The organism is Methylobacterium guangdongense (assembly GCF_038442355.1).
Lineage (GTDB): Bacteria > Pseudomonadota > Alphaproteobacteria > Rhizobiales > Beijerinckiaceae > Methylobacterium > Methylobacterium guangdongense.
The window spans coordinates 167,051-220,093 of the sequence record NZ_JBBXMX010000004.1; the positions used below are offsets into that span (position 1 = coordinate 167,051).

The following is a 53,043-nucleotide window of genomic DNA, read 5'->3' on the forward strand; positions in this document are numbered from 1 at the left end:
CCTCGACGCTGATGGGTCTCGGCGCCTATCCGGGCACGGACGAGAAGTTCCTGGGCATGCTCGGCATGCACGGAACCTACGAGGCCAACCTCGCGATGCACGAGTGCGACGTGATGATCTGCGTCGGCGCCCGGTTCGATGACCGGATCACCGGCCGGCTCGACGCGTTCTCGCCGTTCTCCAAGAAGATCCACATCGACGTCGACGCCTCCTCGATCAACAAGGTCGTGAAGGTCGATGTCGGGATCGTCGGCGATTGCGCCTCGGTGCTCGCCGACATGCTGGAGGCGTGGCGGGCCCTGCCGTCGCGGCCCGACATGTCGAACCTCGAGCCGTGGTTCCAGAAGATCAGAACCTGGAAGGCGCGGGACTGCCTCGCCTACTGGCCGTCGGGCACGATCATCAAGCCGCAATACGCGGTGCAGCGCCTCTACGAGGCCTGCAAGGACCGCGAGACCTACATCACCACCGAGGTCGGCCAGCACCAGATGTGGGCGGCCCAGTACTTCAAGTACGACGAGCCGAACCGCTGGATGACCTCGGGCGGCCTCGGCACGATGGGCTACGGCCTGCCGGCGGCGATCGGCACGCAGCTCGCGCATCCGAACGGGCTCGTGATCGACATCGCCGGCGAGGCCTCGATCCTGATGAACATGCAGGAGATGTCGACGGCGGTGCAGTATCGCCTGCCGGTCAAGGTGTTCATCCTGAACAACGAGTACATGGGCATGGTCCGGCAGTGGCAGGAGCTGCTGCATGGCTCGCGCTACTCGCAGAGCTACTCGGAGAGCCTGCCGGACTTCGTGAAGCTCGCGGAGGCCTACGGCGCCAAGGGCATGCGCTGCGAGAAGCCGGGCGACCTCGACGGCGCCATTGCGGAGATGCTGGCCTATGACGGCCCGGTGATCTTCGACTGCATCGTCGACAAGACCGAGAACTGCTTCCCGATGATCCCGTCGGGCAAGGCGCACAACGAGATGCTCCTGTCCGACTACCTCGGCGAGACCGGCGTCGAACTCGGCGACGTGATCTCCGAGGAAGGCAAGATGCTGGTGTAACGGGGCGAGGTCCCAGGACTGATCTCGAATATCCTGGTTTCAAAAGGTCGAGACCTTTTGCGGGTGCAGGGCAGAGCCCTGCGATCGGGCTTTGCCCGACGTCGGGGCGCCGCCCCGACACCCCGCCGAAGGGCACGCCCTTCGGAAACCCCGACGAGGACGAAGCCGGCCATGAACGCGATGAACACCCACTATCCCGACCCCGTCCGCGTCGAGCCGGTGAACCGGCATACGCTCGCGGTGATCGTCGACAACGAGCCCGGCGTACTCGCCCGGATCTCGGGCCTGTTCTCCGGCCGCGGCTACAACATCGAGAGCCTGACCGTCTCCGAGACCGAGGAGGCGCGCCATATCTCGCGCATCACCATCGTCACGACGGGCACCAACGCCGTGATCGAGCAGATCAAGGCGCAGCTCGATCGTCTCGTGCCGGTGCACCGGGTCGTGGACCTCACGCTCCAGGGCAACGCCATCGAGCGCGAGATCTGCCTCGTGAAGGTGAAGGGCGAGGGCGAGCACCGGAGCGAGGCGCTTCGGCTGGCCGCGGCCTTCGGCGCCAAGACGCTGGACGCCACGCTCAACTCCTTCGTGTTCGAGCTGACCGGTGCCACCGAGGAGATCGACCGGTTCGTGCGCCTGATGAGCGTGATCGGGCTGGTGGAGATCTGCCGGACGGGTATCAGCGCCATGGGGCGCGGGGCGGAGCCGCTGTAGGATCCGTCGGACCGAATCTGCTAGGATGCGCCGTCCTCGCAGGAGGCGGAGCGATGGAAGCCAAGGTCATTCGCTGGGGTGACGATCTCGCCGTGCGGCTGAGCAGCGCGGAGGCCGAGGAACTCGGCATTCGCGAAGGCGAGACCGTGGAGATCGTCTCGAAGCGCCCTCCAGAGACCGAGCCTACGCAGTGGGCGGGGCGGCGGTACGTGGACGGGCTGCCGGTCTACACGATGGAAGAGATGATCGCCGAGGCCCGCCGTCTCGGCCCTGAAGCTGAGCCGCCGACGGTCGATTGGGGGCCGGATCGCGGGTCCGAGATCATCGATGACGACAACGACCCGTACTGACTGGCAGCCCCAGCCGGGCGAACTGCTGCTTGTGGATCTTGAGCCAGTCCGCGGTACGGAACAGAAGGGTATCCGGCCTGCGCTTGTCGTATCAGATCCGGATATGAATCAGTTGACGCGGCGGGTCATTGTCTGCCCGATCACGCGGAACCCGCATCCGTGGCCGACCAAAATTTTCTTGCCGGACGGCCTCGCGGTCACCGGCGCCGTGCTCGTGGATCAGGTTCGTTCGATCGACAGGGCGGCACGTATCCTGAGAAGTCTCGGCCGCGCGCCCGATGTGATCGTCGCCGAGGTGCGCGGCAAGCTCCGGACGCTGCTCGGCCTGACCGTCTGAGATATGCACGCCGCTCCATAAGCTTTCCCAAAAAAAGGCTTTCATGACCGCCCGCACCCTCTACTACGCCCCCGGCGCCTGTTCGCTCGCCGCCCACATCATCCTGGAGGAATCCGGGCTGCCCTATGAGGGCATCAAGCTTGACCTCGCCGCGGGCGATCAGCGCCGGCCGGAATACCTGTCCATCAACGATCGCGGCCGCGTTCCGGCGCTGACCGAGGACGGTTGGGTGCTCACCGAATGCGCGGCTATCCTCCGCCACGCCGCCCGTCAGGTGCCCGAGAAGGGGCTGTGGCCGACGGATCTACGCGAGCAGGGGGCCGCCGACGAATGGCTCGGCTGGCTCGCCTGCAATCACCACGTGACCTACGCCCATGTTCGCCGTCCGGAACGCTACACCGAGGACGAGGGCGCCTTCGAGGGCATCAAGGCGAAGGCGGCCAACACCTACGCGGATCTCGCCACCATGACCGAGGTGCGCCTCTCGCACGGCGGCTGGGCAGTGGGTGAGCGCTTCAGCGTGGTGGACGCCTACCTGATGGTCTTCTGGTTCTGGGCCAACGGGCCCGTGCTCCGGTTCGACATGGCCGGCCGCTTCCCGGCCTGGACCGCCCATGCCCGCCGCGTCGCCGAGCGCCCGGCGGTTCAGGCCGTCTTCGCCCGCGAGGGACTGCCGCTCCCGCGCTGACGCGATCCGGACGCGGCACCCCCTTGCCGCGTCCGGCGAATCGGCCTAGAGCGCGTACCGTACGGTACGGTACGCCATTCGAGATGATGCAAGCCAGCGCCACAGCAGAGCAGGACGCTCCTTCAGCCCGCCAGCAAGCGGTGCTGGACGCCGTGCTCGGCCTGATGGTCGAGGACGGCGAGCAACTCACCATGGACGCCGTTGCGCGCCGGGCGAGCTGCTCCAAGGAGACGCTCTACAAGTGGTTCGGCGACCGCGACGGTCTGCTGACCGCGACGGTGCGCTGGCAGGCCTCCCGGGTCCATGCCGGGCACGACGCCGCGCAGGTGCTCGACGGCGCGACCCTGCGGGAGCGCCTGCAGGACTTCGCCGTAACGTGGCTGGAGGTCATCACCGGCCCGACCTCGGTGGCGCTGAACCGCATCGCCATCGCGCATGCGGGCTCGCGCAAGAGCAACCTCGGCGGCATCGTGCTGGCGAACGGGCGCTTCGCCATCGGCGAGCGGGTCAAGCCCGTGCTGGAGGCGGGGCGCGCCGCCGGCCTTCTCAGCTTCGCCGACAGCGAGGCCGCCTTCCGCACCTTCTTCGGCCTCGTCGGCCGGGATATCCAGATTCGACTTCTGCTCGGCGAGACCCTCGACCTCGACGGGGCCGGGATCCGGCGCGATGCGGGCCGCGCCGTCGAGCAGTTCCTGGCCCTCTACGGCCGGGCCAAAACCGACCCGAAACACCAAGCTTAAGAGGAGACAGACATGCGGGTGTATTACGATCGCGACGCCGACCTGAACCTGATCAAGGGCAAGAAGGTCGCCATCGTCGGCTACGGCAGCCAGGGCCACGCCCACGCGCTCAACCTGCGCGATTCCGGCGTGAAGGACATCGTCATCGCCCTGCGCGAGGGCTCCGCCACCGCCAAGAAGGCCGAGCACGAGGGCTTCAAGGTTCTCTCGGTCGCCGAGGCCGCCAAGTGGGCCGACGTGGTGATGATGCTGACCCCCGACGAGCTGCAGGGCGACATCTACCGCGAGTCCCTCGAGGGCAACATGAAGCAGGGCGCCGCCCTCCTGTTCGCCCACGGCCTCAACGTCCACTTCAACCTGATCGAGCCGCGCAAGGACCTCGACGTCCTGATGGTCGCCCCGAAGGGCCCCGGCCACACCGTGCGCTCCGAGTACCTTCGCGGCGGCGGCGTGCCGACCCTGATCGCCATCGCGCAGGACGCCAGCGGCAACGCCCACGATCTCGGCCTGTCCTACGCCTCGGCGAATGGCGGCGGCCGCGCCGGCATCATCGAGACGACCTTCAAGGAAGAGTGCGAGACCGACCTGTTCGGCGAGCAGGCCGTGCTCTGCGGCGGCCTCGTCGAGCTGATCAAGGCCGGCTTCGAGACCCTGGTCGAGGCGGGCTACGCCCCCGAGATGGCCTATTTCGAGTGCCTCCACGAGGTGAAGCTGATCGTCGACCTCATCTACGAGGGCGGCATCGCCAACATGAACTACTCGATCTCCAACACGGCCGAGTACGGCGAGTACGTCACCGGCCCGCGCATCGTCACGCCCGAGACCAAGGCCGAGATGAAGCGCGTGCTGAACGACATCCAGTCGGGCACCTTCACCCGCAACTGGATGCTGGAGAACAAGGTCAACCAGACCTCGTTCAAGGCCACCCGCGCCAAGCTCGCCGCCCACCCGATCGAGGAAGTCGGCGCCAAGCTCCGCGGCATGATGCCGTGGATCTCCGAGAAGGCGCTGGTCGACAAGACCCGCAACTGATTTGGGATGTTGCGGCCGGGCTTCGCTCGGACGCGTCCTTGAGGGCCGGTCACGCGAAGGCGTGGCCGGCCTTTCGCGTTCCAGGTTGCCGGAGGCTGCGCTTCCCGGCCATAAGCCCCCCAGCGGTCCCGCCCATACGAGGACCGGCAAGCGGAGAGGACACCTATGGCATCGCTCTATTCCGAAGCCCACCGGGCGCTGCAGGAGGAGTTCGGCACCACCAAGCTCGCGGTGCGCCTCGACGAGAACTGGGTCCACGAGAGCGTCCAGCCGGAGGAGGCCGCCTTCATCGGCTCCCGCGACATGTTCTTCCTCTCGACCGTCGACCCGGACGGCATGCCGACCGTCTCCTACAAGGGCGGCCCCACGGGCTTCGTGAAGGTGCTCGACGCCCACACGCTGGTGTTCCCGGGCTTCGACGGCAACGGCATGTTCTACTCGATGGGCAACATCGAGGGGCAGGCCAAGGTCGGCCTGCTGTTCATCGATTTCGAGACGCCCCACCGCATCCGGGTGCAGGGCCACGCGACGCTCCTGCGCGACGACGCCCTGATGGCTGAGTATACCGAAGCCAAGTACCTGGTGAAGGTCGCGGTGACGAAGATCTGGGTCAACTGCCCGCGCTACATCCACAAGTACCAGAAGCTCGAGCAGAACAAGTATGTGCCGCGGCCCGACCGCGAGACGCCGCTGGCCGCCTGGAAGCGCCTCGACCTTGCGGGCGACGTGATCAGCGACGCCGACAAGGCCCGCGTCGCCCAGGAGGGCCGGCTGGAGGTCTCCGAGTACGAGGCGCTGATGGCCCGCGGCGAGGCTTGAGCGCCTATCGGGCCCGCGCGACGATGAACACCCGCGGGAAGGCGAGCAGGCGTCGCCCGTCGCTGCGGGGCGGGTAGGCGGCGTCGATCGCGCGCGCGTAGGCGGCCAGGAAGCCCGCCCGGTCCTCGGGATCGAGCGGGTCGAGGAAGGGCCGCAGCCCGGTGGCGCTCACCCAGTCCACGATGGCGGCGGCATCCGCCATCCGGTGGTGATAGGCGGTGCGCCAGACATCGACCTCGGCGGCCAATGGCGCCAGCAGATCATAATAACCGGCGGGCTCCAGCATGCGCCCGAGACGCCCGGCCACGGCCGGGTCGCCGATCGCGCCCGCCCAGGGGCCGGAGGCCGCGACTTCGCGCATCAGGCGGTGGGTGGGCTCGGCGAGGTTGTCGGGCATCTGCACGGCGAGCACGCCGCCCGGGGCGAGCAGGCCGAACAGCCGCGGCAGTAGGGCCACGTGGTCCGGCAGCCATTGCAGTACGGCGTTGGCGTAGATCAGGTCCGGCGCGCGGTCCGGAACCCAAGTCGCGGCGTCGGCCAGCGCGAAGGTGAGACCGGGCAGGCGGACCCGGGCGCTGTCCAGCATGGCCGGGGACGTGTCGAGTCCGATCACCGCGGCGTCAGGAAAGCGGCCTGCGATCAGCGCGGTTGAATTGCCCGGCCCGCAGCCGAGATCGACGGCCAACCCGGGCGCGTCGAGGGGCACGCGGGCTAGCAGTTCTGCGGCGGGGCGGGTCCGCTCGTCCTCGAAGCGGGTGTAGAGGGCGGGGTTCCAATCGGCCATGGCACCCTTCCGTGAAACGGTCTCAGCAGCCGAGCTGGTCGGCGAGATCCGCCAGATCCCGCGCCGCATAGGTCACCGGCACGGTGGGCGCGGTCTCGCCTCCGGCCGGGCCGTGCTCGTGCGGGCGGGCGATGTGGGCGGTGGACAGGCCGTGGCTCGCCGCCGCCGCGAGGTCGTTCGAGTGGGCGGCGACCATCATCGTCTCGCCGGCCGTGAAGCCGAAGGCCGCCACCGCGTCGCGGTAGAGCGCCGGCTTCGGCTTGTAGTCGCGGGAATAGCCCGCCCCGAGCACCGCGTCGAAGATGAAGCCGTTGCGGCGGGCCAAGTCGGCCATCAGCCGGACATGCCCGTTCGAGTTCGGCGCGAGGAGGTGCTTGTCTCGCAACCGCCGCAGCGCATCCGGCACCTCGGGCCACGCGTCGAGCCGGTGCCAGGCCTGGACCAGCTCCCGCTGCACGTCCTCCGATAGGCCCGCAATGCCGAACTGGGTCAGCACGTCGGGTAGCGATTCGGTCTGAAGCGTGTCGAGGTCGACGAAGGGCCGGACGCCGGAGCGCACCGTCTCCATCGACGGGTTGTAGCGCGCCCGCCACGCATCCGCGAAGGCGCCCGTATCGAGGTTCGGCGCGACGGGCGCCAGCAGCCGTGCCACCTCGCGGGCGACGCCGGAGCGCCAATCGACCAGCGTCCCGAAGACGTCGAAGACCAGCGCCCGGATACTCACCGGACCGCCTGGAGGCTCGGACCGCGCCGGACGAAGCCGACGATGTCCTTGACCGCGTCGAGCGTCTGCGCCGCGATGGCCTCGGCCCGGGCGCTGCCATCGGCCAGCACGGCGTCGATATGGCCGGGATCGGCGGTGAGCCGGCGCATCTCCCCGGCGATCGGCGCGAGACTCGTCACCGCGAGGTCGGCCAATGCCGGCTTGAAGGTCGAGAACTGCGCCCCGCCGAAGTCACGCAGCACGTCCTCGCGGGTGATCCCGGCGAGCGCCGCGTAGATCCCCACGAGGTTGTCGGCCTCGGGCCGCTCCTTCAGGCCCGCCACCTCGGAGGGCAGGGGCTCGGGATCGGTCTTGGCCCGGCGGATCTTCTGAGCGATCGTGTCAGCCTCGTCCGTGAGGTTGATGCGGGCGTTGTCGGACGGGTCCGACTTCGACATCTTCTTGGTGCCGTCCCGCAGCGACATGACCCGGGCCGCCGGGCCGCCGATCAGCGGCTCGGTCACGGGGAAGAACGCCTCGCCGTGGCCGTGCGCCGCGATCGAGCCCGAAAAGTCCGTGTTGAACTTCTGCGCGATATCCCGGGTCAGCTCCAGGTGTTGCTTCTGGTCCTCGCCGACCGGGACGTGCGTCGCCCGGTAGGCCAGGATGTCGGCCGCCATCAGCACCGGATAATCGTAGAGCCCGATCGAGGCGTTCTCCCGGTCCTTGCCGGCCTTCTCCTTGAACTGGGTCATGCGGTTCAGCCAGCCCAGGCGGGCGACGCAATTGAACACCCAGGCGAGTTCGGCGTGCTGCGGCACCTGGCTCTGGTTGAACACGATGGCGCGCGTCGGATCGATGCCGGCGGCGAGGAACGCGGCCGTGACCTCGCGGATCTGGCCGCGCAGGGCCTCAGGATCCTGCCAGACGGTGATCGCGTGCAGGTCGACCACGCAGTACAGGCACTGCGCGTCGCGTTCCTGCATCTCGACGAAGCGCTTCACGGCCCCGAGATAGTTGCCGAGGTGCAGGTTGCCGGTGGGCTGGACGCCCGAGAAGACCAATTCGGTGAACGCGGCCATCGGCGCCGATCCTGAACAGTGCAAGGCCGGGGCTCTGCGCCGTCCGGGCGCGGGTTACTCGCACCCGTGGGGCGGACCGGTCAAGGACGCGCGCGCGGCGCCTGCGCAAGCCCTTTCGCGCTGGGGCACATGTCGACCAGAACGCAGCGACCGCAGGCCGGACGATGATGGTGGCAGACCTGCTGGCCGTGCAGCATCAGGATCTCGTGATTGTCGTAGAGATCCTGCGCGCTCCAGTCCGCCGGGAGCTGCGCCCGCAGGATCGCGTGCGACGGGCCGACGTCGACCCGCGGGCCGATCAGGCCGAGGCGCTGGGCGACCCGGTGGTGGTGGCTGTCCACCGGCAGGGCCGGCATCCGCAGGGTCGAGAACGACAGGACCGCGGCGCTGGTCTTCGGTCCGACGCCGGGGATCGCCTGCAGCCACGCCCGCGCGGCCTCGACCTCCATGTCGGCCAGGAAGGCGAGGTCGAGGCTGCCGCATCGCTCCCGCAGGGCGCGCAGCACGTCGCGGATGCGCGGGGCCTTCAGCTCGGGCCAGGTCACGCCCGCGATGGCGGCCTCGATCTCCGGCACCTCCGCGTCGATCACCGCCTCCCAGTCCGGGAAGCGCGCCCGCAGCGCCTTGAAGGCCCGGCCGGATTCGGCGTTGCGGGTCCGGTGCGACAGGAGCGAGGAGATCAGTTCGCTGACCGGATCGAGGCTGTGGAAGTACGGGATCGGGCAGCCGTAGACCGGGCAGAGGCGCGCGTGGATCGCGAGCGCCCTGTCGGCGAGGGTGGGATCGCCGGGGGCGAGGGCGGGTTTGCGGCCGGTCCGCGGGCGGGTTTCGGTGCGGATGGGTGCGAGGGGCATGGCGGTCGAATCCGCGAGCCCGCGCCGCTGTTCCTGTCGGTCCGGGGCAGCGGCGATCTGTCCGATCAGGGCGCGCTCTACCTCCCCCCTCTGCGGGGGAGGGACGTGCGCAGAATCGGAGATCTCGCCCCCTACTTCACCAGCGCGTAGATATTCACATCCAGATTATCGTCGGTGCTGTCCTTCAGGTCGCTGGCGTATTCCTCCACGAACCGGTCCTGCACCACGATGTCCTTGGCATCGAGATAGGCGGTGAGCGTCTCATAGGTGCCGTCGATCGACTCGTAGGACCCGTGATGCGCGAAGCGCAGCGCCTTGCCGGACGGCGTCGTCCCGAAGCGCAGCCCGTCCGCCTCCGCCGGGGGCGGGTTCGGGGCGGAGGCCACCGGGATCATCGCCTCGAACTCGAAGCCATCGTCGTCCGTCCGGGTGAAGACCGCGAGCGGCCGGCCCGCCGGGGCGATGCCGAGCTTGGCGAGGTCCGCCTCGATCCGTGCGAAAGCCTGCTTCAGGTTCGGCACCGCCTCCTCCCATTTCGTCTTGCCGGTGACGATGGCGGCGGGCTTGGCGGGCAGCGTCACCTCGTCGACGTCGCCGGGCTCGCCTAGCTTGTCGATCAGGGTCGGGCGCGCGGGCGTCCCGACCGCCGTCTGGCCGGCCGGCGGCGGTGCCACCGCCTGCTCGGGGGCCGGTGCCGGGCTCTTGCCGGGATCCGGCGCCGGGTTCGGGGCCGTGGTGGTCGGCAGCGGGTTCGTCTGGGCCGGTGAAGGCGCGGTCGAGGGGGGCGGGGCGGGCTGCTGTGCGGCGAGCGGGCCGGCGGCGAGCATGAGGCCGGCGAGGAGGACGAGCGGGCGAAGGCGGATCACGATGGGCGCTCCGGACGGGGCCCGGCGGATCGTCCGCCCGGGCTTCCCACCACATAGGGTAGCGGCGTTCGGGATCGCCCGCGAGTGTGCCGTGCATGGGGGCGATGCAGGAGGGCCGCGGATGCGGCGCATCTGCCACGACGGTGGCCCCCTCGCGCCGGCCCCCCGGTTTTGCCATATAGCCGGCCGACCCCCTTCGAGCCGCGGGACCGCATGAGCGCACTGGCCCACAGACGCTTCCTGAAGATGCACGGCGCCGGCAACGCCATCGTGGTGCTGGATCTGCGCGGCTCGAGCGCGCGGGTTCAGCCCGGGGAGGCGCGGGCGATCGCACAGGATCCGGGCTCGGCTTTCGACCAGCTGATGGTGCTGCACGATCCCGTGAGCCCCGGCACCGACGCGTTTCTGCGGATCTACAACACCGACGGCTCGGAATCCGGCGCCTGCGGCAACGGCACCCGCTGCGTCGCCTACGCGATGCTCGACGACCCGGCCATGGCGCGGCCCGCCGAGGGCAGCCGGCTGACGCTGGAGACCAGGGCGGGCCTGCTCGGCGTGCGCCGGGTGTCGGAGCGCGCCTTCACGGTCGATATGGGCCGGCCGAAGCTCGCCTGGGACGAGATCCCCCTGGCGGAGCCGTTCCCCGACACGCGGCGGATCGAGCTGCAGGTCGGGCCGATCGACGATCCGGTGCTGCACTCGCCGGGGGTGGTGAACATGGGCAACCCGCACGCGGTGTTCTTCGTCGAGGCCGATCCGGACACGTTCGACCTCGGCCGGATCGGGCCGATGCTGGAGAACCACCCGCTTTTCCCCGAGCGGGCCAACATCTCGATCGCCCAGGTTACGAGCCGCGAGACGATCAAGCTGCGCGTCTGGGAACGCGGCGCCGGGCTGACGCTCGCCTGCGGCACCGCCGCCTGCGCCACCGTGGTGGCGGCCTCCCGGCTGCGGATGATCGGCCGGCAGGCGCAGGTCGCGCTGCCGGGCGGCGAACTGTCGGTGGAATGGCGGGCCGACGACCACGTCCTGATGACCGGCCCCGTCGCCCTCGTGGCCGAGGGGACGCTCGCGCCGGATCTGTTTTCCGGCGGCGCCGGATGAGCGTCGAGACGCTGACCTTCGGCTGCCGGCTCAACACGGTAGAGTCGGAGGCTTTGCGGGTCCATGCCGGCGCGGACGGGCGCGACCGGATCGTGGTGAACACCTGCGCGGTCACCGCCGAGGCCGGGCGGCAGGCCCGCAAGGCGATCCGCCGGATCGCCCGTGAGCGGCCCGGGGCCGAGATCGTCGTCACCGGCTGCGGCGCCGAGGTCGAGACAGACCTCTATGCCGCCATGCCCGAGGTGGCGCGCCTCGTCGGCAACGGCGAGAAGCTGCGGCCGGAGGGCTGGTCGGCCGCCGGGACCGGGCCGGGGGCGGTCATGCTTCCGCGGGTCGCCGATCCGACCCGGATCGCCGCCGTCGCCGGTCATACGCGGGCCTTCGTGCCGGTGCAGAATGGCTGCGATCACCGTTGCACCTTCTGCGTGATCCCCTTCGGCCGCGGCCCGTCGCGCTCGGTGCCGGTCGCCGCGGTGATCGCGCAGGTCGAGACGATCGTGGCCCATGGCGGCCGCGAGGTCGTGCTGACCGGCGTCGATCTCACCGCCTATGGCCGCGACCTGCCGGATGTGCCGCTCTCCCTCGGTATCCTGGTGCGGGCGATCCTCCGGGCGGTGCCGGGCCTTGCGCGCCTGCGCCTGTCCTCGATCGATTCCGTGGAGGCGGACGAGGCCCTACTGGCGGCCCTGGCCGAGGAGGAGCGGCTGATGCCGCACCTGCACCTGTCGCTCCAGGCGGGCGACGACCTGATCCTCAAGCGGATGAAGCGCCGGCATGCCCGCGCCGACGCGATCCGCTTCTGCGAGGCCGCGCGGCGGCTGCGCCCCGACATCGTGTTCGGGGCGGACCTGATCGCGGGTTTTCCCACCGAGACCGAGGCGCAGTTCGCGCGCTCCCTCGACCTCGTTGCGGAATGCGGCCTGACGCATCTCCACGTCTTCCCGTATTCGCCCCGCCCCGGGACGCCCGCTTCGCGGATGCCGCCGGTGGCGCAAGGCGCGATCCGCGAGCGGGCGGCGCGGCTGCGGGACGCGGGGGCGCAGGCCCTGCGGCGGCACCTCGACGGCCAGATTGGGCGGCGCCTGACCGTGCTCGCCGAGCGCGGCGGGACGGGGCGCGCCGCGGATTTCACGCCGGTGCGGCTGGCGGCGGAGATGGAGCCCGGCACGGTGTGCGCTGTCACCATCGCGGCGCACGATGGGGCGCGGCTCATCGCGGCCTGAAGCGCGACGCTTTCCCGGCCGTATGCAGCGAAGCGGAATGCGAACCGGGACCAAGCACAGGAAGGCGCGAAGCGTCTGCTGATCTGGTCGCCGGCAAGCCAAGCTGAACAGCGTCGAATGGCTACGCCTGCAAACCCATCGGTGCCGCGGCCTCGGCGATATGCGCCGGCGGCGCCGCCGTCACCGTGATGGCGTCGCGCTTCGGATAGAGCGGGATCGACAGCGTCCGGGCGTGCAGGTGCAGGGCACTCCCGCGGGGGGCGCCGCCGTAGATCGCATCCCCCAGTATCGGCCAGCCGGAGGCCGCGCAATGCACCCGGAGCTGATGCGTGCGGCCGGTGACCGGCTTCAGCTCCAGCCATGTGCGCCCGTCCGCCCGGCCGAGCACCCGCCAGTGCGTCAGCGCCGGGTCGCCGGCGGGGTCGGCCTTCATCCACCAGGAGCGGGGATCGTCCGAGCGGCGGGCGAGGGGCAGGTCGATGCGGCCGGATTCCGCGGTGGGGCCGCCTTCGACCACGGCCCAGTACGTCTTGTCGACCGCGCTGCCGGCGAACAGCTTGCCCAGCCGGGCCAGCGCCTTGGCGTGGCGCCCCAGCGCGAGGCAGCCCGACGTGTCGCGGTCGAGCCGGTGAGCGGCCTCGGGCCGGCGCGGCAGGCCGAACCGGAGGGCGTCGAGATGGTCGGTCAGCGTCTCCCCGCCGCGCGGGCCCGGATGGACCGGAAGACCCGGCGGCTTGTCGATGACGAGCAGCAGGGCATCGCGGTAGAGGAGGCGCGCGCCTATGTCGAAGGCGTTGGACATCCGGATCGGCTAGATCGTTGGCGCCGGGTCGGCAAGGTAGGGTGAGGACGCGACGGCATGGCGAGCGAGGAAAAGCCCGGCTGGTTCGGACGCCTGTTCGGGCGCAAGGGCCAGGATGCGGCCGAGGAGAAGCCTGACGAAAAGCCGGAAGCGGACCTCCCCGCGGAGGCGGCCTCGCCCTCCGAGGGCCAGCCCGACTTCGCGACGGGCGCGGAGGATGTCGAGACGATCCCGCTGCCACCCGAGGAGACCGCCGAGCCGGTGGCCGATGTCGTCGAGGGCGCCGATCTGCTGCCGATCGTCGGCGAGCCCGTGCGTCCCCCCGCGGGTACGGCCGGCGACGACCCCGCCCACGGCGCCGATCCGGTCGATAGCGGGGATGCGAACCGCGACCCGGTGATCGCGCCGCAGCCCGATATTCAGCCGGTCGACGCCGCGGCGGCGCTCGCCCACGATGCCGGCGCCGGGCCGGATCGCGAGCCGGAGGCCAAGGGCTGGTGGAGCCGCCTCACCTCCGGGATGAAGCGGACCTCCTCGGCCTTGTCCGAGCGGGTCACGGGCCTGTTCACCAAGCGCAAGCTCGACGCCACCACCCTGGAGGATCTGGAGGACGCCCTGATCCAGGCCGATTTCGGGCTGGAGACCGCGATGCGGATCTCGGAGGCCGTGGGCAAGGGCCGCTACGAGAAGGGCATCTCGCCGGACGAGGTGCGGGCGATCCTGGCCACCGAGGTCGAGCACGCGCTTGAGCCCGTGGCGGTGCCGCTGGCGATCGATGCCACGAAGAAGCCCTTCGTGATCCTTACGGTCGGGGTGAACGGAGCGGGCAAGACCACTACCCTAGGCAAGCTCGCCTCGAAGCTCCGGGCGGAGGGCCGCACCGTGATGCTGGCCGCCGGCGACACGTTCCGCGCGGCCGCGATCGACCAGCTCAAAGTCTGGGGCGCGCGCACCGGCACGCCGGTGGTGAGCGGCGCGCAGGGGGCGGACGCGGCCGGCCTCGCCTTCGACGCGCTGAAGCAGGCCTCGGCGGCCGGCACCGACGTGCTGCTGATCGATACCGCGGGCCGGCTCCAGAACAAGGCCGGGCTGATGGCCGAACTGGAAAAGATCGTGCGCGTCCTGCGCAAGCAGGATCCGGAGGCGCCGCACGCCACGCTCCTCGTCCTCGACGCGACGGTCGGCCAGAACGCGATCTCGCAGGTCGAGCTGTTCTCGCAGGCGGCCCCGGTCTCGGGACTCGTGATGACCAAGCTCGACGGCACCGCCCGGGGCGGCATCCTGGTGGCGCTGGCGGCGAAGTTCGGCCTGCCCGTGCACTTCATCGGCGTCGGCGAGGGGGTGGAGGATCTGGAGCCCTTCGCGGCCCGGGATTTCGCCCGGGCGATCGCCGGGCTGGAGAAGGATTAGGCAGCCCGCAGCACGTCGGTGCGCGCAAAGTCGTCGCCCTTGAACAGGAGCGGCGCATTCAGCGATCGGGCGAGCGCGTAGGCGAAGCAATCGCCGAAGTTGAGGCCGGCCGGGTGCCGGCCCTTGCCGTAGCGCGCGAAGGCGTCGGCCGCGATCTGCGCGAGGGTGTGGTCGACCGGGACGAGGGAGATGCGGCGTGCCGCGATCCAGGCGTCGAGGATCGCCCGCCCGTCCGGCACCCGGGCGGCCACGATGGCGCCTTCGAGATAGGTTGCCGCCGCCATCGCCGGGGCTGTTGCGAGAGCAACCGCACCAGAGAAGCGCTGCGCCTCTGGCTCGTCGCGCAGGATCGCGATGAATGCCGAGGAATCGACGACGATCACACCGGAAGTCCGTTCTCGTCGTAGGCGAGGATTTCCTCGATCGGGCGCGGGTCCGCTACGGGACTCGCATTCCAGCGACGGCGCATCGCCTCGTCGGCAGCCAGACCCTCCGCGATGCGGTGCTCCGCCTCGTCGGACATCCGCTCCCGCTCCCGACGCAGCAGCTCCAGCAGCAGATCCGGCGCGGTCCGCCGGGTCGTCCGCGTGAGGTCGGCCAGCAGGGCCTCGACCTCGGCATTCTCGATCGTGATGGACATCGCGCGCCTCGCGTTACACACACCCCGACGAATCCAGTCCGGCACCCGATGATACCAAGGGCGCCGCATCCGAGCCAACGGACGCGCATGCAGATCGAATCCGTCCCCCCGCGCCGCCACCTGCCGCCCCTGATGAAGCTGGCGCTCGAACTCGGGCCGCTGGTGCTGTTCTTCCTCGGGAATGCCTATTCGGAAAAATTCGGCGTCGCCCCCGACCAGAAGCTGTTCGTGGCCACCGGCCTGTTCATCGCGGCGACCGTGGTGGCGCTGGCGATCCACTACGTGCTGATGCGGCGCCTGCCGATCATGCCGCTTGTGTCCGGGGTGGTCGTAGTGGTCTTCGGCGGCCTCACCCTGGCGTTGCAGGACAAGACCTTCATCATGGTCAAGCCGACCATCGTGAACGCCCTGTTCGGCACGGTGCTGCTCGGCGGCCTCGCCTTCGGGCGGCCGCTCCTGTCGGTGGTGCTCGATTCCATGTTCAGCCTCACCGAGGAGGGCTGGCGCAAGCTGACCTTCCGCTGGGGCGTGTTCTTCTTCATCCTCGCGGCGCTGAACGAGATCGTGTGGCGGACCCAGACGGAGGATTTCTGGGTCAACTTCAAGGTGTTCGGCATCATGCCGATCACCGTGCTGTTCGCCCTGGCGCAGACCCCGCTGCTGACCCGCTACGAGAACAAGGCCGCGCAGCCGGAGGCGTAGTCGCCGCAGCCGGCGGCGCACCCGTTACTGCGCCGCCGCGACCTTGCCGGCGGCCCGGATCCGCGTGAGCACGCTCGCAAAATTCTCCGGCGTCAGGATGCCGACCAGCTTGTCGCGGATCACCCCGTCCGGCCCGATGATGAAGGTCTCGGGCACGCCGTAGACGCCGAAATCGATCGCGGCGCGGCCGCTCGCGTCGGCACCCACGGCGCTGAACGGCACGCCGTGCCGGGCGAGGAAGCGCTGCCCGGCCTCCGGGGTCGGCTCCTTGTAGTCGATGCCGACGAGCCGGATCCCCGGTTCCTTGGCGAGCCGCATCAGCATCGGATGCTCGACCTGGCAGGGCGCGCACCACGAAGCAAACACGTTGAGCACCGTGATCTGCCCCTTGAGTTCGCCGCTCGACAGGCCCGGCACCGGGGCGCCGCCGGCGGTGAGCCCCGGCACGGCGGGCAGGTCGAAATGCGGCACCGGCCTGCCGATCATCGCCGAGGGCAGGGCGGCGGGGTCGACCCCCGAGCGCAGGCGCAGGAAGAACACGGCGGCCAGCGCCGTGAAGGCCAGAGCCGGCAGGATCAGCAGCAGGGAGCGGCGGACCGGGGGCGGCCGGTCCGTCACGTCGTCGAGCGGCTCGGTCATCGCCGATCCTCGCCGAAACCCTTGAGCGCCCGCAACTGCGCCCGCCGGTCACGGATCGCGTTGCCGATGAGCGCGACCATCACCAGCGCCGTGAAGGCGTAGGCCGCCAGGATGAAGCCGCCGTGAGATCCAAGATCCATCGCGGCCCCCTCAGACCGGTTGTCCGACCGGCAAAGCCGTCGATGGCTGCGGTGTGATGCGGGTCTGGGTGCGGTCCAGGCGCTCGGCCTCGCGGATCGTTAGCGTCCGGACCCGGCGGCGCATGATCTCGGTGCGCATCGTGTAGAGGTGCAGCGTCGTGCCGCCGAGGGTCGCGGCGGCGATCATGACGAGCAGCGGGTACAGCATCGAGGGATCGATGGTCGAGCCGCCCATGCGCAGGATCGAGGCTGGCTGGTGCAGCGTCGACCACCAGTTCACCGAGAACTTGATGATCGGCAGGTTCACGGCGCCGACCAGCGTCAGGATCGCCACCGCGCGGGCCGCACGGTTCGGATCTTCCAGGGTCCGCCAGAGCGCGATGATCCCGCAATAGATCAGGAACAGGACCAGCATCGAGGTCAGCCGGGCATCCCAGACCCAGTAGGTGCCCCACATCGGCTTGCCCCAGAGGGAGCCGGTCACGAGGCAAATCAGCGTGAAGGCCGCACCGATCGGCGCGGCAGCGCGCTGGGCCACGTCGGCCAGCGGGTGGCGCCAGACCAGGGTGCCGATCGCCGACACACTCATGGCGCCGTAGAAGAACACGCCGAGCCACGCCGCCGGGACATGGATGTACATGATCCGCACGGTCTCACCCTGCTGGTAGTCGGGCGGCACGGTGAAGAAGGTCTGGTACAGGCCCACAGCCAGGACGGCGAGCGACAGGGCCGTGAGCCACGGCACGAGCGTGCCCGACCACCGCATGAAGTGGCTGGGATTCGACAGGCGGGTCCAGAGGGAAGGCGTCATCGCGGCTGCTGTCTCGGACATCGTGACGCCCGGTCTACCTTAGGGTGCGGTGCAGCAACAATGCGGGGCTTCAACGCGCCGGATCACGGGACCGCGCGCGTTGTCGAGCCGTCATTCGGCACGCCTAAACCCAAAACCGCGCATGCACCGCGCAACCGCCCTTGCGAAAACGGGTGAATTACGCATATAGATACGAACAAAAAGAGAACGAAAGAGCGTCACCGTATAAAGCTGTGGATGACGCAGCCCTTCTGCCGGATCGAACTGCCATGCGAACCGCCGACAAGCAGATCGCCGACATCCTCGTCCGCTACGGCGAGCCCTTCGGGGGCAACGTCTGGCGGGTCCAGGGCACGGCCGTCATCTATCACAAGACGCTGGAGCGGATCGCCGCGCAGGCCGGGATCGTGTTCGAGCCGCCGACCATCATCCGGGCCGAGCGCGACGAGGCGGTAATTCTCGTCACCGGCCGGCTGCCCGGTGCGAAGGCCGGGACCGAGCGGGTCGAGTGGTCGCTCGGCGAGGCCCTGGTCAACGTGAACTACCGCGTGTCCGGCAAGCAGGCGGCCTACGTCTACGCCATGGCGGAGAAGCGCGGGAAGGACCGCGTCATCCTCAAGCTGATCGAGCTGCACGGGCTCGTCTACTCCGAGGAGGAGGCCGACGAGTTCCGCGCCCACCAGATTCCCGTCCGGGCCGTCGACGAGGATTTCGAGGAGGCGCCCGCCTTCGACGACGTCACCGAGGCCGAGGGCGACCTCAAGCGTCGGATCGACGAGGCCGAGACCATCAATGCGGTCACCGATCTGATGCTGGACGGCGCCACCCAGACCACCCTCGCCGCGATGCCGCCCGGCACCCGCGACGAGGTCCGCGACTACGCCAAGGCGCGCCTCGTGGCGCTCGGCTGGCCGAAGCGCCCCGGCCGCCGCAGCGCCGCCTGACCCCGAATTCCTAACCGCAGGAGACCGCCATGCATCGCGCCACGCGCCGCACCGTGAAGACCCGCCGGGACTGGAGCATCGAGACGCTGTCGTACTCTCCGTCGCGGATCGTGCGTCTCGGCGACGAGAAGGTCGCCATCCTGTTCCCGCCGCTGGATGAGGGTGGGGCGTGGCAGCTCTACCCGCACCCCGACACGTTCCCGGGACTCAACTTCGAGGGCCTGCCGGCCCCCCTGCAACCGGAATTCCTGGCCTTCCCGGATCTGCCGGAGGTCGAGCGATTCCTCGGCATCCGCGACGAGGCGCCGACCGCCCTGGCGGCGTAAGTGTTTATCCGAACTGAGCTTACAAAGGGCTCAGCCCTTTGGCGGGTCCTCGGGGCAGGGCCCTGAGACGCCCCCGGGGCTCCGCCCTGGACCCGCGAAAGGGCTCGCCCTTTTGAAACCCCGAGCTGAGCCCCGGTGGAGCGCTTCGGCCTCCGGGGTGAAGGCGCCATCGGGGCCGTGGAGCACGAGGGGCGGCAGCAGGCGCAAGGCCGCGCGGCTGCCCTTCGTGGCGGTGATCAGCACGCGGATCGCCGGGGCCTCGGCCCGGGCATGGACGGGGCGGATCGCCAATCCGCCGAAGCGGCCCCGGAGGGCATCGAGGCAGGCGGGGAGCGCGTCGGCCCGATGGATCAGCCCGAACCGCCCGCCCGGTCGCAGGATCGCCGTGCAGGTGCGGATCCAGGCCTCCAGACTTCCGGCGGGGAAGGTGTGGGCCGACGCCCGGCCCGGCTGCGGCGAGACCCGGTGCGCCCCGGCCTCGAAGAACGGCGGATTGGTCAGCACCACGTCGAACCGGTCCGGCAGCAGCCCGGCGGCGTGGCGTTCCGCCGCAGGGGCGAGCACGTCGGCTTCGATCACCGCCGCGTCGATGCCGTTGAGGGCGGTGTTCGCCCGCGCCGTCGCGGCCAGCGCCGGATCGCGCTCGACCAGGGTGGGTCGAAGGCCCGGCACCAGGGCCGCACAGGCGAGACCGACCGCGCCGGTCCCGGCGCCGACATCGCACAGCCGATCGCCCGCCGCGGGAACCAGCAGCCGGGCGAGCAGGATCGCGTCGGTCCCGGCCCGGTGCGCCCCCCGGGGCGGCTGGTGCAGCCGCAGGAGCCCGTCCAGCAGGGCGTCCGGCGCCTCCGTCACGGTTGGCGCAACTCGTGGGCGAGGCCGGCATCCACGAGGAGGCGCCGCGCCTGGGCCTCGTGGTCGCGCGGCACCAGGAGGCGCTGCCCGAACATGCCGATCGACCCCTCCATCAGGCTCATATGGCTGTCGGCCACGAGCACCGGAATCTCGGCCGCCTCGAGCACCGTGCGGGCGAACCCGATCAGCACGACGTCGTTGGCCCGGATCAGTTCGATCATCGGACCGCCCCGCGGGCCGGCGATTTCGCCGCGTCGGCTCGGCACCCCGGGCGACCCATATGGTACGGGAGCCGATGTTGCGGCGCCGCGGAGCCCGTGCGAAGGGATCGCCCGCCGCCCGGGGCGGAACCGGTCTGGAGGTCACGCATCTTGGGTATGGCCCTGTCCATCGAGAACCCGAAGCCTGAGGTCGAGGCGGGGCTGAACGACCTCGTCGCGCTGGTGACGGACGGCATGGCGCGGGTCAACACCACGATCCTGTCGCGGACGGGTTCCGAGGTGACGATGATCCCGGAGGTGGCGAACCACCTGATCGCCTCCGGCGGCAAGCGCCTGCGCCCGATCCTGACCCTCGCCTGCGCCAAGCTCTGCGGCTACGCCGGGGATACCGACGGCGACGTGAAGCTCGCCGCCAGCGTCGAGTTCATGCACACGGCCACGCTCCTGCACGACGATGTGGTCGACGAGAGCGACATGCGCCGCGGCCGTGTCGCGGCCCGGATCAAGTGGGGCAACGAGGCGTCCGTGCTGGTGGGCGACTTCCTGCTCGGCCAAGCCTTCCGAATGATGGTGGAGGTCGGCTCGTTGAGGGCGCTCGACATCCTCTCCGCCGCCGCCACGGTGATCGCCGAGGGCGAGGTGATGCAGCTCACCAACGCCAAGAACCTGGAGACCGACGAGGCCGCCTATCTCGCGGTGATCCGCGGCAAGACCGCCGAGCTGTTCGCGGCGGCCTGCGAGGTCGGGCCGGTTCTGGCCGGACGCCCCGAGGCCGAGCAGGCGGCGGCGCGGTCCTACGGCATGAGCCTCGGCATCGCGTTCCAGCTGATCGACGACGTGCTCGATTACGGTGGCACCTCGGCCGAGCTCGGCAAGAACGTCGGCGACGACTTTCGCGAGGGCAAGATCACCCTGCCGATCGTGCTCGCCTACCGCCGGGGCAGCGAGGGCGAGCGCGGCTTCTGGCGGCGGACCCTCCAGCAGGGCGAGATCCGGGACGGCGATCTGGAGACCGCCCTCGACCTGCTCCAGCGCCATGGCGCCCTGGAGGAGACCGTGGCCCGCGCCCACCATTACGGCGCCGAGGCCCGGACGGCGCTCGACGTGTTTCCGGATGGCCCGGTGAAGGCGGCGCTCAACGGGGCCATCGATTTCTGCGTGGCGCGGGCGCGCTGAAGCGGCGCATCGCTGCCGGAACTGCGATGCCGGTCCGACTCAACGCGTCGCGGACCCCAGTGCCTCCGCCAGGGCGGGCGCCAGCCCGCGCAACTCCTCCAGATGGGCCGCCGTCAGCGTCCGCAGCAGCGCCTCGGCGCGGGGCGTGAGCGTCAGCTCGCTCCGGCGGCGATCCTCCGCGGCCCGCGTCTTTGACAGCAATCCGGCATCGACCATGCGGGCGACCAGTTCGGCGGCGCTGTGGGGCGCGATGAGCAGTTGCTCCGCCAGCAGCCCGACGGTGGCCGGGGTGCGGTCGACATGGCCGGCCAGGGTCAGCAGGGCCTGATGCTGCTGCGGCGGCAGCCCGGCCCGGGCGGCCGCGGCTTCGCTGAACGCCAGGAATCGTCGCAGCTGAAAGCGGAACCGCGCCAGCGCCGCATACTGCTCGGTCGATAGCCGCTCGTCCCCTGAGGCATCCATCGCCATCCCCCCGGTGATCGGGCGCTCATGCGCATCCCATGCCGGCCGGCACCGGCGCGCTTGCTGAGCCGTCGAGCGTCGCTTGTATATATCGTAATCCGATATAAATGGCTGTGATCGATGGGGGAGAACCGTAATGGACGGTGGGACCGAGTTCGGGCGCAGCGGCGAGGGGCCGCGGCGCCGGGCGCTGGGGGATTTCAGCGCCGACCGGCGCGTGGTGATCCTGGCCGGGATGGCGATCGTCACCGGCACCGCGGCGAGCGGCACGGCGTGGATCCTGCTGACGCTGATCGGGCTCGTGACCAATCTCGCGTGGTACGGCCGGTTCGACACGGCCCTGACCTCCCTCGCCGGCGCCACGCCGGGCCCGTGGATGGTGGGGATCCCCGTGATCGGCGCGCTGATCGTCGGCGCCATGGCGCGTTACGGCTCGGACAAGATCCGCGGCCACGGCATCCCGGAGGCCATGGAGGCGATCCTGATCGGGGGCAGCCGGATGTCGCCCAAGGTGGCTTTGCTGAAGCCCCTCTCCTCCGCGGTCGCGATCGGCACCGGCGGACCGTTCGGCGCCGAGGGGCCGATCATCGTCACGGGCGGCGCGGTCGGCTCGCTGTTCGCGCAGTTCTTCCACCTGAGCGCCGCCGAGCGGAAGACCCTGCTGGTGGCGGGCGCCGCCGCCGGCATGACGGCGATCTTCGGGACCCCCGTGGCGGCCGTGCTGCTCGCCGTCGAGGTCCTGCTGTTCGAGTGGCGCCCGCGCAGCCTCGTCCCGGTGACGGTCGGCGCGGTGACGGCGGCCTGCTGGCGTCCGGCCCTGTTCGGGGCGGGCCCGCTGTTTCCCTTCACCGACAACCCCGCGCTGCCCTGGTGGGGCCTGCCGGCCTGCGCGGCTTTGGGCCTCGCCTGCGGCGTGATCTCGGGCGTCCTGACCCGGGCACTCTATGCCCTCGAGGACGGGTTCGGCCGGTTACCCCTCCACTGGATGTGGTGGCCGGCCCTCGGCGCCGTCGTGGTGGGTCTGGGCGGCCTCGTCGAGCCGCGGGCGCTCGGCGTCGGCTACGACGTGATCCACGACCTGTTGTCCGGCCACATGCTGGTGGGCGCCGTCGTGACGATCCTGCTCGTGAAGGCGGTGATCTGGCTCGCCGCCCTGTCGTCGGGCACCTCGGGCGGCGTGCTCGCGCCGCTGCTGATCCTGGGCGGGGCGGTGGGATGGCTGATCGGCCTGCTGCTGCCGGGCGCCCACGGGTTCTGGGCGCTGATCGGGATGGCGGCGATGCTCGGCGGCACGCTGCCGGCGCCGCTCACGGGCGTGGTGTTCGCGGTCGAGGTGACGGGCGACGTCGCCGCCCTCGCACCGTTGCTGGCCGCAACCATGACGGCCTACGCGGTGACCGTGCTGCTCCTGAAGCGCTCGATCCTCACGGAAAAGATCGCCCGGCGCGGCCAGCACATCACCCGGGAATACGGGATCGACCCGTACGAATTCACCCGGGTGGAGGCGGTGATGACCCGGACCGTGGACACGCTGAGCGCCGAGCTGCCGCTGACGGAGGCGCTCTCCGCCATCGAGGCCGGCGCTCACCATGCCTACCCGGTCGTCGATGCGGTGGACCGGCCGGTCGGGATGGTCTCGCGCAGCGACGCCCTGCGCTGGACCGCGGAGGACCAAGTGAGCGATCCGATGGAGGATACGCTCGGCGAGCGCGTCTCGGATGCCGATATTGCCCTGGTCCATCCGGGCGACGTGGTCTCGCACGCCCTCGACGTCATGCTGTCGGCCGGTCAGGGCCGCCTGCCGGTCATCGATCCGCAGAGCGGACGCTTGGTCGGATTGCTGACCCGCAAGGACCTGTTGCAGGTGCGCGCGACCGTCGTGCGGGCCGAGGCCGAGCGCAGCGCGTTCTTCCGGAGGGGCCGGAACGAGCGCCGGGCGGGATCGGGAGCATGAGTGTGGTGATTCGCATCCCGGGACGGACGATCCCCCTCGATCGGCTCAAGCCCGGCGCGTGCTATCTAGCGGCGGGAGCCGACGGGCCGGATCTCGCCCTCGTCGTCACCCGGGACGGGCGACGCGAGGCGCTGCTGCTCAACCGGCGCAGCGGCGGGGGAGGCCATTTGCCGATCGTATCCGGCCTTCGCGTAGATACGGATGTCCTCGCGTTGCGCGGCGCCGTCCTGACGCCCAATGGGGCGATCGGCGATATCCGATCCGGCCAGGGCGCCGCGAATCCAGCCGCCCTCCATCTCGGCGACGGCAGCGCCTATCTGTGCGGCCGCGACGAGTCCGGGCGGCTGGCGACCTTCGATGTCGTCAGCGGCGTCGCCAGCGCGATCGATCCGGGCGACCTGCCGCACGCAATGCGCTGGCGCGTGATTGTCCCGGAGGCCGGCGGCGTCGTCACGATCTACGAGGCTGACCCGGCCTGAACCCGGCGGGCCTCAGCGCAGGAAGGTCGGCGCCACCCACCAATCCGGATGGGCGGCGCGCAGGGAGGAGGCCGCTCGAACCGCCCCGCGCCGGTCGGCGAACAGCGCGAACACCGTCGCACCCGAGCCCGACATCCGGGCGAGCCGGCAGCCGTGGTCGCGCAGGGCCGCCAGGACGGTCCCGATCACCGGCGCCACCGTGAGCGCCGGGGGCTCCAGGTCGTTCCGGGCGGGAGCGATGGCCGCCACGAGGGCGTCGTTGTCGAGCCCTTGGCGGATCGCGGGATGCGCTGCCCCGGGCAGGCTCTGCCCGACCGCGAGGCCCAGCGCCTTGAACACCGGCGCGGTCGGCACCGGGACACCGGGATTGATCAGCACCGCCGGCAGCGGCGCGAGGTCGAGCGGCGCGCCGATCTCTTCGCCGACGCCGCACATCATCCGGGCCCGCGGATCCAGGCAGACCGGGACATCGGCCCCCGTCTGCCGCGCCGCCGCGACCACGGCGGCATCATCCAGCGACAGCCCGTTGAGCTGGGCGAGCAGGCGCAACGCCGCGGCGGCATCGGAGGAGCCCCCACCGATGCCGGCCGCCACCGGAAGGCGCTTCGTCAGGTGGAAGGCGCCCGTGCGCAGATCCGGAACCCGCGCCGCGAGGTGGCGCGCCGCGCGCAGGACGAGGTTGTCGCCGGTCGGGCCGGCCGGCCCGGCGGTGGGGCCTGAGACGGCCAGCCCGAGGGGTGCGGCGGGGTCCAGGGTCAGCCGGTCGGCGGTGCCCGCGAAGGCTACGAGGCTCTCCAGCGCGTGGTAGCCGTCATCCGCACGCCGCCCGAGGATATGGAGCGTCAGGTTGACCTTGGCGGGGGCACGGTCTGCGAGCAGGGGCACGGGATCTCAGGCGGGTGAGGACTTCAACGAACGGTCGCTGTACAGGCTCCCGATTGCGGTGTCCCGTCCGGGAAGGCGCAAACGCGTCGGAACGTGGGGCGAATCGCGGTGACGGCGTCGCTACACGGCCGAGCCCGCTACCCCGGTGGCCCAGTTCTCGACGCGCAGATCAGGCTTCAGCCGATCGAATTCAAGCGTGTTGTCGGTCACCAGCGTCACGTCGAGCGCGGCCGCGTGCGCCGCAATCCAGAGATCGTTGTTTCCGATGACCTGTCCGGCTCTCTGAAGCTTCGCACGAAACAGCGCGTATTGCCCCGCTGTCGATGCGTCGAAGGGCGCCGTCGGGATGAGCTGCGCCAGTTCGGCAAGCGCCCGACTCGCCTCGACGAATCTCGGGGTGTCGCGGATCTTCTCCACGCCGAACAGGAGTTCGCCCAAGGTGATCGGCGACATCACGACTTCGCCGGGCTTGAGCGAACGAAAACGTTCCAACACCTGCAGTGGCCTCGCACGGCGGATATGGATGCAGATATTGGTGTCCAGCATGAAACGCGGAGTCACGGCGTTTCGCGATCCTGCGGCGGGCCATCGTCGCGTACGAAGTCATCGAGCGGAAGTTGCGTGAGCAAATCGAATGCCGCTGACAGGTCGCGGTCTTGGACATCGCGCAGGATGATCTCATCGCCCCGCCGATAAATCTCTACCTCAGGCCCCTTCAGTCGAAACTCGATCGGTATCCGGACTGCTTGGCTGTTGCCGGATCGAAAAACCCGCGTCCGTGTCATTCCCGCCCTCCTGTATATACAATGAGTATATATCAAGGTTGGTCGATGTCGATGCCGGGTTTGGAGGCGAGGGTGGTCGCGGCGACGTTCCCGATGCCAGTTGCCCGTCAGCCAAGATCCCCATGCGGCCGGTACGGCAGTGCGTCGCCGACGCGGATCGCGGTCAGGTCCTCGTCCAGTTCGACCAGCCCGTCGCTGGCCGACAAGCCCGTCAGGGCACCGCCCGGCGCCAGGATGGCTTCGGGCAGCCCCGCTCCGCCCGGGCGGAGACACACCCGCAGGTATTCCCGCCGGCCCATGCGTTTCTGCAACGCGAAGCCGCTGCGCACGGTCAGGAGCGGCGCCGTGTCCTCCGTCCCCGAAAGGTGCAGCACCAGGGGCTTGAGGACGGCGAGTGCCGTGACGTAGGCGGCGGCCGGGTTGCCCGGCAGCCCGACGAAGGGCGTCCCCGCCACGGTCCCGAGCGCGACCGGACGGCCCGGCTTGATCGCGAGGCGCCAGAGCGTGAGCGCCCCGGAGGCCGCGACGGCGGCGCGGACGTGATCCTCCTCGCCGACCGACACGCCCCCCGAGGTCAGGATCAGGTCGTGATCCGAGGCGGCGGCCGCGAGGCGGTCGCGCACCGGTCCGGGCGCGTCGCGCAGGATGCCACAATCGACCGGCTCCGCGCCGAGCCGGCGCAGGAGCGCCGCGAGCATCGGCCGGTTGGCATCGTGGATGCCGGCGGGCGGCAGGGGCTCGCCCGGCGGGGTCAGTTCGTCGCCGGTGGAGAACAGCGCCACCCTGAGGGGCACGCGCAGGCGCAGATCGGACCGCCCGAGCGCGGCCGCGAGCGCCAGATGCCGCGGGCCGAGCCGGGTCCCGGCGGGGATCGCGCGGCTGCCGCGGGCGATATCCTCGCCGGCCCGGCGGCGGTTGGCGCCCGGTGCGAGGCCCGCGGGCAGATGCACGACCTCGCCCGCGATCCGGACGTCCTCCTGCATGGCCACGGTGTCGGTGCCCGGGGGCATCGGGGCGCCGGTGAAGATCCGCACCGCGTGACCCGCGCCCGTGCCGATCGGCGCATGCCCCGCCGGAATGCGGCCGCCGAGGGGCAGGCTGTCCGAACCGGAGGCGAGATCGGCGGCCCGGAAGGCGTAGCCGTCCACCGCGGCGTTGTCGAAGGGCGGCAGGTCGAGGGGGGCGGTCAGATCCTCGGCCAGGATCCGGCCATCGGCCTGCGCCAGCGGCACCGTCTCGATGCCGGCGAGCACCGGCAGGCGCTGCCGGATCAGCGCCACCGCGTCGGCGACCCGCATCGGGGCCGGCGCCGTGTCGAAGCAGTCGGAACTCAGACGACCCATGATGGCTCAGGATCAGGCTGGGACGGGCGGGTCGGCACGGGGCGGGCTCGCGGGCGATGGTGTCTGGGCTTGCGGCATCGGGATCGCGCGATCAAGCCCCGGGAATCGGCGCGACGCATCGCCCCTGCGCGTCCGATCCGCTACGGTCCGGCCCGTCATGTCTCCGCCCGCCCCATCGATCGCCGCAGAACTTCCCTGCCAGCGCCACCTGTTCGAGGTGCCGGATGCGGTCAGCTACCTCGATGCGGCGGCGTGGTCGCCGCTGCCGCGCTGCGTGCGCGCCGCCGGCGAGTCCGGCCTCCTGGCCAAGAGCCGCCCCTGGGACCATCCGCGCGAAGCGGTCTTCCCCTGGGTCGAGCGCGCCCGGGCCGCGGCGGCCGGGCTGATCGGCGCCGGGCCGGACGATGTCGCGATCGTCGGCGCGGTCAGCCAGGCCATGGCGATTGCCGCGCGCAACCTTGCGCCCAGCCCGGGCGGTCGCCTGCTGCGGGTGGCCGACGAGTTCCCGTCCCTGCGCTTCGCCTTCGACCGGCTGGCCACCGAACGTGGTCTCGCCGTGGAGGAGGTCGCGCGTCCCGCGGATGGGGACTGGACCGCTGCGTTGCTCGATGCGATCGCGCGCCCGGGTGCGCCGCCGCTCGCGCTCGCGACCCTGACCCCGCTGCACTGGACCGACGGGAGCCTGATCGACCTCGACCGCCTTGCGCCGGCGGTCCACGCGACCGGTGCGGCCCTGGTCATCGACGCGACGCAGGCGGTCGGTGCCATGCCGGTGGACGTGGCCCGCTGGCGGCCCGATTTCCTGGCATTCCCGACCTACAAGTGGGTGCTCGGACCCTACGGCCTCGCCTTCCTGTACGCAGCGCCGTACCGGCAGGACGGTGCGGCGCTCGACGAGCATGTCGGCAACCGTCCGCCGGCCGTGGGCGCCCGGCGCTACGACCGGGGTGAGCTGAACGATCCCGTGGCCCTGCCGATGGCGGCGACCGGACTGGAGCTGATCGCCGGCTGGGGTGTGCCGGCGGTGACGGCCCGCCTGCGCGGCCTGACGGACCGCCTCGCGGAGGCGCTGGGCGCGCTCGATCTGCCGATCGCGCCGCGGAGCCTGCGCGCACCCCACATCCTCGGCGTGCGGCGGCCGGGCGGACTGCCCGCCGGGTTCGTGGAGGGCCTGCGCCGACACGCGGTCTACGCGAGCGAGCGCTCGGGAGCGCTGCGGCTCAGTCCCCATGTCTGGGTCGACGACGATGATCTCGCCCGCTGCGTCGCGGCGATCCGGGTCGGCCTCGCCTGACCGTCAGGCCGCTTCGGCGGCCGTCGTCGCTCCGGCCGCATCCGCGGGCTTGCCGAAGCGCTGGCGCCATGCGTGCTGCGCCCGGTCCACGAGTTGGGCCGCGCTGCCCTGAGGCGTCCGCGCGCCCGTCATCGAGGCGAGGGTCAGGGCCTCGGTGCCGAACCGGCCCTTGAACCCCTCGTCGCCGCAGAGGAAATCCACCGTGTGAAGCCCGTGGTCGATCGACCACATGATGTAGTCCATCATCAGCACCATGCCGGGCGAGGCGCGTTCCACCTCCGGATCGTAGGTGGTGACGAAGGCCATCATCGCGCCGGCCTGGACGAAGTTGATCGACACCGCCACGACGGCGCCGCCGCATTCCAACACGAAGGCGTGCAGCAGCCCGGCCTCGGCCAGAACCTCCACCATCGCGGGCAGCGCCCGGGAACCCGCGTCGTAGAAGGACGTGGAGGCGAGGCCATGGCGCTGGAGCCAAGCCCGCTTGAAGGTAGTCAGCCGGTCGAGCACCGGCCCGAGGGGCTCCTCCGGCCCGAGCCGGCGGAAGGCGAGGGGGCCGCGTTCACGCAGGGCCTTCTGGCCGCGCCGGTAATTCTGCCGGGTCTTCTTCGATTGTGCGTCGAACCACGCCTGGCCCGTCGTCCAGGGGCCGCGCACCCGCCAGTTCGCCTCGTCCCGGTGGTTCAGGCGCAGCCGCACCCCGCCCCCGTCCGGCTGGAGCAGCGTCCGCGCGGCGGCATCCGGCAGAAGGCGGTTGAGGTAGGCGAGATCGAAGCCGCCGACCTGACCGGCATGGCGCCACATCCGCCGGACGAGGGCGTGGTCCGTCCGGTCGGCGAGCAGCGCATCACCGAAATCGGAGCAGTCCTTGGCGGCCCATTCGAGCACCCGGAAGCCCCTCCGGCGCACGGTCGCGAGCGGCAGCACGCCCACGAGGTCCTCGCCCCGCCATGCCAGCACGATGGCGAGCGCCCGGCGCTCCCGGTCTGGCGCGCTCCCCCACCACGCGGAGACCCAGGCGTGGCTCTGGAAGATCAGGGCGCCGCTCTTCGCCCACAGGGCCGTCCAGGCGGGACCTATTGCCGCCAACCGCTCTGCCGTGGGAATCGTCTCGAACCGTTCCGTCGCCATGGTCAGGCCCCCGGCCGGGGTTGGGACGGCACGCCGCGCAGGCGCCGGACCTGCCGCGCGATCCGCCGGCCCATCTTCTTCAGCGGCAGCAGGTAGAGCCCCGACAAGGACTGGTAATCGGCGACATCCCGGTCGACGAGGCCGAACTTGAAGTCCTCGTTCGGCTTCGGGACGCAGAGGGTCCCGAACAGCCGGTCCCAGAACGAGAACAACAGGCCGAAATTCTTGTCGTAATGCTCCGGCGCCGTGGAATGGTGGAGCTGGTGCCAGTGCGGGCACAGGATGATCGTGTTGAGCCGACCGAACGAGATCTTGAAATGTGTGTGCCGCACGAAGTCCATCATCAGGATGTTGCGCATGATGTAGACGTTGATGCCGAACACGGTCAGCTCGACGGGGTTCAGGGCCAGCAGGCTCCAGATCCCGAAGCAGATCCCGGGGATCACGCCGTCCCAGACGCGATTCATCAGCTCGTCGAGGGGATGAACCCGATCCTTGGTGATCCCGACCATCACCTCGGCCGAGTGGTGGACCTTATGGAGTTCCCACAGGAACGGGTAGCGGTGCTGGGCCGTGTGGTAGAGGTAGTAGGACAGGTCGTAGGCCAGCAGCATCGTGGCGGTGAACACCACCACGGTCACGGGCCCGGGGTCGCCGAAGATCGGTTGCTCGATGCCGAACAGCGTGCCCAGCACCCGGTTGGTGGCGTAGCCGACCGCGACCACGAAGGTCACCCCCGCCGGGATCAGCAGGAACGGCATGATCGCCTTGCGGGTGACGTAGAATAGCAGGTCCGCCCGGGCGGAGGGATGGGTCATCACCTCCCGGGGGAGCGCGAACTCGAAGAACTCGGCGAACGAGTATTTCTCCGCCGTGCGCAGGTAGGCGATCAGGGCGCAGATCAGCGCGGTCGCGAACAGCAGTCCGGCGGCGAGCAGGTTCTCGCCCGAGAGCTTCGCGGCGATCCGCTGAATGAAGTCGGCGACATCCATGTCTACGCGTTCCCTCCGGCCGATCGAGCCCGATCGTCAAGCGCGCCGTTCAGCGCGCCGTTCAGCGCGCGGTTCAGCGATTGTCGGGTCACGGCCAGTTCCCGTGGCGCGCTCCACACGGAGTGCGTAGCTCGTGGACTATTCTGCCGTGCAGACCGTCTGTCGGATATTGGTCTCGATTGCGGACTTCTGCTTTGTACACCATGCGGCGCAGTCTCCGATCCGGTTCCGACACTGATGCCTGCGCGCATCCGGATTCAGCCGTGCGAAACCGCGGGACGTCCCCGCTCGCGCGCCCGCTGCAAGGGCGCCCGCACGGCCGCGGCGATGCCGTCAGCCGCGGACGCCTCCGAGAACAGCGTCTCGTAGCGCACCCGGGCCGCTTGGCCGAAGCCCCGCCAGGCTGCCGGATCGACGAGCATATCGGCGAGGGCCCGCGTGATCGGCTCGGGGCCGCCGGGCGGGACGATCCAGCCCGTCCGCCCGTGCTCGACGACCTCCGGGAGGCCGCCGATCGCCGTCACGAGCGGCGGAACGCCGTACGCCATGGCCTCGATCGCCACCCGGCCGAGGGATTCGGGGCGCTGGGACGGCATGGTCACCACATCGGCCCAGCGATAGAGCGGCGCCGGATCGGCCACGAAGGGTTCGAGGCTGACCTGTTCCGCGAGGCCGGCGGCGACGATTCGGCCCGCCAGGGCGCGCTCGCGCGCGTCGTCTTCGAAGGCGCTGCCGACGATGCGCAGTTCGATCCGCCGCCGCAGCGCTTCTGGCAGGGCGGCCACGGCTTCGATCAGCACGTCCTGGCCCTTGATCCGGCTGATGCGCCCGAGCATCAGCACCCGGAGCGGGCGGCTGCCGTCGTACCCGCCCCGGTTCGGCGCGGCCGGGCCGGCGATGCCGTTGTAGACCACCCGGGCGTTGGCCCGCGCCGGCAGCGCGTAGGCGCGGGCTGTGGCGTGCGAGTTGAACACCACGTCGGCGCCGCTCCAGCGGATCAACCCGCGCAGGACCTTCAGCACGGCCCCTTCCGGGATCTCGTGGATGTGGACGATGCTGCGGCCGGGCAGGAGGCGCGCGGCGAGCAGGTAATCGGCCACCACGGTCGTGTTGATGTAGACGAGGTCGCTCGCGCGGATCCGCCGGAGTGCACGCAGCACCGCGAGGGGCAGGGCGATCGACGCGACGGTGAGGCGGCGTCCCAGACCCTTGCGCCGGAGGATCCACAGCGGCTCGATCACGACGCGGCTGGCGAAGGGGCGCAGGGCCGGCACGATCGGCCCGTGCCGCGGCAGGACCACGTCGATCCGCGCGGCCGGATAGGCGGCGCGAAGGGTCCGCACCGTCTCGATGAAGCAGCGGTCGGATCCGTAGAGCTCGAAACCCTGATGCACGCAGGTGATAATCATCGCCCGATCCGGCGTGCCGCAAGATCCGGGCTCTACCGAGGCGTCGTGTCCGTTGGTCAATGCAGCACGAAGAGCCTGCAATATCAGTCCCTCAACCGTGAGATTAATAGTGAGTGAATTGGAAAACCAAAGGTTGATAACCTGCCGGCCCACTTGGCTGTCAATCCCTCTTACAATATAAACGGCGTAATTGGAAGGAAGGACAATGCCGGATCGGGTGCCCGCGGTGCTTATTCTAGGAACGCGCGGAATTCCGGCCGCTCATGGCGGGTTCGAGACTTTTGCGGAGCGCTTCGCCCGTTATCTGGCCGTCCGGGGCTGGTGCGTCGGGGTGTATTGCCAGCGGGAGGTCGACCGGGTCGGCACGCGGATCTCGTCGCAGGTTTGGAACGGCATCGAACGGATCACCGTGGAAGTCGCGCTGAAGGGCCCCGCTGCGACCCTGGCGTTCGACGCCATCTGTGCCCGCGACGCGGCCAGGCGCGGCGGCGTCTGCCTCGTGCTCGGCTACAACGGTGCGGCCTTCCTGCCGTTCCTGCGTATCAGCGGCGCCCGGATCCTGACCAACATGGACGGGATCGAATGGCGCCGCCCGAAATGGTCGTTCCCGATCCGGGCCTATTTCTACGTGAGCGAATGGATCGCCGCGTGGTCCTCGCACCGGCTCGTCGCCGACCATCCGGCCATCGCCGATCATCTGGCCACCCGGCGCTCGCGGCGGGCGATCGTGACCATCCCGTACGGCGGCGACCCGCCGCCCGCCGAGGTCGGCCCGCCGCCGCTGGGGCTGGAGGCCGGCCGCTATCTCGTTTCGATCGCCCGCATCGAGCCCGACAACAACATCCTGACGCTCGTCGAGGCGTTCTCGCGTCGGTACCGCGGTGTCCGGCTCGTGGTCCTCGGCACCATGAGCGTCCACAACCGCTATCATCGCGCCGTCGAGGCGGCCGCCTCGGCCGAGGTCCTGTTCCCCGGCGCCATCTACGAGCCCGATCAGGTGCAGGCCCTGCGGGTCCATGCGCTGGCCTATCTCCATGGTCACACGGTGGGCGGCACCAACCCGTCGCTGGTGGAGGCGCTGTGGGCGGGCAATGCCGTGATCGCCCACGACAACCCGTTCAACCGGGGAACCGCCGGCGATGAGCAGTTCTACTTCGACGACGTCGCCTCCTGTGCCGCCGCGATCGAGCGCGTGCTGACGGACGCGGATGCGGTCGAGGGGGCCCGCGCGGCGGCCCGGCGGCGCGCCGAGAATTTCCGGTGGGGCGACGTGCTGGCGACCTACGAGGACGAGGTCCGGCAACTCGGCGGCTATCCCCCGGCGGAACGCGTCAAGGCGCCGACGGGCGAACCCGTCGGGGCCACGGCCGGGGCGGAATGGTAAGGCCCAGTCGGCGGAGGCTGCTCGCGGGCGGCCTTGCCGCGATGGGGGCGGGGGCGCTTCCGGCCCGGAGCGCGGCCGAGCCGATCGCGCTGCGCCGGGGCATCGCGCTCTGGCCCTGGTTCTCGCTCACCACCGAGTATCCGGCACCGCGCACCGATTACGCCTGGCCGCCGTTCCAGGCGGACCGGCCCGTGCCGACCCGCGCCGACCTGATGCGGCTCTCCGCCCTCGGCTTCGACTTCGCGCGCCTGCCCCTCGATCCCGGCCCCTTCGTGGCCTTCACGGGCGCGCGCCGGACCGAACTCCTCGCGAGCCTAGGGGCCGCGATCGACATGGTGCTGGCGGCCGGCCTGCGCGTCCTCCTCAACGTCCAGGCCAATGCCGCGACCCACCACTACACGCCGGACGCCTTCTACGGCACCGAGCGGGCGCCGCTGTTCCCGGCCTACCGGGACCTCGTCGGCGAACTCGCCCGCCTGTGCGCCCGGAAGGGGGTGGACCGCGTGGCGCTGGAGCCGGTCAACGAGCCGCCGCAGGCCTGCGGTGCCGGCGCGTGGACCCGCGTGCAGGATGGGCTCCTGACCGCGGCCCGGTCCGCTGCGCCGGCCTTGACCCTGGTGGCGACGGGCTCGTGCGGCAGCCTCGTTGCCGGCCTGACGGCCCTCGATCCGGCGCCGCTCGCGCGATTCGCACCCCTGCTCTACACCTTCCACTTCTATGAGCCGTACCTGTTCTCCCATCAGGGCGCGACCTGGCTCACCGAGGAGCCGTTCTATCGCTGGCTCAACGCGGTGCCTTGGCCGGGGACGCGGGCGCGCATGCCGGAGACGCTGGAGGCGATCCGGGCTCGCATGGCGGCCGACGGGTCGGTGCCCCAGGCCGAGAAGGCCCGCGATCGCGCGGTGATCGCGGCCAAGCTGCGCGAGTACGGCGAGGCCGAGCCCGGGCCCGCCTACCTCGCCGCCGCCATGGCGCCGGTCGCGACCTGGGCCGACCTCTACGGGATCCCGCGCCAGAGGGTGCTGATGGGCGAGTTCGGGGCCCTGCGCACCGATGCCCGCTACACGGCCGCACGGTCCGCCGACCGGGCCGCCTATCTCCGCGACGTGCGGCTGACGGCCGAACGGGCGGGCTTCCCGTGGTCGTTCTGGAACCTGTTCGACGGTCTGGGCCTCATGGACGACGCCCATGCGGTCGATCCGGCCGTGGCGGCGGCTTTGGGCCTGAAGGTGACGCCGTAGGCGACTCTCAGGCTGTGCGCCCGCGGATCGGCGCCTGCGGAAACAGGACGATCAGCATCAGGGCGAACTTCGCCAGCAGCGTGGTCTTGCCCGCCAGCCCCTCGAAGGTGTTGACGAGGATCACGAAGGCGAGGATCGGCAGCCAGACCCCGCGGCGACAGGTGCGCGCGACCTCAGCGAGGTAGAGGCCCACCGCCACCACCAGGAGGGTGGTCATCAGGATGCCCTGGTAGAGCAGGGTCGAGAGGATCGAGTTCTCGATGCCCCATTCCAGCCCGTAGATCCGCCGCAGGGTGGTGACGTGCAGGAGATCCGGGGCCAGCAGCAGCTCCCGGAACGGGATCGCGTCGAAGACCGCCAGCATGTCGACCCGGGCCTGCGCGCTCCCGCCGTCCGAGGTGAACCGGTCCAGCAGCGTGTCGAAGAAGCCGATCGCGGCCAGGACCGCCACGGCGACCGGTACCAGGGTCAGCGCGAAGCAGGCGCAGGCCGCGCCGATCAGCGGAATCCGCCCGCGCCGCAGGACGCCGCCGAGGGCGACGAGGCCGACCGCACCGCCGAGGACGAGGGTGACGATGGTGGCGGAGCGGCCGCCGAACGTCACCAGGGCGACGAGCTGCAGGGCGATCATCCCCGCGCGCTGGGCCGGCCCGAGCCGTCCGCCGCCCGCGGCGAGCGCCAGGATGTAGCAGGCGGTGACGGTCGCATTGCTGAGCGGATGGCCCTGCAGGGCCGCCGAGCGCGTGTCCCAGGCGAAATCCGCGCCGTCGAGGCGGAACGGGAAGAAGCGCTGGCCGCTGGCAAGCTCGTAGAGGCCGAGCAGCGCATTGGCGAGCATGACGAGGTGGAACACGACCGCGATCCGCTCGAGGGTCGCGGCATCGCGGTCCATGAGCAGGATCGGCAGGAGACCCGCCAGCACGAAGGTGTCGATCGAGCCGGCGAGCCCGGTCCCGCCGCGGGCCGCGATCAGGGCGAGGAGCATGACGCCGCAGACGGCGAGCAGCACGCTGGCGGGCCGGTGGTTCAGGGCCTGCGCCACCGGAATCACCGGATTGCCGGCGCGCAGCAGCGTCCAGCCGAACAGCGCGACCGCGAGATAGGTTGCCGGATGGATCTTCGAGGCGGCCGAACCGGTCAGCCCGTCATAGTTGAGCCCGAACACCCACAGCAGGCCCCCCGAGACGCCGATGAGGATCGCCGCCCAGAGGACGTAGACGAGGGACTCGGCCCAGGACAGCACACCCCGCGCCGGCAAGCTGCGGGTCGCAACGAGGCGCGGATTGGGCTCGGCCCGCGCGATCCTCACGCCCGCCGCCGCGTCAGGAGCAGGGAGCCCGAGATCGGCCGGCCCAGTGCCTCGGAGGTGTCGACGAGGTCGATCAGGTCGCGCTGGCGGGTCGCGCCGTTGCAGGCGACCATCAGCACCCGATCGGCCGCATTCGCCAGGGGCCCCAAGCGCAGGTTCTCGCTGAGGACGCCGCCATCCACGATCACCAGCTCGAACCGGGCCTTCACGCCGGCCACGAACCGCTCGATGTTGTCGACCGTCAGGGCATCGCGGATCGACTTGCGCGTGTCGCCGAGCCCGATCCGGCGTGCGCCGGATTTGGGATCGGTCTCGGTCACCGCGTTGAGGCTCTGCTCGCCGCGCAGCACGTCGAGGAGGCCGCCCGCGCTCGATCCCTCACCGCGCAGATCCGCGTCCACGAGCAGGACCCGGTCGCCCCGCCCGACCGCCACCGCGGCCAGCAGCCCGATCACGGCCCGGCGCTGCAGCTCGTCCGACTCGCCCGAGGTTACCATCAGCACCATCGAGCGCCCGCGGCTGCCCGTGGTCGCGGCGAGGTGATCGAGCGTGACGCTCGCGGCCGCCGCGTTGGCGCCCCGCGGCCGCAGGCCCGGCAGAATCGCCACGACCGGCGCGTTCGAGATCCGCTCCAGCTGGCGCGGCGACAGCACCGTGGGCGCGAGATATTCCCGCATCAGCGCCAGCCCGGCGCCGATGCCCAGCCCACCGAACAGGGACGCGGCGACGAGGATGAGCCGCGGCGGCCAGCTCGGATCCTCCGGCGGACGGGCCGCCGTGATGATCCGCGCGTTCGAGCTGTCGATGCTGGTCTGCTCCTTGATCTCCCGGGCCCGGACCAGGAAGCTGTTGTAGACCGAGCGCGCGGCCTCGACCTCGCGCTCCAGTTCGCGCTGCTGCACCGAGGATTGAGAGTTGACCGCCGCCTGCTGCCGGAGGCGCCCGAGCTCGGCGGACAGCGTCCGCTCGTTGGCCTGGGCGCGGTGGGCCTCGGTCTCGGCGGCCCCCGCGATGCGGTTGAGTTCGGCGTCGATCAGGCGGCGGACATCCTGCATCTGGGTGCGCACGGCGGCAATGAACGGATGGCGCTCGCCGAGATTGGTGCGCAGATCCGCCTCCTTGGCGGCGAGTTCGGCATACTGGCCGCGCAGGCGATCGACCGCCGCGGACTGGACCGCCTCCGGCATCGCGCCGGCGCCGACCGCCCGGCCGCGGGCATCCCGAATCCCCTGAAGGCGGGCCTGCGCGTCGGCGGTCCGGGCCTGGGCCGCCACCAGCCGGGTGTTCAGGTCGGTCAGCTGCTGCTCGTTGACGAGGCGGCCGCTGGCGGTGATCAGGCCGTTGCGGGCCTTGTAGTCCTCGAGCTTCTTGTCGGCGGCGTTCACCGCGTTGCGCAGCTCGTCGAGCCGGCCCCGCAGATCGCCCGCCGCGCGCCGGGCGGCCTCGGCCCGCGCCTCGGTCTGGTCCGTCAGGTAGGCGGTGGCGATGGCGTTGACGATCCGCGCCGAGAGGTCGGGATCCTCGGTGGTGACGATCACGTCGATCACGAAGACCTTGTCGGCGCGCTTCACCGCGAGCCTGCGCCGGAGCTGGGCGAGGGCGCGGCCCTGCGCGTCGACCCTCCGTTCGGGCCGCGGCCCGGTCACGAGTTCCCGCAGGGTGGACGCGGCCTGGGTGAACCACCGGGTCCGGGGCACGCCGAAGCCCGGCTCGGTCTCAAGCCCGGTCTGGGCCACGGCCCGGCCCAGCACCGCGTCGGACTCGATCACCTTCACTTGGCTCTCGACCTGCGCGATGCCGCCATCCGGCGAGAGGGTGCCCGGGTTCACGTCGTTGGAGACCACCTGCCGGTCACGCGGATCGACCAGGATCTGGGCGGTCGCCGTGTACAGGGACGGGGTGAGCAGGGCATAGGCCAGGGTTAGGAGGGCGAGCAGCAGGGCGGTCCCGAACACGAGCCGCTTGCGCCGCCAGAGGATGCGCCACAGGTCGCCGGCCTCGGCGCTCGTCTCCGGCCGGGCGGGCCGCTCGGGCAGGGCCGGCTGCACCGGTGCCAGCCAGGTCGCGACGGCGAGGTTAGGGTCGATCCGTGTCACGATCGGTCACCGTCGTCTCAATCTAGGCCAAACCCGCGCGGGTCACTCCCGTGCCTGCAAGAGTCGCGCATGTCGGTGATAAGCTGCCGAAACTGACGTTGTCCCAACAAGACGTATCCATTACTGGCATTCTGGTAAATACCCCGCGCAACTCCGAATGATGTTTACCGTATGATCACTCCCGTTACGGTTGGGAATTGGGCCGGAGCGGTCCGCTGAGCGACACAGGACCGCGCTGAATGGGGATGTCCTGACCGATGCATGTGCGCGTTCGTCTCGACGGTGCCAAGCCGCTGCGCTGGCACGCGGCCCTGTTGCGGCGAATCGGCGATAGTCCAGGCGTCGCTACGGTCAGCATCGACGACGCGCCGGGGCCCGGGACGTGGCCGCATACGGCCGATCTGCTGTTTCGGCTCGAAGCGCTCGTTCATCGGCTGCCCCGCCTCGGAACGGTGCCGATTCTTGGCGCCGAACTCGCGCGCTGGCGCCAGCCCGGCACCCGACCGGACATCGTCCTCGATCTCTGTGGCGATGTCCCGTCCGGCCCCGGCACGTGGCACCTCGCCTATGACGGCCGGTCCGGCGCGGACGCGCTGCTGGCGAGCCTGCTGGCGGGCGCTGTGCCACATCTCACCCTCGTGGAGAACGGCGTGATCCGCGCCGCCGGTCGCCTCGGCGCCGACCGGCCCGGGATCGTGCTGGCGTGTTTCGAGGACGCCCTTGCCCGAACGATCACGCTGATCGCCGCGGCCCTGCGCGACCGGATCGCCGGACGTGGCGGGGCTGGGGGCGTCGGACGCGCACCGCTGGAGCATCGGACGACCCTGACGGTTCGGCGCCTCGGGGCGCGGGCCGGGCGCATGCTCGCCGCTGCCTCGATCCACCGCCTGTACCGCCTCTGCTACAACGCCCCGCATTGGCGCTGCGGCTGGCGCCCCCTCGTCGGGCCGGATCTCATCGATCTGAAGCGCCACCCCGAGACCGGCTGGACTGTCCTGCCCGATGACGGCCGGCGCTTTTATGCCGATCCCTTTCCGATCGCCGTCGCGGGGCAGACGCATCTTTTCGTGGAGGATTATCCGCACGCCACCGGCAAGGCGATCATCTCGGCGGTGCGCTTCGGGCCGGATGGGCCCGAGGGCCCGCCCGTGCCGGTGCTGGAGGAGGCGCATCATCTCTCCTACCCGTTCGTCTTCGAGCGGGAGGGCTCCGTCTGGATGGTGCCGGAGAGTTCCGCCGCCGGCACCGTCGATCTCTACCGCGCCACGCGCTTCCCCGGCGGATGGGTCAAGGAGGCGACGCTCCTCTCCGGTGTGGTGGCGAGCGACGCGACCCTGGTCGAGCACCACGGCCGCTGGTGGATCTTCGCCACGGTGCGCGATGCCGGGCTCGACGCACCGGCCGGGGCGGGCTCCTTCCACGACGCGCTCCACCTCTGGTCGGCGCCCGATTTTCGCGGCCCCTACACGCCGCACCCGGCCAACCCCGTGCTGGTCGATCCGTCGCTCGCGCGGCCGGCGGGCCGGATCGTGGCCCGGGGCGGCCGGCTGATCCGCCCGATCCAGGATTGCGCCACGGGCTACGGCCGCGCCCTGATGCTCGCCCGGATCGACCGCCTCGACCGGGAGGGATACGCCCAGACCGTGATCGGCCGGATCGAGCCGGGCCCCGCCTGGCCCGGCAATCGGCTGCATACCCTGAACGCGGGCGGCGGGATCGAGTGCATCGACGGGGCCGGGCGTGCCCCGCGCTACAGGTCGTTCATCGGCCGCGCGCACCGAGCCGGCCCGGAGCGGGCAACGCCGTGAGGGACGTCGGTCAGTAGCGCGTCTTCTGCGGCAGCTTGCGATACTCGTTCCACACCGTCTGGGCTTCCGAACGCAACATCTGGGAAATCGGGGCGCGCCGGGACGCTTAGGGGAGCTTGAGATCTTCGCCGATGTTCTGATCGTCGAAAAGATCGGCGTAGTCGCTCCAGGAAGCGGCGAAATAGATCTTGTCGAGCCGCGCCCAGTAGGCGGTCGAATAGCACATGGGGCAGGGCTCGCAGCTCGTATACATGGTCGCGCCCTTCAGGCTGGGCGCCTCGACCTTCCTGCAGGCGATCCGGATGGCGTTGACCTCGGCATGGGCCGACGGATCGTTGTCCTTCAGAACGCTGTTGCCGGAGGCGGCCAGGATTTCGTCGCCCCGCATGACGACCGCGCCGAACGGTCCGCCGCTCTTATCGACGACCCCCGCCTTCCGCATCAGCGTGATCGCCTCGCTCATGGCGCGACGGTCCGCCTCGGTGGCCTTCACCTGGGGGACCTGCGTCTCAGCTGCGGCCGGGCCGACCGACAGTCCCGCGGTCGCCGCCATCGTCATCGTGGCGGCCGTTAGAAAATCACGCCGATGTACGATAGATCCCGTAAGAACAGTTCCATCATGATGCGTGCAAGTCTTCGCGTTACCCGACATTGAAGATTGACATCGCCGACGAAACTGGCTTGATTCGGTACAATCAAGCCGGAGGTGACTACGCCACGCGTGTGAAAGATACGCAACCCAATCCGGATTTTCCGGTGAATGTCTTGTGTCGGCACTCGTGTGGCCGGATGTCGATTGTGCCGGTGTCGCGCAGACGCGCGTGCCGCGTATCGGCCCCGGCGGTCGTGCCGGTCCGCGGCGGATGATTTTCGAGGGCGTAGAGCCCTGGCGAGATCGCTTCGAAGTCGCTACATGGTGACGGCGGGGCTGCAGAGTTCGTCAGGAGCACTATCCCCGGGGCCTTATCGACTCCCTCGGGAGCTGTCCCTGGCCTCGTCCCTGGACCTGGCCAACACGGCGCCCACCTACGCTGTAGGTTTCCCGGGATCGATCCTCCAACGGCTCACGTGGCTCCGCACTCGCCTTCTTCCGATACGACCGACGCGGCGCGCAAACAGGCGTTGCGCCGTGCGGCCCTGGCGGCCCGTGACGCGCTCGGAATGGACGCGCGGACAACCGCTTCGGCGGCGATCGCCCGTTCGCTCCTCACCCTCCCCGAACTCATGAAGGCCCGTCTCGTCGGGGCCTTCTGGCCGATCCGCAGCGAGGTCGATCCCCGCCCGGCCGCCGAGGGACTGCTGGCCCGCGGCCAGGCCGTCGCCCTGCCGCATGTCACCCAGGACGGACTCGTGTTCCGGGAGTGGCGCGCCGGGGACACGCTGATCGCCGGCAGCTTCGGCCTGAGCGAGCCCGACCCGTCCCTGCCGCCCGTGGAGCCCGACGCGCTGATCGTGCCCCTCGCCGCCTTCGACCGGACCGGCCAGCGGATCGGCTACGGGCGCGGCTACTATGACGGCGCGATCGAGCGCCTGTCCCGCAGCCGCCCGCTGTTCACCGTCGGCATCGGCTTCGCCGTGCAGGCGGTGGACCACGTGCCGGCCGAGCCGCACGACCGACCCCTCGATTGCGTGATCACCGAGGCGGGCCTGATCCGCTTCGACAGGACGGCCTGACCGATGCGTCTGCTTTTCCTCGGCGATGTCGTCGGCCGCTCGGGCCGCTCCGTGGTCTGCGATCACCTGCCCCGCCTGCGGGAACGCTGGCGGCTCGACTGCGTGGTGGTGAACGGCGAGAACGCGGCCGGCGGCTTTGGCATCTCCGAGTCGATCTGCGACGAGCTGATCCAGGCCGGCGCCGACGCGGTGACGCTCGGCAACCACAGTTTCGATCAGCGCGAGGCGCTGGTCTTCATCGCCCGGCAGCCGCGCCTGGTGCGCCCGGCCAATTACCCGCCCGGCACCCCCGGACGGGGCGCCACGGTGGTGGAGACGCAAGGGGGCGCCCGCGTCCTCGTGGTCAACGTGATGGGCCGGGTCTTCCTCGACGCGATGGACGACCCCTTTGCGGCGGTCGAGCGGGAACTCATGGCCTGCCCCCTGGGGGCCGCCGCCGACGCCGTGGTGGTGGATGTTCACGCCGAGGCGACCAGCGAGAAGCAGGCCTTCGGCCACTACCTCGACGGCCGGGCGAGCCTCGTGGTCGGGACCCACACCCATACGCCGACGGCCGATCACCGGATTCTGCCCGGGGGCACCGCCTACATGTCGGATGCCGGCATGTGCGGCGATTACGACTCGGTGATCGGCATGCAGAAGGACGAGCCGATCCGCCGGATGATCCAGAAGACGCCGGGCTCCCGCTGGGAGGTCGCCACCGGCGAGGGCACGCTGAGCGGCATCGCGGTCGAGATCGACGCGCGGGGGCTCGCCACCCGGGTGGCGGCCCTCCGCCTGGGGCCGCATCTGGAGGCGAGCGCGCCGCAGTTCTGGGATTAGGATTGGTCCCGATGGCGCCCCAAGCAGAGGGCCGCGGGTCACGACCCGTTCACGCCATGACGCGACTGCGTCCTGTGCGCGACTTGATCGCGTCCGGCCGTGCCTCCACAGTGAGCAGGACGGACGCCGCCGGCGGCCGCATCGTTTGAGATCAGGCTAGAGCGACCGATGGCCGCCCGCGATACCGGCGAGAACACCGAGGGGCCGTTGGCCCGGCCCGGAATCTATCTCGGGCGCATGGTCGTCTTCCTCATCCTCGTCGGCTTCCTCGCCTTCATCCTGTTCAAGCAGATCACGCCGGCCTTCCTGGCCAATCCGGGTCTGAACGGACTCATCCTCGGCGTCCTGCTGATCGCGGTGGTGATCGCCTTCGGGCAGGTCATTCGCCTGTTCCGCGAGGTCGCCTACGTCAACGCGGCGGCGCGCGGCGCGAAGGCCAAGCGCCCGCCAGCCCTCCTGGCGCCGATGGCACCGATGGTCGCCGCCCGCGCCGGGGGCGTGACCCTGCCGGGGACCGCCGGCTACCTCGACACGATCGCGGCCCGCCTCGACGAGGGGCGCGAGATCCTGCGCTACATCGCCGGTATCCTGATCCTGCTCGGCCTGCTCGGCACCTTCTGGGGCCTGATCGACACGCTCTCGGCGGTGGGCGGCGTGATCAAGGGCATGCGCGGCGGCGGCGATGCCGGGGTGATGTTCGACGAGCTGAAATCGGGCCTCGCCGTGCCGCTGTCGGGAATCGGTCTGGCCTTCTCGGCATCGCTGTTCGGCCTCGCCTCGTCGCTGATCACCGGCTTCCTGGAGCTGCAGGCCGGCCAAGCCCATGCGCGTTTCCACAACGAATTGCAGGACTGGCTGATGTCCGGCGAGACCGCCACCGCCGCCGAGACGGCGGCCGTGCCGGTCCGGGCGGGGGGAGCCGGCACGCAGGACTTGAAGGAGGCGATCGATCGCCTCACCGCGCTGGTGGCCGAGGGCGGCGGCAGCCGCGCCGCGACCCTCGCCATGACCAACCTCGCCGAGGGCATCCAAGGCCTCGTGCAGCACATGCGCGCCGAGCAGCAGATGATCCGCGACTGGGTCGAGGCCCAGGCGAGCCGCGAGCGTGAACTGAAACAGGTGCTCGACCGGCTTGGCCGGGAGCGGGTCTGATGGCGTCCACGGCGGCGCGGTCCCGGCGCACCCTCAACGTCTGGCCGGGCTACGTCGACGCGCTGGCGACGCTGCTGCTCGCGGTCGTGTTCCTGCTGACGGTGTTCGTGGTGGGGCAGTTCTTCCTGTCGCAGGAGCTGACCGGGCGGGACGAGACGCTCATCAAGCTCAACCGCCAGATCGCCGACCTCACCGATCTCCTGGCCTTGGAGCGCTCGAATCGCCGCACGCAGGAGGATGAGGTCCGCAACTTGCGCACGACGCTCGCCGGCGTGGAGGCCGAACGCGATCAGGCCAAGACCCAGGCCGAGGCCGCCACCGTCAGCCAGGGGGCCGCGGGCGCCCTCGACAAGCAGTTGGAGGCCGAGCGCGGCGCGACCAAAAGGGCGCTGTCCCAGATCGATCTGCTGAACGAGCAGATCAGCGCCATGCGCCGCCAGCTCGCCGCCCTGGAGGACGCGCTGTCGGCCTCCGAGAGCCGCGATCGGGAATCCCAGGCCCGCATCGCCGAGCTCGGCAGCCGGCTGAACGTCGCCCTGGCGCAGAAGGTCCAGGAACTGGCACGCTACCGCTCCGACTTCTTCGGGCGGCTGCGCCAGATCCTCGGCAACCGCCCCGACATCCGCGTGGTCGGTGATCGGTTCGTGCTGCAATCGGAGGTGCTGTTCCCGGCTGGATCGGCAACCCTGAAGCCCGAAGCCGGGCCGGAACTTGACCGGATCGCCGGGGCGATCTCGGACCTCGCCAAGCAGATCCCGGCCGATCTACCCTGGGTGCTGCGGGTCGACGGCCACACCGATGCGCGGCCGATCAGCACCGCGCAGTTCCCGTCGAACTGGGCGCTCTCGGCCGCCCGCGCCATCGCGGTGGTACAGTACCTCGCCGGCAAGGGCATCCCGCCGCAACACCTCCTCGCCGGCGCCTTCGGCGAGTTCCAGCCTCTCGATGCCGGCACCACCGAGGAGGCCTATGCCCGCAATCGTCGGATCGAGATGAAGCTCACCGAGCGGTAGCGGCCGCGTCCCATTCGGGGCGGAGGATCGACATCAGGACCATCGACCGGAAGCCGCCCTCGGCGGTCCGGCGGATCTCGCGCAGGATGCCGTCCTCGCGAAAGCCCGCCTTGGCGTAGGCCGCTCGGGCGCGGGCGTTGTCGACATAGACCATCAGCTCGATGCGGTGTGCGTCCCGGGTGGTGAAGCCGTGGCGAAGTGTCTCGCGCAGCAGCGCGCTGCCGAGACCGCGCCCGGGTTCCGCCACCGCGATGCGCCGCAGCAGGATACAGGCATCCGCCAGGACGGCCGTCTGCAGGAGCGCGAAGCCCGCGGGTGTGCCGGCCTCCAGCAGGAGGCGGTACTCGGAGCCCCCATCCATCTCCCTGGCATGCTCCTCGGCCGACCATCGGCCGACCAGGCCAGCAAACCCCTCGCCGCGTTCGAGCCGCTGGATGGCGGGAATATGGTCGGGCGTCGCCGCGACGCAGGTCAGCATCGTCGCGCGCCCTCCCGAAGGCTTGGCTTACTCGGCCGCCGGCAACCGCTCGCCCCGGGTCCGGGGCTCCTTGCCCCGAGCGGTTTCGTCGAGGGCATCCGTGAACTGCAGGTTCGCGAGCTGCGCGTAGAGCGCACCCTGGGCGAGCAGGCTCTCGTGGGTCCCGGTCTCGACGATGCGGCCGTCGTCGAGCACCAGGATCCGGTCCGCCGCGCGGATCGTGGCCAGCCGGTGGGCGATGACCAGGGTGGTGCGCCCCCGCATCAGGGTGTCGAGGGCGGCCTGGACGGCGCGCTCGGATTCGGCGTCGAGCGCCGAGGTCGCCTCGTCGAGGAGCAGGATCGGCGCGTCCTTGAGGATCGCCCGGGCGATGGCGATCCGCTGCCGCTGTCCGCCCGACAGCGTCACGCCGCGCTCGCCGACCTGCGTGTCGTAACCCTGGGGCAGGGCGGTGATGAAGCCGTGGGCGTGGGCGAGCTCGGCGGCCCGCCGGATCGCCGCCTCGTCGGCTTCGGGACGGCCGTAGCGGATGTTCTCGGTGACGGTGCCGGAGAACACGACCGGATCCTGAGGAACCAGGGCGATCCGGTGCCGAAGCACGTCGGGATCGACCTTCGTGATGTCGAAGCCGTCGACCAGGATCCGGCCGCCCTGCGGATCGTAGAAGCGCAGTAGGAGCTGGAACACGGTCGACTTGCCGGCCCCGGACGGACCCACGATGGCGATCCGCTCGCCGGGGGCGGCCGCGAAGCTCAGGCCGTCGAGGGCGGTGTGGCCGGGCCGGGTCGGATAGGCGAAACGCACCGCCTCGAACGCCACGGCGCCCTGGGCCGGTTCGGGCAGGGGAAGGGCCGGCACCGGCGCGCGGATCGCGGGCTCGGCGGCCAGGATCTCGGTGAGCCGCTCGGCGGCGCCCGCCGACATGGCGAGGTCGCCGTAGACCTCCGAGAGCTGGCCGAGGGCCCCAGCGCCGAACACCGCGTAGAGAACGAATTGCGAGAGTTCGCCGCCCGTCATCGTGTGGGTGAGCACGCCTTGCGCGCCGTACCACATCACCCCGACCACGGAGGCGGAGATCAGGAAGATGGCGACGCCGGTGAGCAGCGCCCGCGCCCGGATCGAGTCGCGGGCGGCGCCGTAGGCCTCCTCGGACGCCCTTGCGAAGCGGGCGGCCGTGCTGCCGGACCGCCCGAAGGCCTGCATGGTCCGCACGGCCCCGACCGCCTCGGCGGCGTAGGCCGAGGCCTCGGCCAGCCGGTCCTGGGCGGCGCGGGACCGCCGGCGCACGCCGCGGCCCGACAGGATCAGCGGGAACACGATGACGGGAATCGCGGCCAGCACCATCACGGAGAGCCGCGGGCTCGTGACCACCATCATGGCGGTGGCGCCCACGAACAGGAACAGGTTGCGCAGCAGGATCGAGACCGAGACCCCGAAGGCCGACTTGATCTGCGTCGCGTCCGCGGTGAGCCGCGAGACGATCTCGCCCGATTGGGCCCGGTCGAAGAAGGCCGGGTCGAGGATCGTGAGCCGGGCGAACACGGCCGCCCGCAGATCCGCCACCACGCGCTCGCCGAGCGTCACGACGGTGTAGACCCGGCCCGCGCTCGACAGCGCGAAGGCCGCCACCACCCCGAGCAGGGCGAGGAAATAGGCGTCGATCACGCCGGAGCCGTCGGCCGTGAAGCCGTGGTCGATCACCCGGCGCATCGCGATGGGCACCACCAGCGTCGAGGCCGACGCGCAGGCGAGGGCGATGAGCCCGCCGACGATCCGGCCGCGATAGCGCAGCGCGAATGGGAGCAGCGGCCGGAGCGCGCTCAGCGGAGCTTTCGGCCGCCCCTCAACGGCCACCTTCGGTCTACGGGCCATTACGCCTCTCGTATTCGTTACGCTCCCGGTCCGCGGCGCTTGTGACCAGGCCGAGCCTGCGGTATAGGCCGCCGCTCATCCGATTGCGCGTGTTCAATGGCCGCGGGCCGCCACCACGGTCGGCTCGTACGTGCCGTTGCACGAACCCACGGTTCGGTGCAACCGGTGACATCTTCCGCATTCCGGGCCGGGCAGCGCCTCCTGCGCTTCCCGCCGGCGTGCCAGATCAGGGACCCAGGTCATGGCGAAGGACGCGGCCGCGAAGGCCAAGGGGACAGAGCACCCCGACTACCACTTCATCAAGGTCGTGATGACGGACGGCACCGAGTACCGGACCCGTTCGACCTACGGCAAGGAGGGCGACACCCTCAATCTCGACATCGATCCGCTCACCCACCCGGCCTGGACCGGCGGCGAGCAGAAGATGCTCGATCGGGCGGGCCGCGTCTCGCGCTTCAACTCGCGCTTCGGCAACCTCGGCAAGCGCTGAGTCGATCGAACGCCGCACCCTTGGGTGCGATCCGTATCAGAGCGGGCGGCTTCCTCGGGAGGCCGCCCGTTTTCTATGGAAGCTTGGCGAGCACGTGGGCGCCCGCTCCCGTCGGCGGTGCCGCCTCCGGCCATCGCCCGCCCGGACGGGCTCGATATCGTGCTGCTGGTCGGCTCGAATTGCCGGCTGGTGAACGAGACCCTGGCGGCCGGCGATCGCGACGCCAACGCCTACCGGCCTGTCCTCGACAACCCGATCGCGGTGCGGGGCTCCAGGATCCTCACGGTCTCGCGGGATCGAGCGCGTCCGAAGCGCGCCAGTCCCGACGACACCATCATCGTGGTCCCTGAGGCGGATCGGAACGCCGCCTGAGTGCCGCGGCTGGTTTGCGCCATCCAGAACGACGCCGCGCGCCGGTTGCTCACGGCGCAGCGGTTAGGAGATCCTGCCGCTCTGAGGGCCGGATCCGAGCGCGGCGGATTCAGCCCTCGCTCAAGCGGAACGCCGTGCGCAGCAGGCCATGCTGGGCGGCGACCGGGCTCTCCACCGGGGCGGGCGTGGGCCGATCCTCGGTGATCAGCACATCCAGGTGAAGGATGCGGCTGTGCAGTCGCCGCGCCCGCATGATCAGCTGCTGGAGGCGGACGGGCAGCAGGTTGAAATCCTGCGCCTTCGGCGGCTCGCTCGCGGCGAGCTTCACCCGGTGCTTCTCGAGCAGGGCCTCGGCCGGCGTCATCTCGCCCTCGGAGACCGCGCGCTGCACCAGCAGCCAGGAGGCGACCTGCATCAGCAGCGTCGTCAGCCGCATGCTCTCGGCCGCGTAGCTCAACGTCGCGTCGCGGGAGATGAGGCGTGATTCGTCGCGCCCCTCGCCGTCGAGATAGGCGGCCGTCTCCTCGACGAGCTTCATGCCCTCGCGGAACAGGGACTTGAAGGCTTCCGAATTGACGTAGGACTTGCCGAAATCGACCCAATCCTGATCGTCCCGGAACGTGACATCGAAGCCGTTCATCCTGCCTCTCCCGTGCCGTCCGACGGCCCTGTCCGTCTGGAAATGGGACGCCTCGTCCCAAGCTGTCCGACGACGCTGCAATCCTAGCGCCGATGGGACCCAAGATCAGGGTTCATCCTTCCTTAATCTTAACGATAGGCCGGAGGGCACATCCAACCATGAGCGTCGCACCGGTTGCGATCACGACGCGATCGATGCGGCTGCAGATCTCAAGATAAGCGGTCTCCCGATCAATGCCAGCGCTCAGAATGCGGCGCGCAGGCCGGCGAAGAGACTGCGCCCGCTGCCCGGGTAGAACGCCGCCAAGCCCGCCGCGCCCCCGGATGTCCGAGCGTTCGCCACCACGGCGATGTCGGAGACGTAACGCGCGTTGGTGAGGTTGCGGGCATCCACGAACAGGGCGACGCCGTCCGCAAAGTCGATCCCGGCCTCGATGCCCAGCAGCGCGTAGCCCGGCACCCGCAGGGTGTTGGCGTGATCGGCAAAGGCGCCCTCCGGCACCCAGTCCACCGCCGGAGCGATGTGGAAGCCGCTCGGGTGGCGATAGTTCAGGACCGTGCGCAGCACGTCCGTGGGGATGCCGGCGATGCGGCCGTTGCCGAAGACCGGGTCGCGCACGAACCGAAAGTCGTTGTGGGTCCAGATCTGCGTCACGCTCAGGGCGTCGCCGCGGCCTATGAGATCGTTGGCAAGGTCGAGGGTCACGGCCGCTTCGACGCCCTGATGGATCGAGCGCGGCGTGTTGAAGGTCGCGGCCGGGATGTTGAGGCCGGGATTTGTGGAGAAGTTGATGAACTCGTCGCGCAGATCCGACCGGTAGAGCGTCACGTCGAAGGCGAGGCGGTCGATCCGGCCGCGGGCACCCGCCTCGTAGGTCCAGGCGCGCTGCGCCCGCAGCGGCACGAAGGTGGTGTTCAGGAGGTTCTGCTGCACGAGGTCCCCGAAATCGGGCACATCCCGGGACCGGGTCACGTCGCCGTAGATCTGCACCGTGGGGAGCGGCTGCCAGAGCAGGCCGATCTTCGGGTTGATGCCGGCATAGGTCAGGGTGGCGAAGCGCGGCGTGAGATCCCCCGGCAGGCCGCCCTTGTCGCTGTAGGTCCGGTTCGACGAGAACGCCTTGGCGCCGGTCATCAGCGCCACGTCCGGCAGGAACCAGAACCGGTTCTCGCCATAGGCCTCGTAGTTTGACGCGCTCTGCAGCGCATTCAGCGTCTGGGCGCCCCGCTGACCGCGGATGTTGACGAATTGCAGCGCCGAATTCTGGCCCGCGAAGGCGCGCAGGCCGAGCACCACGTCGTCGCGAAAGCCGCCAAGGTCGAAGGTCCCGGTCCAGTGCGGGCTGATCCCGTATGTCCAGCCGTCCTGATCGATCGCCTGGAAGATCGGGTGATAGAGGCTCTTGTGGATCGCCCAGGTGTCCACGTCGAGCTGGCCGACATCGAGCAGGAACGAGGTGCGGTTGGCGATCCGCTCGGTCTCGACCTTGCGCGACTGGTTGCCGGTGATCGCGGTGGGATTGGCGAGCGTCGGCGTATTGAGGCTCTGGCCGAGGGTCAGGCTGCCCGGCAGCTTCTGGTCGGTGAGATAGGTGCCGAGATAGAAGCGCGTCTCGATATCGGGCGCGATCCGGTAGCCGATATTGGCGTTGAAATTCTTGGTCGCCTGCGCCTCGTGGGCGCGGAAGCCGTCCGAATTGGTCAGCGTGGCGTTGACCAGCACGTCGAGCGGCCCGTCGATGCGGGACATCTGCGCCTGCTCGCGGATCGTGCCGAAGCTGCCGCCGTCGATGCGCAGGATGTTGGGCGCCAGCGCCGTGTAGGCGGTCGGCGTGACGAAGTTGATCGCGCCGCCGAGCGTCGTCGCCCCGAAGGTGAGGGCGTTGCCGCCCTTGTAGACCTCGACCGCGCGCAGGGCGAGCGGGTCGATCTGGTAGAAGTCGCCGCTCCCGTCCGCGAGGTTGAACGGGATGCCGTCCTGCAGGATCTCGAGCCCGCGCAGGTGGTAGCCGCGGGCGATGCCCGAGCCCCGCACCGACAGGCGGATCTCCTGGCCGTAGCGCTCCTGCACGTAGACGCCCGGCACATCCTTGAGCACGTCGCGGATCGTGTTGGCGTAGCGGTCCTGGAGGGTCGCGGCGTCCACGAAGGCGACCGAGCCGACGGTCTGGTAGAGCGTCGCGCGCTGGTGGTCGACGCTCGGGACCGAGAGCGAACCGCGCGCCTCACCCGGGAGCGGCCCGGTGGGCGTGGCGCTGCCGATCACGCTGAGTTCCGGGAGGGTGACGGCGGGGTCCTGGGCCAGGGCGGCCGATGGTGTCGCGCAGGCGAAGAGCGACAGGGCGGCGCGGCGGCCGGCCCATGAGAGGCGGGGCATGAGGTCGTGTCCGTGTCCGAGGATCGGGGAGGGGCGATCGGATCAGACGACGGGGGGCGGGGCCCGGGCGCGGGGTCCCGCCTCGGGGGGCGCCCGCGGAAGGGCGGTGCGTGCCGGCCGCACCCGGATGAGCGCGATCGGGTAGAGGGTCGGCAGGGCTTCGGCCGGCGCGGGGGCGGGGAGGGCGGCCGGGGCGGCGACGTGGCACGCGATGCAGCACGCCATCGGTGCGTGGGCCGGGTGATGCGGGTCGTCCGGCCCAGACCCGTCGATGGGGCCGCCGGCCAGGCACAGGACATGGTCCGACCCCGCCGCGGCGGCCATCGCAAGGCCGCCGAGGACGCTCTGGAGCGCCAGGGCGTACAGGACGAGGAACGCCAGCAGGCGGCGCCCGGACCGGCTCAGCCGGGGGCGACGCCCCGGAGGTCCGATCCGGGTGTCGTGGGGTCGGGCGCACGCCATCGGGCGCTCGTGACCGTTCGTTCTCGGTGCGCGGCTCCTGTCCGGCCGCTAGTGCTGGTGCTGGTGCTGACCGCCGGGGGCGGAGGCCCCGATCGGCGCGACCGAGAAGGTCACCGGAACGGTGCCGGCCTTCTGGAAGGTCAGCGTCCCCGAGACGGTCTCGCCGGCTTTCGGTGCGCCGGTCAGGCCCTCGAACATCAGGTGGTAGCCGCCGGGCTTCAGCTCGACGGTCTCGCCGGGCTTGATGGTCAGGCCGCCGGAAACCGGCGCCATCTTCATGACGCCGTCCTCCATCGTCATGGAATGGATGTCGCCTGACTTGGCGAACGGCACGGCGGCCCCGGTCAGCACGTCCGGCGTGCCGCCGGTGTTGGTGATGCGCACGTAGCCGCCCGCCACCTTGGCGCCGTTCGGCGTGGCGCGCAGCCACGGCGTCTCGATGGTCAGGTCGCCGGCCTTGACGGAGGCCGCCTTCGCCGGGGCCGCCTGAGCGACCTGAACGATCCGGAAGGCGGGCGCCGCCGCCTTCAGGTCATGCGCGTCCTGCCCGGGCTTCGGGATGTCGGACCACGAATGGCTGCCCTCCGTGCAATCCTGCTGCACCGGCACGTAGACCGTCGCGCCGGGCTCGAACGTGTCGGCCACCTGCGCCAGGAAGGTGAATTCGTCGACCTCGTCGTCCGGCAGGGAGCCGCCGCTCCACGTGATCGACGTCACGCCCTCCGAGGCGGTGCCGTGATGGGTGGCGTAGGTCCTGGCATAGGCGCCACGGGTCATCGCCAGGGTCCAGCCGGCTTTCGGCATCGGCTTGGCGCCGATCAGCCCCTCCGGGATGCTGACGCGCACCTGAGTGGTCGGCTTGCCGTCGCAGCCGTGCATGATCTGAACGACACCGCGATAGGTCGAGCCGGGGCTCGCCTGCTTGCGCTCCAGCACCGCGTGGGCCTGCGCCGACGACGCAACGAGGCCGAGGCCGATGACGGCCGAAACGAGAGTCTTCATGGGAATGCATCCGTTCTGAGGGAGTCGTCGGGAAACGATCGCTCAAGCGGATGGGGGACCGCGCGGTGACGCGCTGCGGTCGGGCGGGGCGCGGGCTCCGATCTGGCCGACGCCGCCGAAGGCGGTCCCGCCCCGATCTTCGGGCGTCCACGCGATGCCGATGGGTGCGGCGCGGGGTGGAATCACGGTGCCGGTCGCCTGCGCGGCCTTGCAGCAATCGCCGTGGTCGTGCGGCGGAATCCCGTCCGGCGCCGGATCGGTGGCCGCATGCTGCGCGCAGAGGCCGTTCGCACCGGCCGGGATCGGCATCAGCCCGCCCAGGAAGGCCTGCAGCACGAAGGCGTAGAGCGCCAGCACGGCGATCACGGCGCGCAGGGGCGCCGCGGGCTGGCCGTGGTCTCGTCTCGATCTGGCCGGAGCCCGGTCCATGCTGCGCCCGTCCGCTGTCCGATCCGGACCGCTATGGTATCCCTGCCACACCCGGGCGCCCGTGGCTGTTGCCAGGGTGCCGCACCCGGATGCTGCGTGCGCTGGCGCACCGCGACGCCATATTCCGGCCCCTTCGATAGGGAGTCTTAAGCCACAACCCGACAGCGTGGCGGCCGAGATCAACCTCTCCCGCCACGATCCGAACAGTTTCCGGACCAGAGCCAGCGACCGATGCGCATGACGGCACATAACCGGTTCACCACCCTCCTGAGCGTCGCCGCCCTCGGCGCCCTGGGGATCGGCACCGCAGAAGCCCGCGATCAGGGCAACTACGCCCAGGCCGAATGGGCGCAGGACTACGCCTCCCCCGCCGCCATGCAGGTGCGGCGCGAGACCGTGCCGATCCTCTCGCCCCAGACCGTGGCGGCGACCGAGCAGATGGTCGAGCGCTACAAGGACATCGTCACCCGCGGCGGCTGGAAGCAGGTCTCGGGTGCCGAGCACCTGCGGATCGGCTCGCGCGGCCCGGCCGTGGCCGCCGTGCGCCAGCGCCTGATCGTCACCGGCGATCTCGACTCGGCGGCCGGCAGCTCGGGCGTGTACGATTCCTACGTCGCGGCCGGCGTGAAGCGCTTCCAGGCCCGCCACGGCCTGAGCCAGACCGGCACG

Annotated in this window: 59 protein-coding genes and 1 other RNA gene (2 of these 60 only partly in view); 29 read left to right on the forward strand and 31 right to left on the reverse strand. The window is 70.6% G+C overall.

Annotation, left to right across the window (positions count from 1 at the left end):
* From AAHG09_RS10555 to AAHG09_RS10590, 8 genes are all read left to right on the forward strand, one after another.
* Positions 1 to 1,058, forward strand: partial view of an acetolactate synthase 3 large subunit gene (locus tag AAHG09_RS10555; RefSeq protein ID WP_342107029.1) — the 3' portion only. Its footprint begins 718 nt before the window's first position; only the last 1,058 of its 1,776 coding nucleotides appear in the window; its start codon lies beyond the left edge, outside the window; its stop codon occupies positions 1,056 to 1,058.
* A gap of 171 nt (positions 1,059 to 1,229) precedes the next feature.
* On the forward strand, positions 1,230 to 1,772 hold the full coding sequence (gene ilvN, locus AAHG09_RS10560) for an acetolactate synthase small subunit (protein WP_160533143.1): 543 nt from the start codon (positions 1,230 to 1,232) through the stop codon (positions 1,770 to 1,772).
* A 53-nt stretch (positions 1,773 to 1,825) separates the two neighbouring features.
* Complete coding sequence (locus AAHG09_RS10565) at positions 1,826 to 2,122, forward strand: AbrB/MazE/SpoVT family DNA-binding domain-containing protein (RefSeq protein WP_342107031.1); 297 nt, start codon at positions 1,826 to 1,828, stop codon at positions 2,120 to 2,122.
* Positions 2,100 to 2,459, forward strand: coding sequence for a type II toxin-antitoxin system PemK/MazF family toxin (locus AAHG09_RS10570; RefSeq protein ID WP_342107032.1), 360 nt, complete (start codon positions 2,100 to 2,102; stop codon positions 2,457 to 2,459). The genes AAHG09_RS10565 and AAHG09_RS10570 overlap by 23 nt, the downstream gene beginning before the upstream one ends.
* A gap of 43 nt (positions 2,460 to 2,502) precedes the next feature.
* A complete protein-coding gene (locus AAHG09_RS10575) occupies positions 2,503 to 3,147 on the forward strand; it encodes a glutathione S-transferase family protein (RefSeq protein WP_342107033.1) in 645 nt (214 codons plus the stop codon).
* Positions 3,148 to 3,230: 83 nt separating this feature from the next.
* A complete protein-coding gene (locus AAHG09_RS10580) occupies positions 3,231 to 3,887 on the forward strand; it encodes a TetR/AcrR family transcriptional regulator C-terminal domain-containing protein (RefSeq protein ID WP_342107035.1) in 657 nt (218 codons plus the stop codon).
* A 12-nt stretch (positions 3,888 to 3,899) separates the two neighbouring features.
* Entirely contained in the window at positions 3,900 to 4,919 is a 1,020-nt protein-coding gene (ilvC, locus tag AAHG09_RS10585) for a ketol-acid reductoisomerase (RefSeq protein ID WP_012322218.1), read from the forward strand.
* Between the two features lie 165 nt (positions 4,920 to 5,084).
* Positions 5,085 to 5,738, forward strand: coding sequence for a pyridoxamine 5'-phosphate oxidase family protein (locus AAHG09_RS10590; protein ID WP_342107036.1), 654 nt, complete (start codon positions 5,085 to 5,087; stop codon positions 5,736 to 5,738).
* Between the two features lie 4 nt (positions 5,739 to 5,742).
* On the opposite strand, the gene tam is transcribed toward AAHG09_RS10590, so the two are convergent.
* From tam to AAHG09_RS10615, 5 genes are all read right to left on the reverse strand, one after another.
* Complete coding sequence (gene tam / locus AAHG09_RS10595; protein ID WP_342107037.1) at positions 5,743 to 6,522, reverse strand: trans-aconitate 2-methyltransferase; 780 nt, start codon at positions 6,520 to 6,522, stop codon at positions 5,743 to 5,745.
* 22 nt (positions 6,523 to 6,544) lie between these two features.
* Positions 6,545 to 7,246 carry a haloacid dehalogenase type II gene (locus AAHG09_RS10600; RefSeq protein ID WP_342107038.1) on the reverse strand — a complete coding sequence of 234 codons (702 nt, stop codon included), beginning with the start codon at positions 7,244 to 7,246 and terminating at the stop codon, positions 6,545 to 6,547.
* A complete protein-coding gene (gene trpS, locus AAHG09_RS10605) occupies positions 7,243 to 8,307 on the reverse strand; it encodes a tryptophan--tRNA ligase (protein WP_342107040.1) in 1,065 nt (354 codons plus the stop codon). Before trpS ends, AAHG09_RS10600 begins: the two co-directional genes overlap by 4 nt.
* Before the next feature lie 80 nt (positions 8,308 to 8,387).
* Positions 8,388 to 9,161 carry an endonuclease III domain-containing protein gene (locus tag AAHG09_RS10610; protein WP_342107041.1) on the reverse strand — a complete coding sequence of 258 codons (774 nt, stop codon included), beginning with the start codon at positions 9,159 to 9,161 and terminating at the stop codon, positions 8,388 to 8,390.
* A 131-nt stretch (positions 9,162 to 9,292) separates the two neighbouring features.
* Complete coding sequence (locus tag AAHG09_RS10615; protein WP_342107042.1) at positions 9,293 to 10,027, reverse strand: GyrI-like domain-containing protein; 735 nt, start codon at positions 10,025 to 10,027, stop codon at positions 9,293 to 9,295.
* A gap of 213 nt (positions 10,028 to 10,240) precedes the next feature.
* On the opposite strand from AAHG09_RS10615, the gene dapF reads away from it, so the two are divergent.
* On the forward strand, positions 10,241 to 11,131 hold the full coding sequence (gene dapF, locus AAHG09_RS10620; RefSeq protein ID WP_342107043.1) for a diaminopimelate epimerase: 891 nt from the start codon (positions 10,241 to 10,243) through the stop codon (positions 11,129 to 11,131).
* Positions 11,128 to 12,354, forward strand: coding sequence for a tRNA (N(6)-L-threonylcarbamoyladenosine(37)-C(2))-methylthiotransferase MtaB (gene mtaB / locus AAHG09_RS10625; protein WP_342107045.1), 1,227 nt, complete (start codon positions 11,128 to 11,130; stop codon positions 12,352 to 12,354). Before dapF ends, mtaB begins: the two co-directional genes overlap by 4 nt.
* A 121-nt stretch (positions 12,355 to 12,475) precedes the next feature.
* On the opposite strand, the gene AAHG09_RS10630 is transcribed toward mtaB, so the two are convergent.
* Entirely contained in the window at positions 12,476 to 13,156 is a 681-nt protein-coding gene (locus AAHG09_RS10630; RefSeq protein ID WP_342107046.1) for an RluA family pseudouridine synthase, read from the reverse strand.
* Positions 13,157 to 13,213: 57 nt separating this feature from the next.
* Between AAHG09_RS10630 and ftsY the strand changes: the two genes are divergently transcribed.
* Complete coding sequence (gene ftsY, locus AAHG09_RS10635) at positions 13,214 to 14,566, forward strand: signal recognition particle-docking protein FtsY (protein ID WP_342107047.1); 1,353 nt, start codon at positions 13,214 to 13,216, stop codon at positions 14,564 to 14,566.
* Here ftsY and AAHG09_RS10640 read toward each other — a convergent pair.
* A complete protein-coding gene (locus AAHG09_RS10640) occupies positions 14,563 to 14,949 on the reverse strand; it encodes a type II toxin-antitoxin system VapC family toxin (protein WP_342107048.1) in 387 nt (128 codons plus the stop codon). The two genes, ftsY and AAHG09_RS10640, sit on opposite strands and share 4 nt — an antisense overlap.
* Positions 14,946 to 15,206, reverse strand: coding sequence for a type II toxin-antitoxin system VapB family antitoxin (locus AAHG09_RS10645; RefSeq protein WP_342107049.1), 261 nt, complete (start codon positions 15,204 to 15,206; stop codon positions 14,946 to 14,948). The genes AAHG09_RS10640 and AAHG09_RS10645 overlap by 4 nt, the downstream gene beginning before the upstream one ends.
* 87 nt (positions 15,207 to 15,293) lie before the next feature.
* On the opposite strand from AAHG09_RS10645, the gene AAHG09_RS10650 reads away from it, so the two are divergent.
* Positions 15,294 to 15,908, forward strand: a complete 615-nt coding sequence (locus AAHG09_RS10650; protein ID WP_342107050.1) for a septation protein A — start codon at positions 15,294 to 15,296, stop codon at positions 15,906 to 15,908.
* Positions 15,909 to 15,932: 24 nt separating this feature from the next.
* On the opposite strand, the gene AAHG09_RS10655 is transcribed toward AAHG09_RS10650, so the two are convergent.
* The 3 genes from AAHG09_RS10655 to AAHG09_RS10665 are packed head-to-tail and all read right to left on the reverse strand — an operon-like array spanning position 15,933 to position 17,498.
* Positions 15,933 to 16,547: a DsbE family thiol:disulfide interchange protein gene (locus AAHG09_RS10655; RefSeq protein WP_342107052.1), complete on the reverse strand. Its 615-nt coding sequence runs from the start codon at positions 16,545 to 16,547 to the stop codon at positions 15,933 to 15,935.
* Positions 16,544 to 16,687 (reverse strand): heme exporter protein CcmD, encoded by a 144-nt coding sequence (gene ccmD / locus AAHG09_RS10660; protein WP_342107054.1) that lies wholly within the window; start codon positions 16,685 to 16,687, stop codon positions 16,544 to 16,546. Before ccmD ends, AAHG09_RS10655 begins: the two co-directional genes overlap by 4 nt.
* Before the next feature lie 10 nt (positions 16,688 to 16,697).
* The gene (locus tag AAHG09_RS10665; RefSeq protein WP_342107055.1) at positions 16,698 to 17,498 is read right to left on the reverse strand and encodes a heme ABC transporter permease; all 801 of its coding nucleotides are present in this window, start codon (positions 17,496 to 17,498) and stop codon (positions 16,698 to 16,700) included.
* 269 nt (positions 17,499 to 17,767) lie between these two features.
* Here AAHG09_RS10665 and AAHG09_RS10670 point away from each other — a divergent pair, with 269 nt between their 5' ends.
* Entirely contained in the window at positions 17,768 to 18,442 is a 675-nt protein-coding gene (locus AAHG09_RS10670) for a trna delta -isopentenylpyrophosphate transferase (RefSeq protein ID WP_342107056.1), read from the forward strand.
* A 29-nt stretch (positions 18,443 to 18,471) separates the two neighbouring features.
* Positions 18,472 to 18,768: a hypothetical protein gene (locus AAHG09_RS10675; RefSeq protein ID WP_342107057.1), complete on the forward strand. Its 297-nt coding sequence runs from the start codon at positions 18,472 to 18,474 to the stop codon at positions 18,766 to 18,768.
* Positions 18,769 to 18,798: 30 nt separating this feature from the next.
* Here the strand turns inward: AAHG09_RS10675 and AAHG09_RS10680 are convergent, their stop codons facing one another.
* Together AAHG09_RS10680 and AAHG09_RS10685 are read right to left on the reverse strand one after the other, a co-directional pair.
* The gene (locus AAHG09_RS10680) at positions 18,799 to 19,623 is read right to left on the reverse strand and encodes a tRNA1(Val) (adenine(37)-N6)-methyltransferase (RefSeq protein ID WP_342107059.1); all 825 of its coding nucleotides are present in this window, start codon (positions 19,621 to 19,623) and stop codon (positions 18,799 to 18,801) included.
* Positions 19,620 to 19,844 (reverse strand): putative signal transducing protein, encoded by a 225-nt coding sequence (locus AAHG09_RS10685; RefSeq protein ID WP_342107060.1) that lies wholly within the window; start codon positions 19,842 to 19,844, stop codon positions 19,620 to 19,622. The genes AAHG09_RS10680 and AAHG09_RS10685 overlap by 4 nt, the downstream gene beginning before the upstream one ends.
* A 156-nt stretch (positions 19,845 to 20,000) precedes the next feature.
* Between AAHG09_RS10685 and AAHG09_RS10690 the strand changes: the two genes are divergently transcribed.
* Entirely contained in the window at positions 20,001 to 21,020 is a 1,020-nt protein-coding gene (locus tag AAHG09_RS10690; RefSeq protein WP_342107395.1) for a polyprenyl synthetase family protein, read from the forward strand.
* A 39-nt stretch (positions 21,021 to 21,059) separates the two neighbouring features.
* Here the strand turns inward: AAHG09_RS10690 and AAHG09_RS10695 are convergent, their stop codons facing one another.
* The gene (locus tag AAHG09_RS10695; protein WP_342107062.1) at positions 21,060 to 21,488 is read right to left on the reverse strand and encodes a MarR family winged helix-turn-helix transcriptional regulator; all 429 of its coding nucleotides are present in this window, start codon (positions 21,486 to 21,488) and stop codon (positions 21,060 to 21,062) included.
* Positions 21,489 to 21,618: 130 nt separating this feature from the next.
* Here AAHG09_RS10695 and AAHG09_RS10700 point away from each other — a divergent pair, with 130 nt between their 5' ends.
* A complete protein-coding gene (locus tag AAHG09_RS10700; RefSeq protein ID WP_342107064.1) occupies positions 21,619 to 23,436 on the forward strand; it encodes a chloride channel protein in 1,818 nt (605 codons plus the stop codon).
* The gene (locus AAHG09_RS10705; RefSeq protein ID WP_342107065.1) at positions 23,433 to 23,915 is read left to right on the forward strand and encodes a hypothetical protein; all 483 of its coding nucleotides are present in this window, start codon (positions 23,433 to 23,435) and stop codon (positions 23,913 to 23,915) included. The genes AAHG09_RS10700 and AAHG09_RS10705 overlap by 4 nt, the downstream gene beginning before the upstream one ends.
* Before the next feature lie 12 nt (positions 23,916 to 23,927).
* Here the strand turns inward: AAHG09_RS10705 and AAHG09_RS10710 are convergent, their stop codons facing one another.
* The 4 genes from AAHG09_RS10710 to AAHG09_RS10725 form a co-directional block, all read right to left on the reverse strand.
* Complete coding sequence (locus AAHG09_RS10710; RefSeq protein ID WP_342107066.1) at positions 23,928 to 24,800, reverse strand: 4-(cytidine 5'-diphospho)-2-C-methyl-D-erythritol kinase; 873 nt, start codon at positions 24,798 to 24,800, stop codon at positions 23,928 to 23,930.
* Between the two features lie 120 nt (positions 24,801 to 24,920).
* The gene (locus tag AAHG09_RS10715) at positions 24,921 to 25,346 is read right to left on the reverse strand and encodes a type II toxin-antitoxin system VapC family toxin (RefSeq protein ID WP_342107068.1); all 426 of its coding nucleotides are present in this window, start codon (positions 25,344 to 25,346) and stop codon (positions 24,921 to 24,923) included.
* Between the two features lie 11 nt (positions 25,347 to 25,357).
* Entirely contained in the window at positions 25,358 to 25,585 is a 228-nt protein-coding gene (locus AAHG09_RS10720) for an antitoxin (protein WP_342107070.1), read from the reverse strand.
* A 107-nt stretch (positions 25,586 to 25,692) separates the two neighbouring features.
* A complete protein-coding gene (locus tag AAHG09_RS10725; protein WP_342107072.1) occupies positions 25,693 to 26,928 on the reverse strand; it encodes a molybdopterin molybdotransferase MoeA in 1,236 nt (411 codons plus the stop codon).
* 157 nt (positions 26,929 to 27,085) lie between these two features.
* Between AAHG09_RS10725 and AAHG09_RS10730 the strand changes: the two genes are divergently transcribed.
* Positions 27,086 to 28,222 (forward strand): aminotransferase class V-fold PLP-dependent enzyme, encoded by a 1,137-nt coding sequence (locus AAHG09_RS10730; protein WP_342107073.1) that lies wholly within the window; start codon positions 27,086 to 27,088, stop codon positions 28,220 to 28,222.
* A gap of 3 nt (positions 28,223 to 28,225) precedes the next feature.
* Here AAHG09_RS10730 and AAHG09_RS10735 read toward each other — a convergent pair whose 3' ends face one another.
* The 3 genes from AAHG09_RS10735 to AAHG09_RS10745 form a co-directional block, all read right to left on the reverse strand.
* Positions 28,226 to 29,353, reverse strand: a complete 1,128-nt coding sequence (locus tag AAHG09_RS10735) for a GNAT family N-acetyltransferase (protein WP_342107074.1) — start codon at positions 29,351 to 29,353, stop codon at positions 28,226 to 28,228.
* Positions 29,354 to 29,355: 2 nt separating this feature from the next.
* On the reverse strand, positions 29,356 to 30,345 hold the full coding sequence (locus tag AAHG09_RS10740; RefSeq protein ID WP_342107076.1) for a sterol desaturase family protein: 990 nt from the start codon (positions 30,343 to 30,345) through the stop codon (positions 29,356 to 29,358).
* A gap of 257 nt (positions 30,346 to 30,602) precedes the next feature.
* The gene (locus AAHG09_RS10745) at positions 30,603 to 31,754 is read right to left on the reverse strand and encodes a glycosyltransferase family 4 protein (protein ID WP_342107077.1); all 1,152 of its coding nucleotides are present in this window, start codon (positions 31,752 to 31,754) and stop codon (positions 30,603 to 30,605) included.
* Positions 31,755 to 31,959: 205 nt separating this feature from the next.
* Between AAHG09_RS10745 and AAHG09_RS10750 the strand changes: the two genes are divergently transcribed.
* Together AAHG09_RS10750 and AAHG09_RS10755 are read left to right on the forward strand one after the other, a co-directional pair.
* Positions 31,960 to 33,138 (forward strand): DUF1972 domain-containing protein, encoded by a 1,179-nt coding sequence (locus AAHG09_RS10750; protein WP_342107078.1) that lies wholly within the window; start codon positions 31,960 to 31,962, stop codon positions 33,136 to 33,138.
* Positions 33,132 to 34,379, forward strand: a complete 1,248-nt coding sequence (locus AAHG09_RS10755; RefSeq protein ID WP_342107079.1) for a glycoside hydrolase family 5 protein — start codon at positions 33,132 to 33,134, stop codon at positions 34,377 to 34,379. The genes AAHG09_RS10750 and AAHG09_RS10755 overlap by 7 nt, the downstream gene beginning before the upstream one ends.
* Before the next feature lie 7 nt (positions 34,380 to 34,386).
* On the opposite strand, the gene AAHG09_RS10760 is transcribed toward AAHG09_RS10755, so the two are convergent.
* On the reverse strand, positions 34,387 to 35,688 hold the full coding sequence (locus AAHG09_RS10760; protein WP_412760015.1) for a VpsF family polysaccharide biosynthesis protein: 1,302 nt from the start codon (positions 35,686 to 35,688) through the stop codon (positions 34,387 to 34,389).
* Positions 35,685 to 37,784 carry a GumC family protein gene (locus AAHG09_RS10765; protein WP_342107080.1) on the reverse strand — a complete coding sequence of 700 codons (2,100 nt, stop codon included), beginning with the start codon at positions 37,782 to 37,784 and terminating at the stop codon, positions 35,685 to 35,687. The genes AAHG09_RS10760 and AAHG09_RS10765 overlap by 4 nt, the downstream gene beginning before the upstream one ends.
* 257 nt (positions 37,785 to 38,041) lie before the next feature.
* Here AAHG09_RS10765 and AAHG09_RS10770 point away from each other — a divergent pair, with 257 nt between their 5' ends.
* Positions 38,042 to 39,592, forward strand: coding sequence for a glucosamine inositolphosphorylceramide transferase family protein (locus tag AAHG09_RS10770; protein WP_342107082.1), 1,551 nt, complete (start codon positions 38,042 to 38,044; stop codon positions 39,590 to 39,592).
* Positions 39,593 to 39,698: 106 nt separating this feature from the next.
* Here AAHG09_RS10770 and AAHG09_RS10775 read toward each other — a convergent pair whose 3' ends face one another.
* Positions 39,699 to 40,145, reverse strand: a complete 447-nt coding sequence (locus AAHG09_RS10775) for a nucleoside deaminase (protein ID WP_342107084.1) — start codon at positions 40,143 to 40,145, stop codon at positions 39,699 to 39,701.
* A gap of 369 nt (positions 40,146 to 40,514) precedes the next feature.
* On the opposite strand from AAHG09_RS10775, the gene ssrS reads away from it, so the two are divergent.
* The 5 genes from ssrS (at position 40,515) to AAHG09_RS10800 (ending at position 44,253) form a co-directional block, all read left to right on the forward strand.
* Positions 40,515 to 40,671: non-coding RNA, 6S RNA (gene ssrS / locus AAHG09_RS10780), on the forward strand.
* Positions 40,661 to 41,266 (forward strand): 5-formyltetrahydrofolate cyclo-ligase, encoded by a 606-nt coding sequence (locus AAHG09_RS10785; RefSeq protein ID WP_342107086.1) that lies wholly within the window; start codon positions 40,661 to 40,663, stop codon positions 41,264 to 41,266. Before ssrS ends, AAHG09_RS10785 begins: the two co-directional genes overlap by 11 nt.
* 3 nt (positions 41,267 to 41,269) lie before the next feature.
* On the forward strand, positions 41,270 to 42,088 hold the full coding sequence (locus AAHG09_RS10790) for a TIGR00282 family metallophosphoesterase (RefSeq protein ID WP_342107087.1): 819 nt from the start codon (positions 41,270 to 41,272) through the stop codon (positions 42,086 to 42,088).
* A gap of 168 nt (positions 42,089 to 42,256) precedes the next feature.
* Positions 42,257 to 43,240: a MotA/TolQ/ExbB proton channel family protein gene (locus AAHG09_RS10795; protein ID WP_342107088.1), complete on the forward strand. Its 984-nt coding sequence runs from the start codon at positions 42,257 to 42,259 to the stop codon at positions 43,238 to 43,240.
* On the forward strand, positions 43,240 to 44,253 hold the full coding sequence (locus AAHG09_RS10800) for a peptidoglycan -binding protein (protein WP_342107090.1): 1,014 nt from the start codon (positions 43,240 to 43,242) through the stop codon (positions 44,251 to 44,253). The genes AAHG09_RS10795 and AAHG09_RS10800 overlap by 1 nt, the downstream gene beginning before the upstream one ends.
* Here AAHG09_RS10800 and AAHG09_RS10805 read toward each other — a convergent pair.
* Both AAHG09_RS10805 and AAHG09_RS10810 read right to left on the reverse strand, forming a co-directional pair.
* The gene (locus AAHG09_RS10805; RefSeq protein WP_342107091.1) at positions 44,240 to 44,731 is read right to left on the reverse strand and encodes a GNAT family N-acetyltransferase; all 492 of its coding nucleotides are present in this window, start codon (positions 44,729 to 44,731) and stop codon (positions 44,240 to 44,242) included. The two genes, AAHG09_RS10800 and AAHG09_RS10805, sit on opposite strands and share 14 nt — an antisense overlap.
* A 27-nt stretch (positions 44,732 to 44,758) precedes the next feature.
* Positions 44,759 to 46,603 carry an ABC transporter transmembrane domain-containing protein gene (locus AAHG09_RS10810; RefSeq protein ID WP_342107093.1) on the reverse strand — a complete coding sequence of 615 codons (1,845 nt, stop codon included), beginning with the start codon at positions 46,601 to 46,603 and terminating at the stop codon, positions 44,759 to 44,761.
* A 241-nt stretch (positions 46,604 to 46,844) separates the two neighbouring features.
* On the opposite strand from AAHG09_RS10810, the gene rpmE reads away from it, so the two are divergent.
* Both rpmE and AAHG09_RS10820 read left to right on the forward strand, forming a co-directional pair.
* Entirely contained in the window at positions 46,845 to 47,093 is a 249-nt protein-coding gene (gene rpmE, locus AAHG09_RS10815; RefSeq protein WP_007565880.1) for a 50S ribosomal protein L31, read from the forward strand.
* Between the two features lie 117 nt (positions 47,094 to 47,210).
* A complete protein-coding gene (locus AAHG09_RS10820) occupies positions 47,211 to 47,465 on the forward strand; it encodes a type 2 periplasmic-binding domain-containing protein (RefSeq protein WP_342107095.1) in 255 nt (84 codons plus the stop codon).
* A 109-nt stretch (positions 47,466 to 47,574) separates the two neighbouring features.
* Here the strand turns inward: AAHG09_RS10820 and rcdA are convergent, their stop codons facing one another.
* From rcdA to AAHG09_RS10845, 5 genes are all read right to left on the reverse strand, one after another.
* Positions 47,575 to 48,105 (reverse strand): protease adaptor protein RcdA, encoded by a 531-nt coding sequence (rcdA, locus tag AAHG09_RS10825; RefSeq protein WP_342107097.1) that lies wholly within the window; start codon positions 48,103 to 48,105, stop codon positions 47,575 to 47,577.
* 243 nt (positions 48,106 to 48,348) lie between these two features.
* Positions 48,349 to 50,481 carry a TonB-dependent receptor family protein gene (locus tag AAHG09_RS10830; protein ID WP_342107099.1) on the reverse strand — a complete coding sequence of 711 codons (2,133 nt, stop codon included), beginning with the start codon at positions 50,479 to 50,481 and terminating at the stop codon, positions 48,349 to 48,351.
* A gap of 42 nt (positions 50,482 to 50,523) precedes the next feature.
* The gene (locus AAHG09_RS10835) at positions 50,524 to 50,943 is read right to left on the reverse strand and encodes a DUF2946 family protein (protein WP_342107101.1); all 420 of its coding nucleotides are present in this window, start codon (positions 50,941 to 50,943) and stop codon (positions 50,524 to 50,526) included.
* A gap of 48 nt (positions 50,944 to 50,991) precedes the next feature.
* Positions 50,992 to 51,945: a DUF1775 domain-containing protein gene (locus AAHG09_RS10840; protein ID WP_342107103.1), complete on the reverse strand. Its 954-nt coding sequence runs from the start codon at positions 51,943 to 51,945 to the stop codon at positions 50,992 to 50,994.
* A 42-nt stretch (positions 51,946 to 51,987) separates the two neighbouring features.
* Entirely contained in the window at positions 51,988 to 52,374 is a 387-nt protein-coding gene (locus AAHG09_RS10845) for a hypothetical protein (protein ID WP_342107104.1), read from the reverse strand.
* A gap of 231 nt (positions 52,375 to 52,605) precedes the next feature.
* On the opposite strand from AAHG09_RS10845, the gene AAHG09_RS10850 reads away from it, so the two are divergent.
* A protein-coding gene (locus AAHG09_RS10850; RefSeq protein WP_342107105.1) for a L,D-transpeptidase family protein crosses the window boundary here: on the forward strand, positions 52,606 to 53,043 show its start. The gene runs 861 nt beyond the window's last position; only the first 438 of its 1,299 coding nucleotides appear in the window; the start codon lies at positions 52,606 to 52,608; the stop codon falls past the right edge of the window.

What these genes read in the sequence shown, in the direction of transcription:
- ilvN (WP_160533143.1), top strand. Translation starts at nt 1,230, where the DNA reads ATGAACGCGATGAACACCCACTATCCCGACCCCGTCCGCGTCGAGCCG.
- AAHG09_RS10565 (WP_342107031.1), top strand. Translation starts at nt 1,826, where the DNA reads ATGGAAGCCAAGGTCATTCGCTGGGGTGACGATCTCGCCGTGCGGCTG.
- AAHG09_RS10570 (WP_342107032.1), top strand. Translation starts at nt 2,100, where the DNA reads ATGACGACAACGACCCGTACTGACTGGCAGCCCCAGCCGGGCGAACTG.
- AAHG09_RS10575 (WP_342107033.1), top strand. Translation starts at nt 2,503, where the DNA reads ATGACCGCCCGCACCCTCTACTACGCCCCCGGCGCCTGTTCGCTCGCC.
- AAHG09_RS10580 (WP_342107035.1), top strand. Translation starts at nt 3,231, where the DNA reads ATGATGCAAGCCAGCGCCACAGCAGAGCAGGACGCTCCTTCAGCCCGC.
- ilvC (WP_012322218.1), top strand. Translation starts at nt 3,900, where the DNA reads ATGCGGGTGTATTACGATCGCGACGCCGACCTGAACCTGATCAAGGGC.
- AAHG09_RS10590 (WP_342107036.1), top strand. Translation starts at nt 5,085, where the DNA reads ATGGCATCGCTCTATTCCGAAGCCCACCGGGCGCTGCAGGAGGAGTTC.
- tam (WP_342107037.1), bottom strand. Translation starts at nt 6,522, where the DNA reads ATGGCCGATTGGAACCCCGCCCTCTACACCCGCTTCGAGGACGAGCGG.
- trpS (WP_342107040.1), bottom strand. Translation starts at nt 8,307, where the DNA reads ATGGCCGCGTTCACCGAATTGGTCTTCTCGGGCGTCCAGCCCACCGGC.
- AAHG09_RS10610 (WP_342107041.1), bottom strand. Translation starts at nt 9,161, where the DNA reads ATGCCCCTCGCACCCATCCGCACCGAAACCCGCCCGCGGACCGGCCGC.
- dapF (WP_342107043.1), top strand. Translation starts at nt 10,241, where the DNA reads ATGAGCGCACTGGCCCACAGACGCTTCCTGAAGATGCACGGCGCCGGC.
- mtaB (WP_342107045.1), top strand. Translation starts at nt 11,128, where the DNA reads ATGAGCGTCGAGACGCTGACCTTCGGCTGCCGGCTCAACACGGTAGAG.
- AAHG09_RS10630 (WP_342107046.1), bottom strand. Translation starts at nt 13,156, where the DNA reads ATGTCCAACGCCTTCGACATAGGCGCGCGCCTCCTCTACCGCGATGCC.
- ftsY (WP_342107047.1), top strand. Translation starts at nt 13,214, where the DNA reads ATGGCGAGCGAGGAAAAGCCCGGCTGGTTCGGACGCCTGTTCGGGCGC.
- AAHG09_RS10645 (WP_342107049.1), bottom strand. Translation starts at nt 15,206, where the DNA reads ATGTCCATCACGATCGAGAATGCCGAGGTCGAGGCCCTGCTGGCCGAC.
- AAHG09_RS10650 (WP_342107050.1), top strand. Translation starts at nt 15,294, where the DNA reads ATGCAGATCGAATCCGTCCCCCCGCGCCGCCACCTGCCGCCCCTGATG.
- AAHG09_RS10655 (WP_342107052.1), bottom strand. Translation starts at nt 16,547, where the DNA reads ATGACCGAGCCGCTCGACGACGTGACGGACCGGCCGCCCCCGGTCCGC.
- ccmD (WP_342107054.1), bottom strand. Translation starts at nt 16,687, where the DNA reads ATGGATCTTGGATCTCACGGCGGCTTCATCCTGGCGGCCTACGCCTTC.
- AAHG09_RS10665 (WP_342107055.1), bottom strand. Translation starts at nt 17,498, where the DNA reads ATGACGCCTTCCCTCTGGACCCGCCTGTCGAATCCCAGCCACTTCATG.
- AAHG09_RS10670 (WP_342107056.1), top strand. Translation starts at nt 17,768, where the DNA reads ATGCGAACCGCCGACAAGCAGATCGCCGACATCCTCGTCCGCTACGGC.
- AAHG09_RS10675 (WP_342107057.1), top strand. Translation starts at nt 18,472, where the DNA reads ATGCATCGCGCCACGCGCCGCACCGTGAAGACCCGCCGGGACTGGAGC.
- AAHG09_RS10685 (WP_342107060.1), bottom strand. Translation starts at nt 19,844, where the DNA reads ATGATCGAACTGATCCGGGCCAACGACGTCGTGCTGATCGGGTTCGCC.
- AAHG09_RS10690 (WP_342107395.1), top strand. Translation starts at nt 20,001, where the DNA reads ATGGCCCTGTCCATCGAGAACCCGAAGCCTGAGGTCGAGGCGGGGCTG.
- AAHG09_RS10695 (WP_342107062.1), bottom strand. Translation starts at nt 21,488, where the DNA reads ATGGCGATGGATGCCTCAGGGGACGAGCGGCTATCGACCGAGCAGTAT.
- AAHG09_RS10700 (WP_342107064.1), top strand. Translation starts at nt 21,619, where the DNA reads ATGGACGGTGGGACCGAGTTCGGGCGCAGCGGCGAGGGGCCGCGGCGC.
- AAHG09_RS10705 (WP_342107065.1), top strand. Translation starts at nt 23,433, where the DNA reads ATGAGTGTGGTGATTCGCATCCCGGGACGGACGATCCCCCTCGATCGG.
- AAHG09_RS10715 (WP_342107068.1), bottom strand. Translation starts at nt 25,346, where the DNA reads ATGCTGGACACCAATATCTGCATCCATATCCGCCGTGCGAGGCCACTG.
- AAHG09_RS10720 (WP_342107070.1), bottom strand. Translation starts at nt 25,585, where the DNA reads ATGACACGGACGCGGGTTTTTCGATCCGGCAACAGCCAAGCAGTCCGG.
- AAHG09_RS10725 (WP_342107072.1), bottom strand. Translation starts at nt 26,928, where the DNA reads ATGGGTCGTCTGAGTTCCGACTGCTTCGACACGGCGCCGGCCCCGATG.
- AAHG09_RS10730 (WP_342107073.1), top strand. Translation starts at nt 27,086, where the DNA reads ATGTCTCCGCCCGCCCCATCGATCGCCGCAGAACTTCCCTGCCAGCGC.
- AAHG09_RS10735 (WP_342107074.1), bottom strand. Translation starts at nt 29,353, where the DNA reads ATGGCGACGGAACGGTTCGAGACGATTCCCACGGCAGAGCGGTTGGCG.
- AAHG09_RS10740 (WP_342107076.1), bottom strand. Translation starts at nt 30,345, where the DNA reads ATGGATGTCGCCGACTTCATTCAGCGGATCGCCGCGAAGCTCTCGGGC.
- AAHG09_RS10745 (WP_342107077.1), bottom strand. Translation starts at nt 31,754, where the DNA reads ATGATTATCACCTGCGTGCATCAGGGTTTCGAGCTCTACGGATCCGAC.
- AAHG09_RS10750 (WP_342107078.1), top strand. Translation starts at nt 31,960, where the DNA reads ATGCCGGATCGGGTGCCCGCGGTGCTTATTCTAGGAACGCGCGGAATT.
- AAHG09_RS10755 (WP_342107079.1), top strand. Translation starts at nt 33,132, where the DNA reads ATGGTAAGGCCCAGTCGGCGGAGGCTGCTCGCGGGCGGCCTTGCCGCG.
- AAHG09_RS10770 (WP_342107082.1), top strand. Translation starts at nt 38,042, where the DNA reads ATGCATGTGCGCGTTCGTCTCGACGGTGCCAAGCCGCTGCGCTGGCAC.
- AAHG09_RS10775 (WP_342107084.1), bottom strand. Translation starts at nt 40,145, where the DNA reads ATGGCGGCGACCGCGGGACTGTCGGTCGGCCCGGCCGCAGCTGAGACG.
- AAHG09_RS10790 (WP_342107087.1), top strand. Translation starts at nt 41,270, where the DNA reads ATGCGTCTGCTTTTCCTCGGCGATGTCGTCGGCCGCTCGGGCCGCTCC.
- AAHG09_RS10795 (WP_342107088.1), top strand. Translation starts at nt 42,257, where the DNA reads ATGGCCGCCCGCGATACCGGCGAGAACACCGAGGGGCCGTTGGCCCGG.
- AAHG09_RS10800 (WP_342107090.1), top strand. Translation starts at nt 43,240, where the DNA reads ATGGCGTCCACGGCGGCGCGGTCCCGGCGCACCCTCAACGTCTGGCCG.
- AAHG09_RS10805 (WP_342107091.1), bottom strand. Translation starts at nt 44,731, where the DNA reads ATGCTGACCTGCGTCGCGGCGACGCCCGACCATATTCCCGCCATCCAG.
- AAHG09_RS10810 (WP_342107093.1), bottom strand. Translation starts at nt 46,603, where the DNA reads ATGGCCCGTAGACCGAAGGTGGCCGTTGAGGGGCGGCCGAAAGCTCCG.
- rpmE (WP_007565880.1), top strand. Translation starts at nt 46,845, where the DNA reads ATGGCGAAGGACGCGGCCGCGAAGGCCAAGGGGACAGAGCACCCCGAC.
- rcdA (WP_342107097.1), bottom strand. Translation starts at nt 48,105, where the DNA reads ATGAACGGCTTCGATGTCACGTTCCGGGACGATCAGGATTGGGTCGAT.
- AAHG09_RS10830 (WP_342107099.1), bottom strand. Translation starts at nt 50,481, where the DNA reads ATGCCCCGCCTCTCATGGGCCGGCCGCCGCGCCGCCCTGTCGCTCTTC.
- AAHG09_RS10835 (WP_342107101.1), bottom strand. Translation starts at nt 50,943, where the DNA reads ATGGCGTGCGCCCGACCCCACGACACCCGGATCGGACCTCCGGGGCGT.
- AAHG09_RS10840 (WP_342107103.1), bottom strand. Translation starts at nt 51,945, where the DNA reads ATGAAGACTCTCGTTTCGGCCGTCATCGGCCTCGGCCTCGTTGCGTCG.
- AAHG09_RS10845 (WP_342107104.1), bottom strand. Translation starts at nt 52,374, where the DNA reads ATGGACCGGGCTCCGGCCAGATCGAGACGAGACCACGGCCAGCCCGCG.